This window comes from Cellulomonas massiliensis JC225 (assembly GCF_000312005.1).
Lineage (GTDB): Bacteria > Actinomycetota > Actinomycetes > Actinomycetales > Cellulomonadaceae > Cellulomonas > Cellulomonas massiliensis.
In genome coordinates, this window is record NZ_HE978588.1 from 2,288,389 (window position 1) to 2,334,967 (window position 46,579).

Annotated in this window: 42 protein-coding genes, 3 tRNA genes, 1 other RNA gene, 1 pseudogene and 1 riboswitch; of the genes and pseudogenes, 18 read left to right on the plus strand and 29 right to left on the minus strand. The window is 75.0% G+C overall.

Features of this window, described 5'->3' with window-relative positions:
- Positions 1-331 (minus strand): annotated as a pseudogene (locus HGCM_RS19935) (hypothetical protein); the annotation flags it as partial.
- Between the two features lie 340 nt (positions 332-671).
- Here HGCM_RS19935 and HGCM_RS10865 point away from each other — a divergent pair.
- Entirely contained in the window at positions 672-1,076 is a 405-nt protein-coding gene (locus HGCM_RS10865; protein ID WP_019136863.1) for a hypothetical protein, read from the plus strand.
- A 60-nt stretch (positions 1,077-1,136) separates the two neighbouring features.
- On the opposite strand, the gene HGCM_RS10870 is transcribed toward HGCM_RS10865, so the two are convergent.
- The 3 genes from HGCM_RS10870 to HGCM_RS10880 all read right to left on the minus strand — a co-directional run bounded on the left by HGCM_RS10870 (position 1,137) and on the right by HGCM_RS10880 (position 1,926).
- A tRNA-Asn gene (locus tag HGCM_RS10870) sits at positions 1,137-1,209 on the minus strand.
- Positions 1,210-1,263: 54 nt separating this feature from the next.
- The gene (locus tag HGCM_RS10875) at positions 1,264-1,770 is read right to left on the minus strand and encodes a hypothetical protein (protein WP_019136864.1); all 507 of its coding nucleotides are present in this window, start codon (positions 1,768-1,770) and stop codon (positions 1,264-1,266) included.
- A 79-nt stretch (positions 1,771-1,849) separates the two neighbouring features.
- Positions 1,850-1,926, minus strand: a tRNA-Ile gene (locus HGCM_RS10880).
- 129 nt (positions 1,927-2,055) lie between these two features.
- Positions 2,056-2,130, plus strand: a riboswitch (cyclic di-GMP riboswitch).
- A gap of 16 nt (positions 2,131-2,146) precedes the next feature.
- Between HGCM_RS10880 and HGCM_RS10885 the strand changes: the two genes are divergently transcribed.
- The 3 genes from HGCM_RS10885 to HGCM_RS10895 all read left to right on the plus strand — a co-directional run bounded on the left by HGCM_RS10885 (position 2,147) and on the right by HGCM_RS10895 (position 3,674).
- The gene (locus HGCM_RS10885) at positions 2,147-2,368 is read left to right on the plus strand and encodes a BldC family transcriptional regulator (RefSeq protein WP_019136865.1); all 222 of its coding nucleotides are present in this window, start codon (positions 2,147-2,149) and stop codon (positions 2,366-2,368) included.
- A gap of 176 nt (positions 2,369-2,544) precedes the next feature.
- Positions 2,545-3,033 carry a peptide deformylase gene (def, locus tag HGCM_RS10890; RefSeq protein WP_019136866.1) on the plus strand — a complete coding sequence of 163 codons (489 nt, stop codon included), beginning with the start codon at positions 2,545-2,547 and terminating at the stop codon, positions 3,031-3,033.
- 140 nt (positions 3,034-3,173) lie between these two features.
- Positions 3,174-3,674 carry a DUF3145 domain-containing protein gene (locus HGCM_RS10895; RefSeq protein ID WP_026075416.1) on the plus strand — a complete coding sequence of 167 codons (501 nt, stop codon included), beginning with the start codon at positions 3,174-3,176 and terminating at the stop codon, positions 3,672-3,674.
- A 101-nt stretch (positions 3,675-3,775) separates the two neighbouring features.
- Here HGCM_RS10895 and fabF read toward each other — a convergent pair whose 3' ends face one another.
- The 5 genes from fabF to HGCM_RS10920 all read right to left on the minus strand — a co-directional run bounded on the left by fabF (position 3,776) and on the right by HGCM_RS10920 (position 8,828).
- Entirely contained in the window at positions 3,776-5,020 is a 1,245-nt protein-coding gene (fabF, locus tag HGCM_RS10900; protein WP_019136868.1) for a beta-ketoacyl-ACP synthase II, read from the minus strand.
- 67 nt (positions 5,021-5,087) lie between these two features.
- Positions 5,088-5,336, minus strand: coding sequence for an acyl carrier protein (locus tag HGCM_RS10905; protein WP_019136869.1), 249 nt, complete (start codon positions 5,334-5,336; stop codon positions 5,088-5,090).
- Between the two features lie 105 nt (positions 5,337-5,441).
- Positions 5,442-6,446, minus strand: a complete 1,005-nt coding sequence (locus tag HGCM_RS10910; RefSeq protein ID WP_019136870.1) for a beta-ketoacyl-ACP synthase III — start codon at positions 6,444-6,446, stop codon at positions 5,442-5,444.
- Entirely contained in the window at positions 6,443-7,411 is a 969-nt protein-coding gene (locus HGCM_RS10915; RefSeq protein ID WP_026075417.1) for an ACP S-malonyltransferase, read from the minus strand. The genes HGCM_RS10910 and HGCM_RS10915 overlap by 4 nt, the downstream gene beginning before the upstream one ends.
- Before the next feature lie 151 nt (positions 7,412-7,562).
- A complete protein-coding gene (locus HGCM_RS10920) occupies positions 7,563-8,828 on the minus strand; it encodes a PucR family transcriptional regulator (protein ID WP_147572818.1) in 1,266 nt (421 codons plus the stop codon).
- Between the two features lie 137 nt (positions 8,829-8,965).
- On the opposite strand from HGCM_RS10920, the gene HGCM_RS10925 reads away from it, so the two are divergent.
- Entirely contained in the window at positions 8,966-9,652 is a 687-nt protein-coding gene (locus tag HGCM_RS10925; RefSeq protein ID WP_019136873.1) for a hypothetical protein, read from the plus strand.
- A 67-nt stretch (positions 9,653-9,719) separates the two neighbouring features.
- Here HGCM_RS10925 and aceE read toward each other — a convergent pair whose 3' ends face one another.
- Positions 9,720-12,467, minus strand: coding sequence for a pyruvate dehydrogenase (acetyl-transferring), homodimeric type (gene aceE, locus HGCM_RS10930; protein ID WP_019136874.1), 2,748 nt, complete (start codon positions 12,465-12,467; stop codon positions 9,720-9,722).
- A 266-nt stretch (positions 12,468-12,733) separates the two neighbouring features.
- Between aceE and HGCM_RS10935 the strand changes: the two genes are divergently transcribed.
- The 7 genes from HGCM_RS10935 to HGCM_RS18050 all read left to right on the plus strand — a co-directional run bounded on the left by HGCM_RS10935 (position 12,734) and on the right by HGCM_RS18050 (position 17,514).
- Positions 12,734-13,153, plus strand: a complete 420-nt coding sequence (locus HGCM_RS10935; protein ID WP_019136875.1) for a DUF3052 domain-containing protein — start codon at positions 12,734-12,736, stop codon at positions 13,151-13,153.
- A complete protein-coding gene (locus tag HGCM_RS10940; RefSeq protein ID WP_019136876.1) occupies positions 13,150-13,620 on the plus strand; it encodes a peroxiredoxin in 471 nt (156 codons plus the stop codon). Before HGCM_RS10935 ends, HGCM_RS10940 begins: the two co-directional genes overlap by 4 nt.
- Positions 13,621-13,704: 84 nt before the next feature.
- Positions 13,705-13,778 (plus strand) — tRNA-Val (locus tag HGCM_RS10945).
- Between the two features lie 27 nt (positions 13,779-13,805).
- Positions 13,806-14,711, plus strand: coding sequence for an MOSC domain-containing protein (locus HGCM_RS10950; RefSeq protein WP_019136877.1), 906 nt, complete (start codon positions 13,806-13,808; stop codon positions 14,709-14,711).
- Between the two features lie 40 nt (positions 14,712-14,751).
- A complete protein-coding gene (locus HGCM_RS10955; protein WP_019136878.1) occupies positions 14,752-15,951 on the plus strand; it encodes a Nif3-like dinuclear metal center hexameric protein in 1,200 nt (399 codons plus the stop codon).
- Entirely contained in the window at positions 15,948-16,685 is a 738-nt protein-coding gene (locus tag HGCM_RS10960) for a zinc ribbon domain-containing protein (RefSeq protein ID WP_019136879.1), read from the plus strand. The genes HGCM_RS10955 and HGCM_RS10960 overlap by 4 nt, the downstream gene beginning before the upstream one ends.
- 58 nt (positions 16,686-16,743) lie before the next feature.
- Entirely contained in the window at positions 16,744-17,514 is a 771-nt protein-coding gene (locus HGCM_RS18050) for a histidine phosphatase family protein (RefSeq protein ID WP_019136880.1), read from the plus strand.
- Between the two features lie 3 nt (positions 17,515-17,517).
- Here the strand turns inward: HGCM_RS18050 and HGCM_RS10970 are convergent, their stop codons facing one another.
- Positions 17,518-18,687: an SLC13 family permease gene (locus tag HGCM_RS10970; RefSeq protein WP_019136881.1), complete on the minus strand. Its 1,170-nt coding sequence runs from the start codon at positions 18,685-18,687 to the stop codon at positions 17,518-17,520.
- Complete coding sequence (locus tag HGCM_RS10975; RefSeq protein ID WP_019136882.1) at positions 18,687-19,463, minus strand: YaaA family protein; 777 nt, start codon at positions 19,461-19,463, stop codon at positions 18,687-18,689. The genes HGCM_RS10970 and HGCM_RS10975 overlap by 1 nt, the downstream gene beginning before the upstream one ends.
- A 59-nt stretch (positions 19,464-19,522) precedes the next feature.
- Between HGCM_RS10975 and rnpB the strand changes: the two genes are divergently transcribed.
- Positions 19,523-19,911: RNase P RNA component class A (gene rnpB, locus HGCM_RS18965), an RNA gene on the plus strand.
- A 4-nt stretch (positions 19,912-19,915) separates the two neighbouring features.
- Here the strand turns inward: rnpB and HGCM_RS18880 are convergent.
- From HGCM_RS18880 to map, 7 genes are read right to left on the minus strand one after another with little or no spacing between them, the layout of a single operon-like run.
- Positions 19,916-20,509 carry a hypothetical protein gene (locus HGCM_RS18880; protein ID WP_019136883.1) on the minus strand — a complete coding sequence of 198 codons (594 nt, stop codon included), beginning with the start codon at positions 20,507-20,509 and terminating at the stop codon, positions 19,916-19,918.
- A gap of 50 nt (positions 20,510-20,559) precedes the next feature.
- Positions 20,560-21,027: a GNAT family N-acetyltransferase gene (locus HGCM_RS10985; protein WP_019136884.1), complete on the minus strand. Its 468-nt coding sequence runs from the start codon at positions 21,025-21,027 to the stop codon at positions 20,560-20,562.
- 55 nt (positions 21,028-21,082) lie between these two features.
- Positions 21,083-21,493 (minus strand): VOC family protein, encoded by a 411-nt coding sequence (locus HGCM_RS10990; RefSeq protein ID WP_040399069.1) that lies wholly within the window; start codon positions 21,491-21,493, stop codon positions 21,083-21,085.
- Positions 21,494-21,525: 32 nt separating this feature from the next.
- Complete coding sequence (locus HGCM_RS10995) at positions 21,526-21,837, minus strand: DUF6191 domain-containing protein (RefSeq protein WP_019136886.1); 312 nt, start codon at positions 21,835-21,837, stop codon at positions 21,526-21,528.
- Positions 21,834-22,574, minus strand: a complete 741-nt coding sequence (locus HGCM_RS11000) for an MBL fold metallo-hydrolase (RefSeq protein WP_019136887.1) — start codon at positions 22,572-22,574, stop codon at positions 21,834-21,836. The genes HGCM_RS10995 and HGCM_RS11000 overlap by 4 nt, the downstream gene beginning before the upstream one ends.
- A 41-nt stretch (positions 22,575-22,615) precedes the next feature.
- Positions 22,616-23,368 (minus strand): polyphosphate--glucose phosphotransferase, encoded by a 753-nt coding sequence (ppgK, locus tag HGCM_RS11005; RefSeq protein ID WP_019136888.1) that lies wholly within the window; start codon positions 23,366-23,368, stop codon positions 22,616-22,618.
- Positions 23,365-24,237, minus strand: coding sequence for a type I methionyl aminopeptidase (gene map / locus HGCM_RS11010; protein ID WP_019136889.1), 873 nt, complete (start codon positions 24,235-24,237; stop codon positions 23,365-23,367). Before map ends, ppgK begins: the two co-directional genes overlap by 4 nt.
- 87 nt (positions 24,238-24,324) lie before the next feature.
- Between map and HGCM_RS19435 the strand changes: the two genes are divergently transcribed.
- A complete protein-coding gene (locus HGCM_RS19435; RefSeq protein ID WP_019136890.1) occupies positions 24,325-24,498 on the plus strand; it encodes a hypothetical protein in 174 nt (57 codons plus the stop codon).
- 33 nt (positions 24,499-24,531) lie between these two features.
- Here HGCM_RS19435 and HGCM_RS11020 read toward each other — a convergent pair whose 3' ends face one another.
- The 3 genes from HGCM_RS11020 to HGCM_RS11030 form a co-directional block, all read right to left on the minus strand.
- Positions 24,532-25,506, minus strand: coding sequence for an endonuclease/exonuclease/phosphatase family protein (locus HGCM_RS11020; RefSeq protein WP_019136891.1), 975 nt, complete (start codon positions 25,504-25,506; stop codon positions 24,532-24,534).
- Positions 25,503-26,312: a 3-methyl-2-oxobutanoate hydroxymethyltransferase gene (gene panB / locus HGCM_RS11025; protein WP_019136892.1), complete on the minus strand. Its 810-nt coding sequence runs from the start codon at positions 26,310-26,312 to the stop codon at positions 25,503-25,505. The genes HGCM_RS11020 and panB overlap by 4 nt, the downstream gene beginning before the upstream one ends.
- 73 nt (positions 26,313-26,385) lie before the next feature.
- A complete protein-coding gene (locus tag HGCM_RS11030) occupies positions 26,386-28,029 on the minus strand; it encodes an NAD+ synthase (RefSeq protein WP_019136893.1) in 1,644 nt (547 codons plus the stop codon).
- Between the two features lie 131 nt (positions 28,030-28,160).
- Between HGCM_RS11030 and HGCM_RS11035 the strand changes: the two genes are divergently transcribed.
- Positions 28,161-29,498 (plus strand): glutamine synthetase family protein, encoded by a 1,338-nt coding sequence (locus HGCM_RS11035; protein WP_019136894.1) that lies wholly within the window; start codon positions 28,161-28,163, stop codon positions 29,496-29,498.
- Positions 29,499-29,521: 23 nt separating this feature from the next.
- Entirely contained in the window at positions 29,522-32,563 is a 3,042-nt protein-coding gene (locus HGCM_RS11040) for a bifunctional [glutamine synthetase] adenylyltransferase/[glutamine synthetase]-adenylyl-L-tyrosine phosphorylase (protein WP_019136895.1), read from the plus strand.
- On the opposite strand, the gene HGCM_RS11045 is transcribed toward HGCM_RS11040, so the two are convergent.
- On the minus strand, positions 32,554-33,804 hold the full coding sequence (locus HGCM_RS11045) for an AI-2E family transporter (protein WP_019136896.1): 1,251 nt from the start codon (positions 33,802-33,804) through the stop codon (positions 32,554-32,556). The two genes, HGCM_RS11040 and HGCM_RS11045, sit on opposite strands and share 10 nt — an antisense overlap.
- 122 nt (positions 33,805-33,926) lie before the next feature.
- Here HGCM_RS11045 and HGCM_RS11050 point away from each other — a divergent pair, with 122 nt between their 5' ends.
- On the plus strand, positions 33,927-35,414 hold the full coding sequence (locus HGCM_RS11050) for a hypothetical protein (protein WP_246119455.1): 1,488 nt from the start codon (positions 33,927-33,929) through the stop codon (positions 35,412-35,414).
- Between the two features lie 3 nt (positions 35,415-35,417).
- Here HGCM_RS11050 and HGCM_RS18060 read toward each other — a convergent pair whose 3' ends face one another.
- From HGCM_RS18060 to HGCM_RS11080, 6 genes are all read right to left on the minus strand, one after another.
- Positions 35,418-38,618, minus strand: coding sequence for a beta-phosphoglucomutase family hydrolase (locus HGCM_RS18060; protein WP_019136898.1), 3,201 nt, complete (start codon positions 38,616-38,618; stop codon positions 35,418-35,420).
- Positions 38,619-38,650: 32 nt separating this feature from the next.
- Positions 38,651-40,177 carry an MFS transporter gene (locus HGCM_RS11060; protein ID WP_173390567.1) on the minus strand — a complete coding sequence of 509 codons (1,527 nt, stop codon included), beginning with the start codon at positions 40,175-40,177 and terminating at the stop codon, positions 38,651-38,653.
- A 74-nt stretch (positions 40,178-40,251) separates the two neighbouring features.
- Positions 40,252-40,761, minus strand: coding sequence for a hypothetical protein (locus tag HGCM_RS11065; protein WP_019136900.1), 510 nt, complete (start codon positions 40,759-40,761; stop codon positions 40,252-40,254).
- Positions 40,758-43,541: a cation-translocating P-type ATPase gene (locus tag HGCM_RS11070; RefSeq protein WP_019136901.1), complete on the minus strand. Its 2,784-nt coding sequence runs from the start codon at positions 43,539-43,541 to the stop codon at positions 40,758-40,760. Before HGCM_RS11070 ends, HGCM_RS11065 begins: the two co-directional genes overlap by 4 nt.
- Positions 43,542-43,627: 86 nt before the next feature.
- Positions 43,628-43,951: an SHOCT domain-containing protein gene (locus tag HGCM_RS11075; RefSeq protein ID WP_019136902.1), complete on the minus strand. Its 324-nt coding sequence runs from the start codon at positions 43,949-43,951 to the stop codon at positions 43,628-43,630.
- Positions 43,952-43,976: 25 nt separating this feature from the next.
- Positions 43,977-44,408, minus strand: a complete 432-nt coding sequence (locus tag HGCM_RS11080; protein ID WP_019136903.1) for a DUF6325 family protein — start codon at positions 44,406-44,408, stop codon at positions 43,977-43,979.
- A 177-nt stretch (positions 44,409-44,585) separates the two neighbouring features.
- On the opposite strand from HGCM_RS11080, the gene HGCM_RS19940 reads away from it, so the two are divergent.
- The coding region (locus HGCM_RS19940) for a winged helix-turn-helix domain-containing protein (RefSeq protein ID WP_218917044.1) at positions 44,586-46,579 on the plus strand (1,994 nt) is incomplete at its 3' end.

The following is a 46,579-nucleotide window of genomic DNA, read 5'->3' on the forward strand; positions in this document are numbered from 1 at the left end:
CGAGTGCCACCGCGACCGGCCGCAGGTCGACCTCGAGGACCACCGGGTCCACCTGCTGGCGCACGGTGCGGGTCGTCGGGATCGGGGCCCCCGTGAGCGTCTCGGCGGCGTCGACGACGGTGTGCGCGCGCGCCGCGAGGCCCGCGAGGTCCCGGGGTGCAGGGGACGACGTCGCGGTGGGGGAGGGCAGGGGAGCGGGCGGCACGACCGTGCGGTCGGCCGCGGCGGAGCTCGTGACGGTGCCGGCGGTGACGAGGGCGACGGCCAGGCCGAGGCCGGCGACGGGCCGGGAGACCACGGAGCCCCACAGCCGTGCCGGCGCGCGCCGCACCGGCGCGGCGTGCCGTCCCACCGGTACGCCGCGCTCGTCCGGCCGCGTGCGTGCCGTCCGGCGGACCCCTGCCATCGCGTCGCGGGCCGGTGACGGCCCGCAGCCCCCTCTCGTCCCCCTGGAGCGGAGCGCGGCCGTCCTCGGGGCGACCGCCCTTCCATGAGAGCCCTCGGCGCGGCCGTGCGCAAGGCCGGGAGCCGGGTGAGGTCTGCCCCGGAAGGTCCTGATACGTCCGGAGCGCCGTCGAGGGCCTCGGGGGCCGGGAATCATCCCATCTTCTCGGTCGTTGGATAGATGAGAACGATTCCGAGAAGCGGGTGCGGAGCCCGAGGGAGGTCCCATGGCGAAGCGACGGGTGAAGGTCGAGTTCGAGGCGGACGACGGGCGCGTCCTGCGCTACGTCCGGCACGGCAGCGGCGGCGGTCTCGTCGCCCAGGCCGCGCGGGTCGCCGACGAGGCGACGGTCGCCCCGACGGCCTACGTCGAGGCGGGTGCGTTCGTGGCGCCCGGGTGCCGGGTCGGCGCCCACAGCTGGATCGAGGACGACGCGGTGCTGGGCGCCGGCGTCGTGGTCGCGGACGACGTCCGCATCGGCCCGCGCACGCGCGTGGGCGACGGCGCGCGCGTCGGCAGCCGGGCGCGGCTGGGCGCGGACGTCGTCGTCGAGCCCGGCGCCCAGGTGGGCCCCGACGAGACCGTGCCGGACCGCACGGTCGTCGCACGCCGGCGGCGCCTGGCTGCCTGAGCCAGCCGCCCGCGAGGACGAGGAAGGCCCTGACCGTGACGGTCAGGGCCTTCGTGTGTGCTCCCCCGACTGGACTCGAACCAGTAACCCTTCGATTAACAGTCGAATGCTCTGCCAATTGAGCTACGGGGGATCGCGCGGGAAGAACTGTATCAGCCGGGGCGGGGTGCTCCGGACGCGACCTGCGTCACCCCGGCAGGCCCACGGCCTCACGCACCTCACGCTCCGCGGCGTCCACCGCACGGGCGACGGAGGCGTCCTGCAGGTCCGCGTCCGTGGCGCCCGTGACCTGCACGAAGAGCTCGCCCTCCTCGTCGCGGCGCACCGCGACGGACGCCGTGCGACCGCCCGGGAGCGGCACCGACCGCGCGTGCACCACGGACTGCTGGACGCGCTCCTTGAACGTCTGCGTGAAGGCGTACGCCGACCGGTCGTCCGGGAAGGTCAGGCGGCTCGTCGTGCCCCATACCCACGCGACCGAGAGCACGCGGCTCTCGGGGTCGAGGGACCCGCGCTCCACGTCGCTCCAGGGGCTGCGGGCGACCTCGTCGCCGGCGAGCACGTGCAGCGCGCGGCGCGTCGCCACGAGCTCCGCACCGTCGGTCAGGGTGATCGCGACGAGCACCTGGTCGCCGGGGCGCAGGTCGAGGCGGGAGCGCTGGGAGGACGGCAGGCGGCGGCGCAGGACGGGCACGCTTCCACGGTAACCCGCGCGCCCGGACGGCGTGTCTGCTCACGGCGTCCGCCCGCAGGGTGTCCCGGCGGCGAGCCGGTGGTGGGGCAGGTGGGGCTTGAACCCACGACCCACGGATTATGAGTCCGCTGCTCTGACCGGCTGAGCTACTGCCCCGGGCGCGCACAGAGTACCCACCGAGGGGGCCGTTGCACCCCGGACGGAGGGGCCGCGGGTTTTTCACCCGCACGCCCCGGACGACCGGTTCTTGCACGGATGTCCAGTTTCGGGCATAGTTCCTGCTGTCAGCGACAACGGCAAACCCTCCGCAAGGAGGGGACGCAAAGCCACGGGGCCTACACGGTCAGCCGAGCTACCGAACGACAGGAGAACGATCATGGCGATCGCCACCACCCACGAGACCCCCCTGCAGCAGGGCGCCCTCCTCACCCCCGGCGAGGTCGCGGTCCTCTTCCGCGTCGACCCGAAGACGGTCACCCGCTGGGCCCAGGCCGGCAAGCTCTCGGCCGTCCGCACCCTGGGCGGGCACCGTCGCTTCCACGAGGCCGAGGTGCGCCAGCTGCTGACGGGCGTCCCCCAGCAGCGCGTCTCGGAGTGACCTCCCGCCCCTCCGGGGCGCACTCAGCACGACACCGAAGCCGGTGGCGGTCCGACCGCCACCGGCTTCGTTGCGTCCGGGAGCCGGCGCGCGCGCCGGCGCGCGTCGCCGGGGCCGAGCCCCGCTACGCCCGGCCCGGCGCACGGACGACGGCACGGGCATGAAAGGATCGGGGCATGGCGATGCGTGAGATCCGGATTGTCGGCGACCCCGTGCTGCGTACCCCCTGCGAGCCGATCACGACGATCGACGACCGGGTGCGCAACCTCGTGACCGACCTGCTCGAGACCGTCGACCACGACGGCCGCGCGGGCCTCGCCGCCAACCAGATCGGCGTCTCGCTGCGCGCGTTCTCGTGGAACATCGACGACGAGATCGGCTATGTGCTCAACCCCGTCATCGTCGAGCTCTCCGAGGACGAGTACCAGGACGGCGACGAGGGGTGCCTCTCGGTCCCCGGCCTCTGGTACCCGACGCACCGCGCCTGGTACGCGCGGGTGGTGGGCACCGACCTCGACGGGAACGAGGTCGTGGTGGAGGGCACCGAGCTCATGGCGCGCTGCCTGCAGCACGAGGTCGACCACCTCGACGGGATGCTCTACCTGGACCGGCTGGAGCGCTCCGTCCGCAAGAAGGCGATGCGGGCCATCCGCGAGCAGCTGTAGGAGGCGGCTCGTCGCGTCGTGCCTGCTTGGCGCGGGGCGGGGGCGTCGGGCACACTGGGCCTGCACGCCGCGAGAACCATGGCGCCGGAGCGCACGAGGTCGTTGGGGAAGGCGAACCTCGAGCCGCTCAGGAGGACGACATGGCTGGTGCGATCACCCGCGGTGTTCTTTTCGTGCACTCTGCACCGCGCGCGCTGTGCCCCCACATCGAGTGGGCGGCGGGCAACGTGCTGGGCACGCGCCTGTCCCTGGACTGGACGGAGCAGCCCGCCGGGCCGGGCTTCTTCCGTGCCGAGCACTCGTGGCAGGGCACCCCGGGTACGGGGGCGCGGCTGGCGTCGGCGCTGCGCGGGTGGGCGCACCTGCGCTACGAGGTGACCGAGGAGGCCAGCCACGGCGTCGACGGGTCGCGCTGGTCCCACACGCCCGAGCTCGGCATCTTCCACGCCCAGACGGACGTGCACGGCAACGTCGTCGTCCCCGAGGACCGCATCCGCGCGGCGCTCGAGCACGCGGACGACCTCGTGCGCCTGCGGCAGGAGCTCGACCTGGCGCTCGGGCAGGCGTGGGACGACGAGCTGGAGCCGTTCCGCTACGCCGGGGCGGGCGCGCCCGTGCGCTGGCTGCACCGCGTGGGCTGACGCCCCGGCCGGGACCACCGGGCGGGCACGCGACGCCGCTCGACGCACGGAGGGCGCCGACCGTACGGTCGGCGCGCCCTCCGGCGTGCTCGGGCCTGGGGTCAGGCGGACGTCACGACCAGCGCGACGTTGTGCCCCCCGAAGCCGAACGAGTTGTTGATCGCCGCGACCGGGCCCTCGGGCAGCGCCCGCGGCTTGTCGCGCACGAGGTCGAGGACGAGCTCCGGGTCGGGGGTCTCGACGTTGATCGTCGGCGGCGCCTGGCGCTCGTGCAGCGCGAGGACCGTGAAGATCGTCTCGAGCGCGCCGGCCCCGCCCAGCAGGTGGCCCGTCATCGACTTGGTGGCGGACAGCGCGACGTGGTCCGCGTCGTCGCCGAGCACGCCGCGCACGGAGCGGGCCTCGATGAGGTCGCCGACGACGGTCGAGGTCGCGTGCGCGTTGACGTGCACGACGTCGCGGGCGGCGACGCCCGAGTCCTCGAGCGCGGCGCGCATGGCACGGATCTGCCCGTCGCCGGAGGGCTCGGGCGAGGTGATGTGGTAGCCGTCGGCCGTCAGGCCCACGCCCGCGACGCGGGCGTACACGCGCGCCCCGCGCGCCGCGGCGTGCTCGGCCGACTCGAGCACCACGACGCCCGCACCCTCGCCGATGACGAACCCGTCACGGTCGACGTCGTAGGGGCGCGAGGCGCGCTGCGGGTCGTCGTTGCGCAGCGAGAGCGTGCGCGACGCGGCGAACGCCGCGATCGGCATGGGGTGGATCGTCGCCTCGGTGCCGCCGGCGACCACCACGTCGGCGCGGCCGGAGCGGATCATCTCGACCGCGTAGCCGATGGCCTCCGCGCCCGACGCGCAGGCCGAGACGAGCGCGTGCGCACCCGCGCGCGCCCCGAGCTCGAGCGAGACGTTCGCCGCGGGCGAGTTCGGCATCAGCATGGGGACCGTCATGGGCAGGACGCGCCGGGCGCCCTTCTCCCGCAGCGTGTCCCAGCCGTCGAGCGTGGTCCAGATGCCCCCGATGCCGGAGGAGATGACGGCGCCGAGCCGCTCGCCCGGCACCTCGGGGCTGCCGGCGTCCGCCCAGGCCTCGCGCGACGCGATGAGCGCGTACTGCGCGGACGGGTCGAGCCGCTTGAGCTCGGGCCGGGGGAGCACGTCCTCCGGCTTGACCTTGATGGTCGCCGCGAACTCGATCGGCAGCCCGTAGCGCTCCACCCAGTCGTTCTCGAACGGGCGCGCGCCGGACTCGCCCGCGAGGGCGGCGTCCCACGTGCTGCGGACGTCCCCGCCGAGGGGCGTGGTCGCGCCGAGGCCGGTGACGACGACGTCGGTCGTGTGGCTCATCGAGAACTCCAGGTGGTCGGGGTGGTGCGAGGTCCGCCCGCGCGGGGCCGCGCGGGCGGACCCGAGGTCAGGACTGCGCGCCGTTGATGAAGGAGACGGCGTCGCCGACGGTGGCGAGGTTCTTGACTTCGTCGTCCGGGATCGTGACGCCGAACTTCTCCTCGGCGATGGTCACGATGGTCATCATCGACAGCGAGTCGATGTCGAGGTCGTCCGTGAACGACTTCTCGGGCAGGACCGCGTCGGCCGGGAGGCCGGTCTCCTCGCTGACGATCTCGGCCAGGCCGGCGAGGATCTCCTGCTCGGTGTACGCCATGGGGTCTCTCCTAGAGGTTGGGTGGTGCAGTTCCGGGACGGGTTCGGTGGTGCCGGTCGGTGGTGCGGTCCGGTCGGACGAACGGTACAACCCACGCTCGACGGGTCAGGGGAGCGCGACGACCTGGGCGGCGTAGACGAGACCGGCCCCGAACCCGATCTGCAGGGCGAGCGCACCGCTGGGCACCTGGCCCTCGCGCAGCAGCCGCTCGGCGGCCAGGGGGATGGACGCGGCGGACGTGTTGCCGGTGTCGGCGATGTCGCGGCCGACGACCACGCTCTCGGGCAGCTTCAGCTGCTTGATCATCTGGTCGATGATCCGCATGTTCGCCTGGTGCGGGATGAACGCCTCGATGTCCTCGGGGCGGACGCCGGCGGCGTCCATGGCCTTCTGGGCGACCGGCGCCATCTGCCACACCGCCCACTTGAAGACGGACTGGCCCTCCTGGCGCAGCGTCGGCCAGCCCAGGCCCTCGTCGCGCGTGGCGAGCCACGAGTGCGTCTGCCGGATGGCGTGCGCCTGGCCGCCGTCGGAGCCCCAGACGGTCGGGCCGATGCCCGGGGTGTCGGACGGGCCGACGACGACGGCGCCCGCACCGTCTCCGAGCAGGAACGAGATCGTGCGGTCCGTCGGGTCGACGAACTCGCTCATCTTCTCGGCGCCGATGACGAGGACGTGGCGCGCGGTGCCGGCACGCACGAGCGCGTCGGCCTGGCCGATGCCGTAGCAGTACCCGGCGCAGGCGGCCGAGATGTCCCACGCGGCGGCCGGCGTCGCGCCGATCCGGTCCGCGATGATCGCGGCGGCGGCGGGCGTCTGGTGGAAGTACGTGACGGTCGAGAGGATGACCGCGTCGATGTCCGCGCCGGTCAGCCCGGCGTCCTGCAGGGCCGCGAGGGCCGCGCCCTCGGCCAGGTCCAGCACGTCGGTGCCGGCTTCGGCCCGGCGGCGGGTGACGATGCCGGTGCGCTGGCGGATCCACTCGTCCGAGGAGTCGATCGGGCCGACGAGCTCGTCGTTCGGCACGACGCGCTCGCCGCGCACGCCGCCGAGCCCGAGGATCCGGGTGTGGGCGGGGCCCGTGGTCTGGGTGATGGTCGGACGGCTCACGACGACAGCTCCTCGGTGGTTCCCGCGTGGCGACGCACCAGGTCGCGGGCGGCGTCCAGGTCGGCGGGCGTCTTCACGGCGACGGTCTCGACGCCCGGCAGCGTACGCCGGGCCAGGCCCGTGAGCACGCCTCCGGGCGCGAGCTCGAGCAGGCCTGTCACGCCCAGCCCGACGAGCGTCTCCTGGCACAGGTCCCAGCGCACGGGGTGCGCGACCTGGGCCACGAGCAGCTCGAGCGCGCGGGCGCCGGAGGGGACGAGCGACCCGTCCGCGTTGGTCAGCAGCCGGACGGCGGGCTCCTGCGGCGCGACCGCGCCGGCGGCGGTCCGCAGCTCGTCGACGGCCGGCGCCATGACGTCGGTGTGGAACGCGCCGGCCACCTGCAGCGTCACGACGCGGGCCCGGGTCGGCGGCGCAGCGGCGAGGGCCGCGAGGGCGTCGAGCGAGCCCGCCGCGACCACCTGCCCGCCGCCGTTGACGTTCGCGGCCACCAGGCCGGCGCCCTCGATCGCGGCCAGCACCTCGGCCGGGTCGCCGCCGAGGACGGCGCTCATGCCCGTCGGGGCCACGGCGGCCGCCCGCGCCATCGCGGCGCCGCGCACGGCCACGAGCCGCAGCGCCTCGTCGGCCGTCAGCACGCCGGCCACCGCCGCCGCCGCGAGCTCGCCCACGGAGTGGCCCGCGGTCACGTCGACGGAGCCGGCGACCGCGGCGCCCAGCGGCGCGTCCGCGTCGAGACCGAGGACGGCGCGCAGGCTCGCGAGCGCGGAGGCGACGAGCAGCGGCTGCGCCACCGCGGTGTCGCGGATCGTGTCGGCGTCGCTCGTCGTCCCGTGCGTCACCAGGTCGATGCCGGTGACGTCGGACGCGCGACGCAGCGAGGCCGCGACCTCCGGGAGGTCGAGCCAGGGGGTGAGCATGCCGGGGGACTGGGCGCCCTGTCCCGGGCAGACGACGGCGAGCACGTGGTCCACCTTGCCCTGCCTGCCCGTTCCGCCCCGACTTCGGCGCCCACCAACCTTGGCGACGGACCTTGTGCGTCTCCTACAAAGGCCGTCGTGTCCCCGCGTGCTGCGCGGCAGCGGTGACGACGGTACGGGCCGACTAGGGCGCCGGTCAGGCAGGCAGTGCTCCCGCGGCGTCGAGGCGGCCGACGGCGAGCGCCGTGGCGAGCACGTACGACTCGCGGGCGTCGAGCGGGTCCCAGCCCGTGACGTCGGTGACGCGCTTGAGGCGGTACCGCACGGTGTTCGGGTGGACGTACAGCGTGCGGGCCGCCGCCTCGAGCGACCGGCCCGCGGACAGGTAGGCGCCGAGCGTCTCCAGCAGCGAGCCCTGGCTCGCGGCGAGCGGCGCGTAGGCCTGCACCACGAGGGTCCGGCGGGCCGTCGCGTCGCCGACGAGCACGCGCTCCGGCAGCAGGTCGTCCGCCTGCACGGGGCGGGGCGCCTCGGCCCACGCGGGAGCGGCCTGCAGCCCGGCGAGCGCGGCGCGGGCGGAGCGGGCGGCGTCCGCCAGGTCCTGCACGAGCGGACCGACGACGACCGGGCCGGGCCCGAAGCGCGGCAGCAGCACGCTCACCGCGGCGCGCAGGTCGCCCTCGCCGCCGAGGAACACGACGAGCCGGTCGCCCTGGATGCCGACGAGCGCGTCGTCGGCCGCCCGCCGGGTGGCGCGCCGCAGGTCGGTCGCCCGCGCCTCGTCGAGGGGCCCCGCGGCGGTGCCGGCGAGCACGAGCGTCGACCCGCGGCCGCTCCAGCCGAGCGCGGACAGCCGCGAGCGCAGCGAGTCGTCGACGTCGCCGCGCACCAGCGAGTCGACGGCGAGCGCCTCCAGGCGCGCGTCCCACGCGCCGCGCACCTCGGCCGCGCGGGCGTAGACCTCGGCCGCGGAGAACGCGACCTCGCGCGAGTAGCGCAGGACGGCCTCGCGCAGCTCGCGCTCCTCGCCAGGCGCGGCGAGCCGCTCGGCGTGGGTCTCGACGACGTCCACGACGACGCGCACGAGGTGCAGCGTGTGCTGCAGGGAGATCGAGCGCGTCAGCTCCGGCGGCGCCGCGGCGAAGATGTCCCCGACGCCGTGGGGCGGGCGCGTCGGGTCGGCGTACCAGGTGACGAACGCGTTGATGCCCGCCTGCGCGACCAGCCCGACCCACGAGCGGTCCTCCGCCGGCAGCGCGCGGTACCACGCGAGGTCCTCGTCCAGCCGCCGCATCGTGGCGGCCGCCAGCGTGCCGGCACCCTCGCGCACCCGGCGCCGGGTCTCGGCGCCGCTCTCCGCGTCCCGCGGCCCGCCGCGCCGGTCCGCGGCCGTCCGGCGCCCCGTCGTGGGGGCCGCGCCCGCGCGGTCGCGGTCGGCTGGCGACGACGGCGTGCTCGGCATGAGGCCGAGCATAGGGGCCCGCGTTGTGGGAAGGCGACAAAGCCGCGGCGCGTGGCGGGGCGGGCGCGCCGCCCGTGGTGCACCCGGGGGACCGACCGCCCCGGGTGCGCCGGGCCGTGCCCGGGTAGGGTCGGCCCATGGCCCTCCTCCCACGGCTGCGACAGCTCATGCGCCGCCCGTCGACCGCCTCCCGCGTCGGCGCGCGCCGCCCGACGACCGCGGCGCGACGCGGGGACACGCTCCACGAGGACGCCCTGCGGTCCGTGCTGTCGGACGACCCCAACAACGAGCGGGCGTTCGCGGCCCTGGCGGAGATCGTCCGCCGGCGCGCCGCGGAGTCCGTCCCGGACGGCGACCCGCTCACCGCGCCGAGCGCCGAGCACGAGCGTCAGCGCGCCGCCGACCTGGCCGTCTGGTCCCTCGGCGAGGAGCTCGCCGGCAACCCGCGCGCCTGGTACCCGCTGATCGAGGTCGCACGGCTGTCCGTGCGCGACGACCACGAGGGGACCGTCCGGCGCCTGACGACCGCCGCCGAGCGGGACACGACGGGCGCCGCCCTGGTCGCGGGGCTGGAGCTCCTGCGCAGCGCGGGTCAGCCCGTCGAGGCGGTCGGCCTCGGCGTCGGCCACTGGCGGCCGCAGGAGCACGACCCGGAGGTGGCGCGCCAGCTCGTGCTCGCCGCCATCGAGGCCGGGCGCCCGCTGGAGGCCAAGCAGTTCGTCTCGTCGCTGGACCTGTACCCCGACGCCGCCGCCGTCGCCCCGCTCAAGGCGGAGCTCACGCAGGCGGTCGCCCGCGCCGAGCAGACCATCCCCGGCACCTGACCGACGCGGCCGCGGACGACGAAGGGCGCCCCGCTCGGCGGGGCGCCCTTCGTGCGTGCGGGGCAGGTCAGGAGTCGCCGCCCGTGTTGCCGGAGGTGCCGGCGGTCACGTCGTGCAGGCGGTAGCGCTCGATCGCCTGCGCCGGGACGTCGGCGGCGACGGCGCCCTCGCGCGCGAGCTGCTGGAGCACGCGCACCGCGGTCGACGGCCCGTCGATCTTGAAGTGCCGGCGCGCGGCCGCGCGGGTGTCGGAGAAGCCGAAGCCGTCCGCCCCGAGCGTCGCGAAGGTGCCGGGCACCCACTGGCGCACCTGGTCCGGCACGAGGTGGTCGTAGTCCGTCGTCGCGACGAACGGGCCCTCGGCGCCCTCGAGCTTGCGCGTGAGGTACGCCGTGCGCTGCTCCTCGCCCGGGTGCAGGAAGTTGAACTCCTCCGCGGCGAGGCCGTCGCGACGCAGCTCGTTCCAGCTCGTCACCGACCAGACCGCGGCGCGCACGCCCCAGTCCTCGGCCAGCAGCTGCTGCGCCTCGAGCGCCCACGGCACCGCGACGCCGGACGCCAGGATCTGGGCGCGCGGCCCGTCGCCCTCGGCCGGACGCAGCAGGTAGATGCCCTTGAGGATGCCCTCGACGTCGACGCCCTCCGGCTCGGCCGGCTGGACGATCGGCTCGTTGTACACCGTGAGGTAGTACACGACGTCGCGGTCGCGCCCGCCGTTGTCCTGCGCGTACATCCGGTCGATGCCGTCGCGGACGATGTGGCGGATCTCGTAGCCGTACGCGGGGTCGTAGTGGACGACGTGCGGCATCGTGCCCGCCAGCAGCGGCGAGTGGCCGTCCGCGTGCTGCAGGCCCTCGCCCGTCAGCGTCGTCCGTCCGGCCGTCGCGCCGATGAGGAACCCGCGGGCCATCTGGTCGCCGGCGGCCCAGAACTGGTCGCCGGTCCGCTGGAACCCGAACATCGAGTAGTAGAAGTAGAACGGCACGAGCGGCTCGCCGTGCGTCGCGTAGGACGTGCCGACGGCCTGGAACGCGGAGGCCGAGCCGGCCTCGTTGATCCCGGTGTGCATGATCTGCCCGGCCTCGGACTCCTTGTAGCTCAGCATGAGCTCGCGGTCGACGGCCAGGTAGTGCTGGCCGACCGTGTTGAAGATCTTCGCGCTGGGGAAGATCGAGTCCAGGCCGAACGTGCGGGCCTCGTCCGGGATGATCGGCACCAAGCGGTGGCCGAACTCCTTGTCCTTCAGCAGGTCCTTGAACAGGCGCACCAGCGCCATCGTCGTGGCGACCTCCTGGTGCCCCGACCCCTTGGCCAGGCCCTCGTACGCCTTCGCCTCGGGGACCGTGACGGGCTTGTGCGTCGCCCGCCGCTCCGGCACGAAGCCGCCGAGCTGGCGGCGCCGCTCGAGCATGTACTGGATCGCCTCGTCCTGCGGGCCCGGGTGGTAGTAGGGCGGCAGGTACGGGTCGGCCTCGAGCTGCTCGTCCGTGATCGGGATGTGCAGGGAGTCGCGCAGCACCTTGAGCTCGTCGACCTTGAGCTTCTTCATCTGGTGCGTCGCGTTGCGGCCGGCGAAGCCGGACCCGAGCCCGTAGCCCTTGATGGTGTGCGCTAGGATGATGGTCGGCTGGCCCGTGTGCTCGCGGGCGGCCTTGTAGGCGGCGTAGATCTTGCGGTAGTCGTGACCGCCGCGCTTGAGCGCCCAGATCTCGTCGTCCGTCATCTTCTCGACGAGCTGCTTGGTGCGCGGGTCGCGCCCGAAGAAGTGCTCGCGGATGAACGCGCCGTTCTCGGCCCGGTACGTCTGGAAGTCGCCGTCCGGGGTCGTGTTCATGAGGTTGACGAGCGCGCGGTCCTTGTCGGCGTTGAGCAGGACGTCCCACTCGCGGCCCCACACGACCTTGATGACGTTCCAGCCGGCGCCGCGGAACTCGGCCTCCAGCTCCTGGATGATCTTGCCGTTGCCGCGCACCGGGCCGTCGAGCCGCTGCAGGTTGCAGTTGACGACGAACGTGAGGTTGTCGAGGTTCTGCTGCGCGGCCAGGTGGATGAGGCCGCGGCTCTCCGGCTCGTCCATCTCGCCGTCGCCGAGGAACGCCCACACGTCCTGCTGCGACGTGTCCTTGATCCCGCGGTTGTGCAGGTACTTGTTCGTCCACGCCTGGTAGATCGCGCCGGACGGGCCGAGGCCCATCGACACGGTCGGGAACTCCCACAGGTCCGGCGCGAGGCGCGGGTGCGGGTAGGACGGCAGGCCGCCGCCGGGGTGCGACAGCTCCTGGCGGAACCCGTCGAGCTGGTGCTCGGTGAGGCGGCCCTCGAGGAACGCGCGGGCGTACACGCCCGGGGAGGCATGACCCTGGAAGTAGACCTGGTCGCCGCCGCCGGGGTGGTCCTTGCCGCGGAAGAAGTGGTTGAGGCCGACCTCGTAGAGCGTCGCGACGGACGCGTAGGACGAGATGTGGCCGCCGACGGCCACGCCGGGGCGCTGGGCGCGCGTGACCATGACGGCCGCGTTCCAGCGGTTCCACGACCGGTAGCGGCGCTCGATGACCTCGTCGCCGGGGAAGTACGGCTCGTTGTGCACCGCGATGGTGTTCACGTACGGGGTGTTGAGCGACGCGGGGATCGCGACGTTCTGCTGGCGGGCGTGCCGCAGCAGGCTCATCAGCACGTACCGCGCGCGCGGGCCGCCCTTGTCCTCGATGAGCCCGTCGAGCGACTCCAGCCACTCCGAGGTCTCGTCGGGGTCGATGTCCGGTACCTGGCTGAGCAGGCCGCCGATCAGCGGGCCCGTCTCGTCGATCGACGCCACCAGTGCTCCTTCGCATGTCGTCCTGCGTCGGCCCCTGGGCCGGCACGGTGCCCGGCGTCCCGTGGTGCGGGAGCGGGCCTGTCCCGCCATTCTCGGACCTCCGGACCGTGAAAGTCACACCGAGTACCGCCCGGGGGCACGTGACGTCGGCGACACCGCTCCTTGACCGGTGCTTGCCACGGCCCGCCGGTGTGAGGTGGGCTACGGTGTGCGGACATCAGCCGGGCGTCGCGTCAGGCGCCCCGGACGAAGGGAACGGTCGGGACGTGGCTAGCAGCACGGACGACGCCGCCGACGCGGCGACTCGTCTGGGGTTCTCCTCGGGTCAGGTGATCCAGGAGCTCGGGTACGACGACGACGTCGACGAGGGCCTGCGCGCGGCGCTCGAGGCCCTGACGGGCAACGAGCTGGCCGACGAGGACTACGACGACGTCACCGACGGCGCGGTCATCTGGTTCCGCGACGACGACGGCGACCTGACCGACTTCCTCGTCGACGCGATGACGGTCCTGGACGACAACGGCCCGATCTGGGTGCTGACGCCGAAGTCCGGCCGGCCCGGGCACGTGAGCCACAGCGACATCGAGGAGGCCGCGACGACGTCGGGCCTGCACGCCATGTCGACCTTCGCCGTCGCCGCTGACTGGTCCGCCACCCGCCTGGGCACCCGCGGTCGCGGCAAGTGACCGACGCTCCGGCGGGGCCCGAGGTCGGCCTCCCGGCCCCGGCGTTCTCGCTCCCGGACACGCACGGGACGCCCGTGACGCTGGCCGGTCTGGGGGGCGGACCCGTCGCCCTCGTCTTCGTGCCGTTCGCGTTCTCGGGCACGTGCACCGGCGAGCTGTGCGAGCTGCGGGACAACATCGCGGCGTTCCAGCAGGCCGGCGTGCACCTCGCCGCGGTCTCGTGCGACCCGATGTTCTCCCTGCGCGCCTGGGCGGAGCAGGAGGGCTACGCGTTCGACCTGCTCTCGGACTTCTGGCCGCACGGCGCGGCCGCCCGGGCGTACGGCGTCTTCGACGAGCGCGCGGGGATCGCGCTGCGCGGGTCGTTCCTCGTCGACGCGGACGGCGTCCTGCGGTGGAAGGTCGTCCACCCGCGCGGCCAGGCCCGGCCGCTGCAGGCCTACCTCGACGCGCTCGCGGCGCTCTGAGCCGGCTGCGCGGGCGTCGGCCGGGCGCCGAGGCGTGCCGGTAGGCTGTGCGCCCGTCGAGGCGACGCGCGCGCGTCCGACGAGGGGCCTGTAGCTCAGCTGGTCAGAGCACCGCGCTTACACCGCGGGGGTCGTCGGTTCGAACCCGGCCGGGCCCACCCGCAGCCGCCGACGAGAGGACACCGGTGCCCGAGCCCGCCGCCGACCGCACGGCCGGCTCGTCCGCGCCCCGGCCCACCGTCGTCCGGCAGCTCGTGCTGCGGCCCGTGAAGTCCCTCGCCGGGGTCGAGGTGGGCGACGCGCTGGTCGAGCGCGCGGGCCTGGCCGGGGACCGGCGGTGGATGGTCGTGGACCCCGGCGGCGAGGTCGTCACCGCCCGTGAGCTGCACGCGCTCCTCGGGGTCCGCGCCGCGCCGGCCCCGGGCGGGATCCTCCTGTCGTCCTCCGGGCTCGACGACCTGCTCGTCCTGGAGCCGCGCGAGGCCGCGCTCGTGCCCGTCGGGCTCTCGCGGCTGGAGTCCGCCCGCCCTGCCGGCCGGGAGGCCGACGCGTGGCTGGCGGTCGCGACGGGTGCCGACGGCGTGCGGCTGGTCTGGCTCGACGACCCCTCCCGCCGGTCCGTGTCCGCGGCGCACGGCGGACGGCAGGGGGAGCCGCTCAACCTCTCGGACGCCGGACCGATCCACCTGACGACCACGGCCTCGCTCGCGGCGCTCAACGACTGGCTCGTCGAGGCCGGGGAGTCGCCGATCCCGATGGAACGGTTCCGGCCGAGCATCGTCGTGGACGGCGACCTGGAGCCCTTCGCCGAGGACGCATGGGCGTCCGTGCGCATCGGCGACGTGCGGCTGCGGTTCTCCGAGCACTGCGACCGCTGCGTCCTGACGACGATCGACCTCGAGTCGCTGCGGACGACCAAGGAGCCCGTCCGCACGCTCGCCCGCCACCGCCGCCACGGCGGCAACGTCTGGTTCGGCATCCGGCTGGTGCCCGAGACGACGGGGCGCATCGCCGTCGGCGACCCGGTCGTCGTGGAGACCGCCGAGGGCGTCGTCGGGGAGTTCCCGCTCACGCCCGTCCTGCTGCCCTGACGTCGGCGCGGGGCCGCGGCGCCCGGGTAGCGTGCGGGGCGTGAGCCTCACCCTGGCCGACGTCGTCCGGCTGCTCGACCGTCGCTACCCGCCCGCCACCGCGCAGTCGTGGGACGCGGTCGGGCTCGTCGCGGGCGACCCCGACCAGCCCGTCCGCCGCGTGCTGCTGGCGGTCGACCCGGTCGCCGACGTCGTCGACGAGGCCGTGGCCTGGGGCGCGGACCTCGTCGTCACGCACCACCCGCTGCTGCTGCGGCCCGTGCACTCCGTGGCCGCGACGACGTTCAAGGGGGCGCTGCTGCACCGGCTGGTCCGCGCCGGGATCGGGCTCTACACCGCGCACACGAACGCCGACGCGGCTGCCGGCGGCGTGGCGGACGCGCTGGCGGAGGCGATCGGGCTCGTCGACACCCGGCCGCTCGAGCCGGCACCGTCCGAGCCGCTCGACAAGCACGTGGTCTTCGTCCCCGTCGAGGCCGCGGGCGCGCTCGTCGACGCGCTCGCCGCCGCCGGCGCGGGCGCGCTGGGGGAGTACTCCCGCTGCGCGTGGACGACGACCGGCGAGGGGACGTTCACGCCGTCGGAGCACGCGTCGCCCGCGGTGGGCCGGGCGGGGATGGCGGAGACGGTCGTCGAGGCGCGGGTCGAGATGGTGGCGCCCCGCGCGCGCCGGGCGGCGGTGGTCACCGCGATGCGCGCAGCGCACCCGTACGAGGAGCCGGCGTTCGACGTGCTCGAGCTCGCCGCCTGGCCAGGGTCGACCGGGATCGGCCGCGTGGGCCGGCTGCCGGAGCCGCAGACGCTGCGGGCGTTCGCGCAGCGGGTCGCGGCCGCGACGCCGCCGACGGCCCAGGGGGTGCGGTTCGCCGGGGACCCCGAGGGGATCGTCGAGACGGTCGCCGTGGTCGGCGGGTCCGGGGACTCGCTGTTCGACGAGGTCCGGCGGGCGGGCGTCGACGCCTACGTCACCGCCGACCTGCGCCACCACCCGGCCTCCGAGCTGCGCGAGCGCGCGGCGTTCGAGTCCCGCGGCGCCGCGGCGCGCCCGTACCTCGTCGACCTCGCGCACTTCGCGTCGGAGTGGCCGTGGCTGGCGCACGCCGCCCGTGCCCTCGAGGCCGACGTCGCCGCCAGCGGCGCACCGGGCACTACGGTGGAGACCCGCGTCAGCACGCTGACCACTGACCCCTGGGCCGGCCGCGCGGCCGCCCCGACCGACGGTCCGGAAGGACACCCGTGACGACTGCCCCCGCCGCCGACCAGCAGCGACTCCTCGACGTCCAGGCGCTCGACACGCGGCTCGACCAGCTCGCGCACCGCCGCCGCACGCTGCCCGAGCTCGCGCGCCTGACGGAGCTCGACGCGCAGCTGGCCGACGTCTCCACGGCGCTCGTCACGTCGCGGACCGCGGCGCAGGACCTGCGGCGCGAGCTGGTCAAGGCCGAGAGCGACGTGGAGCAGGTGCGGCAGCGGGCCGCCCGCAACACCGAGCGCCTCAACTCGGGGCAGGGCAGCGCGAAGGACCTGCAGGGCCTGCAGCACGAGCTCGAGTCGCTCGCGCGCCGCCAGGCGGACCTCGAGGAGGTCGAGCTCGAGGTCATGGAGCGGCTCGAGGCGCACGAGGGCACGCTGGCGGAGGTCACGAAGGCGCACGAGGAGCTCACGGCCGAGGTCGACAAGGTCGCTGCCCAGCGCGACGCGGCGTACGCGGAGCTCGACGCGGAGGTCGCCGTCGTGACGACCGCCCGCGCCGGCGCCGTCCAGGGGGTCGACGAGGGTCTGCTGGCGCTCTACACCCGGCTGCGCGGCCAGCTCGGCGGCGTCGGCGCGGCGGCCCTGCGCGGCACGCGCTGCGAGGGCTGCCGCCTCGACCTCAACCCGGCGGACCTCGACGCGATCCGCTCCGCGAGCCCCGACACCGTCGTGCGCTGCGAGGAGTGCGGGCGCATCCTCGTCCGGCTGCCGCAGTCCTGACGGCTCCGCCGGGCTCGTCCGGGTCGCGCCGCGGGCCGCGGACGAACAGACTGCCCGTGTGAGCGACCAGCCGCTGTCCGACGCAGCCGTCGACCCCGCCGGCACGCCCGCCACCGGCGCCGACCCGGGCGTGGGCCGCGCGCCGCGCCCGTCCGGTGCGGGCGTCCGGTTCGACGACGACCAGCCGTGCACCGTCGTCCTCGTCCGGCACGGCCAGACGACCATGACGCTCTCACGCGGGTACTCCGGCTCCGGCGAGCCGGGGCCGCCGCTCGACGACCACGGGCTGGAGCAGGCGCGCAACGCCGCCCGTCTCGTCGACCGCGTCGGCCACGACCTGTGGGGCGACATCCACTACCCGACGGAGCTCGTCGCGTCGCCCATGGTCCGCACGCAGATGACCGCCGGCGAGATCGGTGCCCGCCTCGGGCTGGAGCCGCGGACCGACGCGACGTTCCAGGAGGCGAACTTCGGGGACTGGCAGGGGCTGACGTCCGAGCAGATCGAGGAGCGCTGGCCCGGGATGCTCGAGCCGTGGCACACCCGCGGCGACGTGCGCCCGCCCGGCGACGGGGGCGAGTCGATCGTGGACGTGGGGGAGCGCCTGCGCCGCGGGCTCGAGGGGCTGCTCGCGGCAGGCGGCGACCGGACCGTCGTCGTCGTGAGCCACGCGGTCGCCATCCGGGCGGCGCTGGGCGTCGCGATGGGCGCGAACCCCGGGTCGTGGAGCCAGCTCCGCGTCGCGCCGGCGTCGGTGAGCATCATCCGGCTGTTCCAGGACCGGCGGCACGAGATCGCGGTTGTGGGGGTGCCCAGCGAGGGCTGGTGAGGCTCAGGCCGTCGCGACGAGCGCGGCCAGGGCGCCCAGCACCACGACGGGCGCCAGCAGCAGCCCCTGCCGGACGATCGTCGCCGCGGGGACGCCGAGCATCACCTGGCGGCAGCGCTGCCACCACAGGACGGTCGCCAGCGAGCCCCACGGCGTCAGCAGCGGCCCGGCGCCGGTCGCGATGAGGAGCGTCGCCACGCGCAGCGGGTCGGCGCCCGCGGCGGGTTCGAGCGCGAGGTAGGCGGGCAGGTTGTTGACGCCGTTCGCCGCGAGGACGCCCACGCCCGCGAGCCGCGCGAGCGCCCCGGGGTCGTGGCCCTCGCCGGACGCGGTCGCCAGGACCTCGTCGAGCCCGTGGGCGTGCGCCGTCGCGACGACGACGAAGAGCCCCGCGACGACGACGAGCGTGCGCCACGGCACGAGGTCGCGGGCGGGCACGGGGAGCGGGCGGCGGCGCACGAGCGTGACGACGAGGAGCGCGGCGGCCGCCACCACGGCGGCGACCGCAGGCTGCACGCCCGCCACGAACGCGACCGCCATCACGCCGGTCGTCGCGGCGGCGACCCGCAGCAGCGTCGCGTCGGCCGCACGCCGCGGGGGCGCCGCGTCGAACGACCCGCGCAGCACCCGCCGGTCGCGCACCGCGAGGAGCACCACCGTGAGCACGATCGCGGCGAGCGCCGGCGCCCACATGAGCGTGAGGTAGTCGACGCCGGCTCGCCGCAGCGTGTGGTCGGCGAGCAGGTTCGTCAGGTTGGAGACCGGCAGCACGAGGGAGGCGGTGTTCGCGAGCGCGAGGACCGCGAGGGCGAACGGCAGCGGCGGCGTGTGGGTGCGGCGGGCCAGCGCGATCACGACGGGCGTCAGCAGCACCGCGGTGGTGTCGAGCGAGAGGACGGCGGTGCTGACCGTCGCGAGGACGACGACGAGCACCCAGAGCACCCACCGGCGGCCGCGGGCGAGGCGGGCGGCGAGCGAAGCGGCCGCGTCGAACAGCCCGGCGCCCGCGCACAGCTCGGCGACCACGGTGAGTGCCGCCACGAACACCAGCACCGGGCCCGTCCGCTCCAGGAGCTCGAGCGCGTCGTCGCCGGGCAGCCACCCCGTCGCCAGCACGACGACCGTGACGACGACGGCGACCAGCCACCAGGGCACCGGCCGGCGGCGGGCCATCAGGCGACGACGAGCGAGAGGGTGCGCGCGCCCGTCCGGGGCGGGTCGTCGAGCTCGACGGCGAGCAGCTCGGAGCCGACGAGCTCGCCCGCGACCCGCGCCAGCGAGACGGCGTCGTGCGGCGATCGTCCGCGCCGGGTGAGCAGGTGCCGCGTGAGCACTCCCCGTGTGTGCTTCGCGTGGTGCGAGACCACCGAGCGCCGGCCGTCGACCTCCCGCAGGACGCGCACCGCCACCCACGCGGCGCCCCGCGGCGGGCGGCCCGCGGCCAGGTACGTCGCCGAGCGGCAGTCGACGACGAGGTCCGGCGCGAGCGTGGCCAGCTCCGCCTCGACCGCGGACCGCCAGGCGCTCGCGAGCGGCCCGATGCCCGGCAGGTCGGTGCCCATCGAGAGGCGGTAGGCCGGGATCCGGTCCTCCGGCGAGACCAGGCCCCAGAGCGCGGAGACCGTCCGGACCTGCTCCGCCGCGCGCCGGCGCTGCGTCGGCGTGAGGTCGTCGAGACCCGCGGCCGCGTAGAGCACCCCGGTGTACACCTGCCGCGCGGGGGCGGCCGGCGCGTGCCTCAGCGTCGTGTTCCTGGCCACCTCGTCCGCCAGCCCTGGCCCGACGCCCAGGACGTCGAGCGCGTCCGGCTGCACGCTCGCGGCCACGAGCGCGTCGAGCACCTTCTCCCGCCACGGCCCGAGCGCGGGCGACGACAACGAGGAGACGTCGACGGGGCCGCCGCGGCGAGGAGCGGTCTTGCCCTCCGAGGGCGGCAGCAGCACGAGCACGACCCGACTGTAGGCGGGGCACGGCGCCGCCCGCGCGCCGGTACGCTGTGCGGTGCGGATGAGTCAGTCAGGCGGCCGCGTCGGCCCTCTCGGGGGCCGCCGAGGAACGTCCGGGCTCCGCAGGGCAGGGTGGTGGGTAACACCCACCCGGGGTGACCCGCGGGACAGTGCCACAGAGAACAGACCGCCTCCCCGTCCGGTTCGCCGGCCGGGGCGGTAAGGGTGAAACGGTGGTGCAAGAGACCACCAGCGTGCCGGGTGACCGGTGCGGCTCGGTAAACCCCACCCGGAGCAAGGCCAGACAGGGAGCGTTCGAGGGCGGCCCGCCCGAGCTCCCGGGTAGGCCGCTGGAGGCGTGCGGCAACGTACGTCCGAGATGGATGGTCGCCACCGGCGGGCGGGCAACTGCCCGCCGGGACAGGACCCGGCGTATCGACTGACTCATCCGCCCCTCAGGCGTCGGCAGGCGCCGGTCCCGCGACGAGGTGCAGGGTGTGCTCGTACCCTCCGCCCCAGTCGACCCGCGTGACGTCGTCCAGGTCGTACCTCGTGGGCCGCCTGTCCCACGCCGCGCGGTTGTCGACCGTGAGCAGGCTCAGCGTCGAGCCGCGGATCTTCCTGACCACCCCGATCCAGCACACGTCGGGCTTGTCGCGCTCACGGAGGATGGTCACGAGCGGCGATTGCGCCGCGGCGTCGCGAAGCGCCTCCACGTCGTCGTCGAGCCGCACGTCGGCTGAAGGCGGGGGCCACTGCCCCCGGGCCTGGAGCGCCTTGATCTCGAAGGCTGCGTGGTCCGGCTCGATGCGGACGGAGCGGATGTCATCGACGCGCAGGAGGCTCCAGCCGTTCAGCTCGAGCGCCTCGGACAGCCGGACGACGGCGACCCACCGGGAGCCGATCCCGACGACGAACCCGTCGACCGCATCGACGTCGGACGGTCGCCGCCGGATGCGCACGAACAGCTGCTCGTCGCGGGCGCGCTCCAGCCGGGCGCGCAGCCGCTCGCGCTTGCTCTGCTCCGTCGTCGTCCCCGGCCGTCCCATGGGCGCGAGCGTGCCCGTCCCGCCGGTACTCGGGCCAGCGGATTTGCCCGTCAGAGGGTCAGCGGGCGCGTCGGCAGGACCAGGCGCAGGACGTGCGGGTCCGTGGGCAGGGGCGCGAAGCCGAAGGGGCCGTAGAACGCGAGGAGACCCGCGGTGTCGCCGGGCGGCAGCACGACGTCGACGACACGCAGGTCGTCGAAGCGCAGCAGGTAGCCCCGCAGCAGCGCGGTGCCGACGTGGCGGCGGCGCATGTCGGGCCGGACCGCGAGGTACTGGACCAGCCCCGCGCGCGCCCACTCCAGGTCGTCGACGAGCACGTCCATGACCGTGCTGCCGAGCAGGACGCCGACGGGTTCGCCGGGGTCGTGACCGTCGCCGGCGCCGTCCAGCGCGTACAACACCACCGTGCCCGGTGGCAGGCTCTCGGCGACGTCCTCCGACGCGCGCAGGAAGCCCGCGGCGGCGAGCAGCTGCACCGCCGGTCCGAGTCCGCGGTCGCCCGCGTCGACGACCTCCACGAGCCCGATCGTGGCACCGATGCGAGCGGGCGGCCCGTCGGCCGTGCGCGGCCCGTCAGCCGGCGGACTCCTGGGCGATGAGCTCGCGCAGCACCGCCGGCGTGTTCTTGAGCAGGCAGAACTCGTTGCCCTCGGGGTCGGCCAGCACGTGCCACGGGACGTCGCCCTGGCCGATGTCGACGCGCGTCGCGCCGGCCGCCAGCAGGCGCTCCAGCTCCGCGTCCTGGGACGAACCGTCGGCGGGGCGCAGGTCCACGTGGAGGCGGTTCTTGATCGTCTTCGTCTCCGGGACGCGCAGGAACAGCCAGCAGGCGGGCTCCCACTGGCCGGAGGGCGAGATCTCGACCTCGTCGTCGTCGGGGTTAGGGTCCTCGACGAGCTGCCAGCCGAGCACGCCGGCCCACCAGCGGGCCTGCGCGTCGGGGTCGTGGGCGTCGATCGTGAGCTGAGAGATCACCACAGGCATGGCCGCACGCTACGGGCGCGCGCCGACACCGGCTAGCGGGAGGTCTCGTCCGGGCGCCGGAGCAGCACCACGGTGCCGCCGTCCAGGTCGAGCGGCGGGTCGGTGTCGGGCGCCTGACGGATGTCGAGGAAGCGGCGCTGCTGCTCCTCGGTCACGTGCGTGCGCGACGGCTGGAACACCTCGACGAGGTCCCCGAGCATGCCCGACGCGACGCTCACACCCTCGGCCCGGCGCCCGCGACGCGGCCGCCGGCGGTCGAACCAGCCGCGCGCGACGGCGCGGCCGGCGGCGACGACCAGCACGACGAGCAGGACCACGAGCCCCGCGACCAGGAAGGGCCTCACATCCCGATCGTCGCACGCTGGCGGTCGTGCTCGGCGGCGTTGCGCCCGTCGCCCAGCCGCTCGTCGTCGGGCGTGCGGCCCACGACGAGCGCGTCGAGGTAGGCCCGGTCGCGGGCGACCCGGGCGGCGAGGTCGTCGCCCACGGAACCGTGCCCCGGCACGACGACGGTCGCGCCGGTCGCCAGCAGCGCGTCGAGCGCGGAGCGGTACGCGCCGACCGGGTCCGGGGAGGTGAGGTCGAGCAGGGGGATCTCCCGGTCCGAGAGCAGGTCACCCGCGACGAGCACCCCCGCGTCCGCGACGAGCAGCGCGGTGCTGCCGGGCGCGTGCGCGTCGTGCGCCAGCACCTCGACCCGAGGGCCCGGCCACGACAGCGGTCCCGGAGCGCCGGGGTAGCGGCGGGGGACGGTCCGGCTGAGCGCGGCGACCGCGGGTGCGCCGGCGGGCCGCGCCGCCAGCACCGGGTCGTCGTCCCGCTCGGCCGTCGCCTCCCGCCGCCACCACGACGAGGCCGGGTGACCGGCCGCCCAGCGGGGCAGGCGCCCGAGCCCGGGGCCATCCAGCAGGTGGTCCCAGTGCGGGTGCGTCGACCAGACCGCGACCGGCGTCCAGCCCGCCCCCGCCACGTCGTCGGCCAGCGCCGCGACCTCGTCCTGCGTGAGCGCGGGGTCGACGACGAGGCACGTCCCGTCGTCGCCGACGACGACCGTGGACGTCGTCGCGTACACGTCGCTCACCGCGACGTGGACCCCGCGCGCGACCTCCCGGAGGCGCTGCGTCAGTGCGCCTTCGCGGCGAGCGCGGCCGCCCCCACGATGCCGGCCGCGTTGCGCAGCTCGGCGGGGACGATCTTCGTGCGCAGGTCGAGCAGCGGGAGGAACTCCGCGTGCTTCTTGCTCACGCCACCGCCCACGACGATGAGGTCGGGCCAGAACAGGTTCTCGACGACCGTGAAGTACCGCTGCAGGCGCTGCGCCCACTGCTCCCAGTCCAGGCCCTCGCGGTCGCGCACCGCCTCGGCGGCCCGCGACTCGGCGTCGTGGCCGTCGATCTCGAGGTGGCCCAGCTCGGTGTTCGGCACCAGGTGGCCGTCGACGACGAGCGCCGAGCCGATCCCGGTGCCGAGCGTCACGACGAGCACGACGCCCTTGACGCCCTTCGCCGCGCCGTAGGCGACCTCGGCGTAGCCGGCGGCGTCGGCGTCGTTGACGGCGAACACCTCGCGTCCCGTCGCCTTGCCGACGGCCTTCTCGACGTCCGTGCCGATCCAGGACTTGTCGACGTTCGCGGCGGACTGCGCGACCCCGTGCAGGATCACCGCCGGGAAGGTCACGCCGATGGGCACCTTCTTGTCGAGCTTGAACGAGTCCACGACCTGCGCGACCGTCTCGGCCACGGCGTCGGGCGTCGCCGGCTGCGGGGTGGGGATGCGCACGCGGTCGTCCGCGAACTCACCCTTCTTGAGGTCGACGGGGGCACCCTTGATGCCGCTGCCGCCGATGTCGACTCCGAACGCGATGTGGTGGCTCATGGCAGTGTCAGGATCTCCGCTCCGTCGTCGGTGACCAGCAGGGTGTGCTCGAACTGCGCGCTGCGGCTGCCGTCCGCGGTCACGACGGTCCAGCCGTCGTCCCACTGGACCCAGTCGGGGGTGCCGAGGTCCAGCATCGGCTCGATCGTGAAGACCATGCCGGGCTCGATCACGGTGTCGTACGCCGGGGCCGCGTCGTAGTGCGGCACGACGAGCCCGGTGTGGAAGGCCGGCCCCACGCCGTGCCCGGTGTAGTCGCGGACCACGCCGTACCCGAACCGGGCCGCGTACTTCTCGATCACCCGGCCGATGACGTTGATCTCGCGGCCGGGTCGCACCGCCTTGATCGCGCGGTGCAGCGCCTCCTGCGTGCGCTCGACGAGCAGCCGCGACTCCTCGTCGACGTCGCCCGCGAGGAACGTCGCGTTGTTGTCGCCGTGCACGCCGCCGATGTACGCCGTGACGTCGATGTTCACGATGTCGCCGTCCTCGACGACCGTCGAGTCGGGGATGCCGTGGCAGATCACCTCGTTCACCGAGGTGCACAGCGACTTCGGGAAGCCGCGGTACCCGAGCGTGGAGGGGTAGGCGCCGTGGTCGACCAGGAACTCGTGCCCGACCGCGTCGAGCTCGTCGGTCGTGACCCCGGGCCGCACGTGGCGGCCGACCTCCTGCAGCGCCTGGGCGGCGAGCCGCGCCGCGACGCGGACGCGTTCGACCATCTCGTCGGGCAGCACGTCCGGGCCGTCCCAGCGCGCCGGCGCGGGCTTGCCCACGTACTCCGGGCGCGCGATCGTCGAGGGGACCGGGCGGCGAGGGCTGATCGTCCCGGGGACGAGGCGGGCTCTCGTCGTGTGCACCGGCGTCATGCCTGGCAGTCTACGGACAGCCCGTGCAGCGGGCACCGCGACGGCGCCCGACGGCGTCGCCGCCGAGCGGCGAGGAGGAGGTCGACCGTGGCCGGCGAGTTCTGGTTCAACACCGAGACGCACGAGGTCGAGGAGGGCCGCCGCAGCGACTGGACGAGCGTCATGGGCCCGTACCCGTCGCGGGAGGCCGCCGAGAAGGCGCTGCAGACCGCGAAGTCCCGCAACGAGAAGTGGGACGAGGAGGACGAGGCGCGCCGCTGACGCCTCGACCCCCGCACGCTCGGGCGTCCGGGCTCAGCGCGGGACGAGGCGGGCGACCACCGGGCGGTGGTCGCTCCCGCCGGTGGGGGCGAGCACCTCGAAGCCGACGACGCGCCACGCGCGGGCGTCGACGAGCACGTGGTCGATCGGCGCGGCCAGGACCCCGGGCGCGGACGCGGGCCACGTGCCGACGGCGCCCCGCCCGGCCGCACGGGCCGCGTCGACGCAGGGCCCGAGGTCGCTCAGGCCCGGGTGGTCGAGCGTCGCGTTGAGGTCGCCCGCGACGACGGCGCCGGGTGTCTGCGCGCACGCGCGCGCCACCGCCGCGGTCTCGTCCCGCCAGGCCGCCATCGCGGACCGGGTGATCGGCGCCGTGGGGTGCGCGCCGGCGAGCGTCGGGCCCGTGGCCGACGTCGCGCGCAGCGACCCGAGCCGGGTCGGCAGGGGCTCGGAGCGGTAGTCGCCGGCCAGGGCGGGGGAGACGAGCAGGGCGGTGCCCGCGATGGTGGGCACCGACCCCGGAGCCGTGAGCGCCTGCATCGGCGTCCCGGCGGACGCGAGCGCGGCCCGGACCGCCTGGGCGGTGCGCTCCGACGTCTCCGGGAGCACGACGACGTCCGCCCCGGTCCGCCGGACGAGCGCGACGAGGTCGCCGGCGGGGAGGACGTCCAGCGTGTTGAACGACAGCACGGTCACGGCGTCCGCCGCACCGCCCTCGTCGCCCGCGCCCGCCGTCGGCACCGAGCGGGCGAGCAGGACGCCGGCCTGACCCACCGCGACGGCGAGGAGGACGACCGCCACGGGCCACAGCGCGCGCCGGGCGGCGGGGACCGCCAGCATCACGGCGGCGGGCAGCAGCGCGGCGAGGCCCAGGAGCGCGCGGAACGGGACGAGCTGCGCCACGACGAACGCGCCGGCCCAAAGCGGGACCGTCAGCACGGCGCCGACGGCCGCGGCGAGCGCCGCGACGGCCCAGACCAGCGGTCGGACGGCGCGGACCGCCCTCACGCCTCGAAGCTGTGCGCGGCGTCGGGGAACGTGCCCTCGCGGACCTCGCGCGCGTAGCCCTCGGCGGCCGCGCGCAGCGCCGCGCCCACCTCGCCGAACCGCTTCGCGAACCGCGGCGACCAGTCGCCCATGCCGGCCATGTCCACCCAGACGAGCACCTGCCCGTCGCACCCGGCGCCGGCGCCGATGCCGATCGTGGGGACGCCCACGATCTCCGTCACGCGAGCGGCGACCGGCGCCGGGACCATCTCGAGCACCAGCGCGACGACGCCCGCCTCGGTGATCGCGACGGCGTCGTCGCACAGCCTCTCGACGGCCTCGTCGCCGCGGCCCTGCACGCGCGGGCCGCCCAGGAGGTTCTCCGACTGCGGCGTGTACCCGAGGTGCCCGACCACCGGGATGCCCGCGTCGGTGAGCGCGCGCACCTGCGCGGCCACGCGCTGCCCGCCCTCGAACTTCACGGCGTCGGCGCCGGTCTCCTTCATGACCCGCACCGCGGTGGCGAGCGCCTGCTCGGGCCCGGCCTCGTACGAGCCGAAGGGCAGGTCCACGACGACGAACGCGCGCGTCGTGGCGCCCGCGACCGCCCGGCCGGCGCGGACCATGTCGTCCACGGTGACGGGGAGCGTGGTCGTGTGCCCCAGCATCGTGTTCCCGATGGAGTCGCCGACGAGCAGCATGTCGATGCCCGCCGCGTCGAAGATGGCGGCGGTCACCGCGTCGTACGCCGTGAGCATCGTCAGGCGCTCGCCGCGCTCCTTCGCCTCGCGCAGGTGGTGCACGCGCACGCGCTTCGGGGTGGTCATCGGCTCAGCTCCAGGTCTCTCGGGTGGGACGGGCCAGGCGTGCCCGGCGGCGGAGCGCCGGGGGTCGATCACATCACGGCTCGCGCCAGCGCGTCGTCACCGGCAGGCGCCGGTCGCGGCCGAACGCGAGCGCCGTGACCTTGGGCCCCAGCGGGTACTGGCGACGCTTCCACTCGGCGCGGTCGACGAGCTGGAGCACGCGGTCGACGACCTCGGGGTCGAAGCCCCGCGCGAGCAGCTCGGCGCGGCCCTCGGCGTGCTCGACGTAGGCGTCGAGCACCTCGTCGAGCAGGTCGTACGGCGGCAGCGAGTCCTGGTCGACCTGGCCGGGCCGCAGCTCGGCCGAGGGCGGCTTCGTGATCGACGACTCGGGGATCGGCGGCAGCTCGCCGCGGTCGACGGCGTGGTTGTTCCGCCACCGCGCGAGCGCCCAGACGCGCGACTTGTCGACGTCCTTCAGCGGGGCGAAGCCGCCGACGGCGTCGCCGTAGATCGTCGAGTAGCCGACGGCCAGCTCCGACTTGTTGCCCGTCGCGAGCACGAGGTGGCCCTCGGCGTTCGACAGGGCCATGAGCGTCACGCCGCGGACCCGCGCCTGCAGGTTCTCCTCGGCCAGCCCCTCGAGGTGCATCTCGCCCTGGAACGCCTCGACCATCGGGCCGATGGGCTGCACCCGGTAGTCCGCGCCGATCCGCTTCGCCAGGTCGGCGGCGTCGTCCTTGCTGTGCTCCGAGGAGTACACCGACGGCATCGACACCCCGACGACGTTCTCGCCGCCGATCGCGTCCGCCGCGACCGCCGCGACGAGGGCGGAGTCGATGCCGCCCGACAGCCCCAGCACGACCGAGCGGAAGCCGTTCTTGCGCACGTACCCGGCGAGCCCCGTGACGAGGGCCCGGTAGACCTCCTCGTCCGGGTCGAGCGGGGCGGCCGTCGGGCCCGTCGAGGGCGCCTCGTCGTCGTCGACGAGGTCCCACACGAGCAGGTGCTCCACGAACTGGGGGGCCGAGGCGAGGATCGTGCCGTCCGGGGCGACCACGAACGAGCCGCCGTCGAACACCAGGTCGTCCTGGCCGCCGACGAGGTTGACGTAGACGAGGGGAGCGAGGACCTCGCGGGCCCGGCGCGCCCCGAGCTCGGCGCGCACGTGCCCCTTGCCCTCCTCGTACGGGGAGCCGTTGGGCACGACGAGCAGCGCGATCTCCGCCTCGTCCATCTGGGAGACCGGCCCGCCGTCCTGCCAGATGTCCTCGCAGACGACGACGCCCACCTTGCGGCCGCGCACGTCGACGACGCACACGTCGTCACCGGAGGCGTAGATGCGGTACTCGTCGAACACCCCGTAGTTGGGCAGGTGGTGCTTGTCGTACCGGGCCTGGACGGCGCCGTGCTGCACGAGCACCGCCTGGTTCGTCGGGCGGCCGCTCGCGTGCTCGCCGACCGTGCCCACGACGACCGCGAGGTCGCCCAGGCCCTCGTCCGCCAGCGCGCGGGCGGTCCACTGCAGCGCGCGCTCGGCGCCGCGCCGGAAGGACGCCCGCAGCGCGAGGTCCTCCACGGGGTACCCGGTGATCGTCATCTCGGGGAACACGACGAGGTCGGCGCCCTGCTCGGCGGCGCGGCGCGCCCACGCGAGGACCAGGCGCGCGTTCGCGTCGACGTCGCCCACGCACGTGTCGACCTGCGCCAACGCCACCCGCACCCGGCTCGCACCCATGCGGCCGAGCCTAACCACGTCGCCGGGGCGCCGCGCGCGCCTGGGCCCGCCCCGGCGGGCGTCCGGGCCGGCCGTCTCGCGGGCCGCGTCGCGCCGCCCCGGCGGAGCCACCATCAGGCAGGATGTACGCCATGGACAGGCAGCAGGAGTTCGTGCTCCGCACGGTCGAGGAGCGGGACATCCGCTTCATCCGCCTCTGGTTCACCGACGTGCTCGGGATCCTCAAGTCGGTGGCGGTCGCCCCGGCCGAGCTCGAGGCCGCCTTCTCGGAGGGCATCGGCTTCGACGGCTCGTCGATCGAGGGCCTGACCCGGGTGTACGAGGCGGACATGATCGCGCGGCCCGACCCCGCGACGTTCCAGGTGCTGCCGTGGCGCGGCGAGCGGCACGGCACGGCGCGGATGTTCTGCGACCTGCTCACGCCCGACGGCGAGCCGAGCCTCGCCGACTCCCGGAACGTGCTCAAGCGCGCGCTGTCGAAGGCCAGCGACAAGGGGTTCACCTTCTACACGCACCCCGAGGTCGAGTTCTACCTGTTCGACGCGCCGGCCGACCCGTCGCAGCCGCTCGTCCCGGTCGACCAGGGCGGCTACTTCGACCATGTCCCGCGCGGCACCGCGCACGACTTCCGGCGCGCCGCGATCACGATGCTGGAGTCCATGGGCATCTCGGTCGAGTTCTCGCACCACGAGGCGGGCCCCGGCCAGAACGAGATCGACCTGCGCTACGCGGACGCGCTGACCACGGCCGACAACATCATGACGTTCCGGACCGTCGTGAAGGAGGTCGCGCTCGAGCAGGGCGTGTTCGCCTCGTTCATGCCCAAGCCGCTGGAGCACCAGCCGGGGTCCGGCATGCACACCCACCTGTCGCTGTTCGAGGGCGACCGCAACGCGTTCCACGAGCCCGGCGCGCCGCTGGAGCTGTCGAAGACGGCGCGCTCGTTCATCGCCGGCCTGCTCACCCACGCCGCCGAGATCACCGCGGTGACGAACCAGTTCGTCAACTCCTACAAGCGCCTGTGGGGCGGCGCCGAGGCGCCGAGCTACATCTGCTGGGGCCACAACAACCGCTCGGCCCTGGTCCGCGTGCCGATGTACAAGCCGGGCAAGGGCAACTCGAGCCGGATCGAGTACCGCGCGGTCGACTCGGCGACGAACCCGTACCTCGCGTTCGCCGTGCTGCTCGAGGCCGGCCTCAAGGGCATCGAGGAGGGCTACACGCTGCCCGAGGGCGCCGAGGACGACGTGTGGGAGCTCACCGACGCCGAGCGCCGCGCGCTGGGCATCGAGCCGCTGCCGCAGTCGTTGGAGGCGGCCATCGCGGTGATGGAGCGCTCGGAGCTCGTCGCGGAGACGCTGGGCGAGCACGTCTTCGACTACTTCCTGCGCAACAAGCGCCAGGAGTGGGACGAGTACCGCGCGCAGGTCACGCCGTTCGAGCTGAAGCGGTTCCTGCCGATCCTTTGAGACGGCCAGGTGACGACGACAGCGTGACGACGACGCACGAGGGCGGCCGGCCGGCCTCGCTCGCGACCAGGCTGCTGCGGGCGGGCGTGGACGACGTCGCGCGCGCCGAGCGGCTGCTCGCGGACGCCGCGCTGCAGCGCGTGCTCCCCGAGGCGCAGCAGGTGCTGCCACCGCTGCTCGTCGAGCTCGCCGACCCCGACACCGCCCTGCTCGCGGTCGCGCGCCTCGCGGGCGCGGTGGAGAAGCCGGGGCTGGCGTCGCGCCTGCACGACGTGCTCGCCGAGGCGTCGCCCGCGCGCGAGCGGCTGCTCGCCGTGCTCGGCGCGTCCGTCGCGCTCGGCGACTGGGTCGTCGCCCATCCGGAGCCGGCGCTCGACGCGCTGCAGGACGAGGCGCCCGGGCTCGGCGTCCCGGTCGAGGAGGTCCGCGCCGAGCTGCTCGACGCCGTCGGGGCCGACCCGGCCGCCGCCGTGCCGGTCGCGACGCTCACGCAGGGCGAGGGCGTCGACGCGATGCGACGCGCCTACCGCTCGCGGCTGCTGCGCATCGCGGCCGCCGACCTCACGAGCGCCGACCCCCTCAGCCGGCTGCCCGGCGTGGCGGCGGCGCTCGCGGACCTCGCCGGCGCCGCGCTGGAGGCCGCGCTCGCCGTCGCGCGGGCCGACCTGCCGGACCACGGGCGGGCCGTGCGCCTCGCCGTCATCGGGATGGGCAAGTGCGGTGGGCGCGAGCTCAACTACGTCTCCGACGTCGACGTCGTCTACGTCGCGGAGCCCGTCGAGGGGGCCGACGAGTCGGAGGCGCTCGCCGCGGGCGCCAAGCTCGCCGCCGCGCTCACCCGGATCTGCGACGCCCCGTCGCGCGAGCCCGCGCTGTGGCCCGTGGATGCGGCGCTGCGGCCGGAGGGCAAGGACGGGCCGCTCGTCCGGACGCTCGCGAGCCACCGGGCGTACTACGAGCGCTGGGCCCGGACGTGGGAGTTCCAGGCGCTGCTCAAGGCGCGCCCGATCGCCGGGGACGCCGAGCTCGGCCGGGCGTACGTCGCGATGGTGCAGCCGTTCGTGTGGGCGGCCGTCCAGCGGGAGAACTTCGTCGAGGACGCGCAGGCCATGCGCCGCCGGGTCGAGCAGCACGTGCCCGCGGCCGAGGCGGACCGGCAGCTCAAGCTCGGCGTGGGCGGCCTGCGCGACGTCGAGTTCACGGTCCAGCTGCTGCAGCTCGTGCACGGCCGGGCCGACGAGTCGATCCGCAGCCCCAGCACGCTCACCGCGCTCGCGGACCTCTCGGCGGGCGGCTACGTCGGGCGCGCCGCGGCCGGGCAGCTGGGCGTCTGCTACCGGTTGCTGCGCGTGCTGGAGCACCGCCTGCAGCTGTTCCGGCTGCGGCGCACGCACCTCATGCCGACCGAGGAGGCCGACCTGCGCCGGCTCGCGCGCTCGGTCGGGATGCGGGCGGACGGCGCCGACGGGCTGCAGCAGCGCTGGCGGACCGTCCGGCGCGACGTCCGCCGCCTGCACGAGGAGCTGTTCTACCGCCCGCTGCTGCCCGCGACGGCGCAGCTGTCGACCGAGGAGGCGTCGCTCGCGCCGGATGCCGCCCGCGCGCGGCTCGCCGCGATCGGCTACCGCGACCCGGCGGGGGCGGTGCGGCACATCGCGGCGCTCACCGAGGGCGTCTCGCGCCGGGCGTCGATCCAGCGCCAGCTGCTGCCGGTGATGATCGGCTGGTTCGCCGACGGCCCCGACCCGGACGCGGGGCTGCTCGCGTTCCGGCGCCTGTCCGAGCAGCTCGGCAGCACGCACTGGTACCTGCGCCTGCTGCGGGACTCGGGCGTCGCCGCCCAGCGCCTCGCCACGGTGCTCTCGACGTCCCGCTACGTCGCGGACGCGCTGTCGCGCTCGCCGGAGTCGGTGGCCTGGCTCGCCGACGACGACGAGCTCGAGCCGCGCTCCTACGAGCGCCTGTGGGCCGAGGCCGACGCGGTGCTGACGCGCGCCGACGTGCCCGTGCCGGCGGTGCAGTCGCTGCGCGGGCTGCGGCGCCGCGAGCTGGCGCGCACCGCGGTGGCGGACGTGCTCGGCGTGACGACGGGCATCCGCGCGTCCCGCACCCTCGCGGTCGCGGCGGACGTCGCGCTGGAGGGCGCCCTGCGCGTCGCGGAGTGGGAGGCCCGCCAGGCACGGGGCCTCGACGCGAGCCCCACCCGGCTGCTCGTCGTCGCGATGGGGCGCCTCGGCGGCCGCGAGGTCGGCTACTCGTCCGACGCCGACGTGCTGTTCGTGCACGACCCGCTGCCGGGCGCCGCCGGCGCGCAGGAGTTCGCGGTCGACGTCGCGTCGCGCCTGCGGTCGCTGCTCGGCTCGGTCGGCCCGGAGCCGGCGCTGGCCGTCGACGCGGACCTGCGGCCGGAGGGACGCAACGGCCCGCTGGCGCGCTCTTTCGACGCGTACGCGGAGTACTACGGCCGGTGGTCCTCGCCCTGGGAGAGCCAGGCGCTGCTGCGCGCGCGGCCGGTGGCGGGCGACCCCGGGCTCGCGGAGCGGTTCGTGTCCCTCGTCGCGCCGCTGCGCTACCCCGAGGGCGGGCTCGACGCCGCGACCGTGCGGGAGATCCGGCGCATCAAGGCGCGGGTGGAGGCCGAGCGGCTCCCGCGCGGCGTGGACCCGTCGCGCCACGTGAAGCTTGGCCGCGGCGGGATCGCGGACGTGGAGTGGACCGCCCAGCTCCTGCAGCTCCAGCACGCCGGCGCGGTCGAGGCTCTGCGCACCACCTCGACGACCGACGCGCTCGCCGCGGCCGCCGGCGCCGGCCTGCTCGACGAGGAGGACGTCGCGACGCTCGTCGCGGCGTGGGAGCTCGCGTCGCGAGTGCGGGACGCCAACGTGCTCTGGACGGGCCGGACCGAGGGCCAGCAGGCGGACGTCCTGCCGCACGACCGTCAGGCGCTGGCGGGGCTCGCGCGGCTCCTGGGCTACCCGTCGGGCTCCGGGGGAGCCCTGGAGCAGGACTACCTGCGGACCGCGCGCCGCGCCCGCGCCGTCGTCGAGCGCGTGTTCTACGGCTGAGCCGGCCGCGACTTCTCGGGCGTCCCGTCGGCGTCCGGCGCGGTGTCCAGCGCGGTCGGCAGGTCGGTGTCCTCCCCGGCGTCGGGCGTCCCGTCCTGCGCCTCGTCCGCCGGCACGTCGACCCAGTCGCGCCGCCGGCGCATCGCCTCGTCCTCCTCCAGCAGCGCGGCGTCCACGAGCTCGTGCCGGCGGATGTAGGTCGAGGAGACGGCCTGGATCGTGGCCGCGACGGGCAGCGCGAGGAACGCGCCGAACGGCCCGAACACCGCCCCGAACGCGATGACCGCGAGGAACGACACCGCGGGGTTGAGCTCCAGCGAGCGCGCGGACACCTTGGGGGAGAAGACCAGGTTCTCCAGCTGCTGGTAGCCGATGATGAACGCCAGGACGAGCGCGCCCTTCGCCGGGTCGACGGCGAGCGCGACGGCGGTCGGGACCGCGCCGGCGATGTACGTGCCGACGGTCGGCACGAACTGCGACACGACGCCGGTGAACGCCGCGAGCGGCAGCGCGTAGGGGATGCCCAGGATCGTGAGGAAGACGAAGGTGAAGACCGTCGAGAGCGCGGCGAGCACGATCCGCGAGTTGATGAAGTCCGCGACCTTCTCCTGCGAGACCTCCCACAGGCGCTGCACCTCGCGCTGACGGTTCGGCGCGAACAGCCGCAGCACCGACGCGCGGAAGCGCGGGCCGGCGCTCGCCATGTAGTAGACGACCAGCAGGACCGACGTCATCGTGAACAGGCCGCCGATGATCGAGCTGCCCACGCCGATGAGGCCCGGCGCGAGCTCCTGCCAGTTCTCACCGAGGTTCGCGAGCACCTCGTCGGCCTCCGGGATCTGCACGTCGAAGGTCGTGTCGAGCCACGTGGTGAGCTGCGTGTAGTACTCCGGCAGGGACTCGACGAGCGCGACGACCTGGGACACGAAGAGCTGCCCGAACAGCGCGAGGACGACGAGGATCGCGAGGATCCCGCCGACCATGACGATGCCCGTCGCGCGGGTGCGCCGGATGCCGCGGACCACGAGCCAGCGGATGAGGGGCTCCATCGCGAGCGCCACGAACCACGAGATGACGACGATGAAGATGACGTTCCCGAGCATCGACAGCGCGCGCCAGGCGAACAGCCCGAGGAACACGGCCACCGTGGTGACCAGCAGCGCGCGGGGCAGCCACGCGGGCGGGCGCTTCGAGGCGAACCAGTCGGACGCGGGCTCGGCGCCGGCGGGACGTCGGGGCATGGCGGTCTCCGGGGGCTCAGCGGTCCGGCGGGTGCGCTCGAACCGTACCGCGCGAGGGTCTCGCTCTTGAGCAGGATCGCTGCCATGCTCGGGAGCAGGACGCGTCTCGTCGGGGAGGGATCGTGGCCGAGCGGAGAGACCCCGCGCAGCGGGGAGCGACGGGGAAGTCGGCTGCTCCGGACGGGGGCCCGGCCCCCGGAGCGGTGCGCGCCGCCGAGACGTCGCGGACTGCGGCGCAGGACCAGGAGCTCGCCGACCTCCGCGCCCGCCTCGCGGCCGCCGAGGCCGAGAACGCGCGCCTGCGGGCCGCGGTCGAGCAGCCCGCCGCGGCCGGCGGCGCGCCGCCACCGGTTCCCGTCCCCGCATCGCGGCGCCGCCCGGGCCGGGCCGTCGCCATGGTGGTCGTCATGGTGGTGGCCGCGCTGCTGGCGCCCGTCGCCGTCGTCGCGGCGTGGGCGCAGGGCGTCGTCACGGACACGGACCGCTACCTGGCGACGGTCGCGCCCCTCGCGGACGACCCGCAGATCCAGCAGGCGGTGACCAACCGCGTGACGGGGGCGATCGTCGACGCGATCAACCTCGACCAGCTCGCGCAGGACGCGACGACCGCGGTCTCCGAGCTCGGTCTGCCGCCGCGGCTCTCCACGGCGGTGCTGTCGCTGCAGGGTCCGCTCGTGGACGCGGCGACGGGGTTCGTGCACACCGCGGTCGAGAGGGTCGTCACGTCGGACGCGTTCTCGGCGGCGTGGACGGCGGCCAACCGGGCCGTGCAGTCGCAGCTCGTGGCCGTCCTGCGGGGCGATCCGGACGCGCTGGCCAGCATCGACGCCTCCGGGACGCTGACGGTCGACCTCACGGACGTCATCGAGTCGGTGAAGTCGGCGCTGTCGGACGCGGGCTTCACGATCGTCGACCGCCTGCCGGCGATCAGCGCGAGCTTCCCGCTCGTGCAGAGCGCCGACCTCGTGCGCCTGCAGAACGCCTACCGCCTGCTCGACGTGCTCGGCACCTGGTTGCCGTGGCTCGTCCTCGGCCTGCTGGCCGCGGGCGTCGTGCTGGCGCGGCACAAGGCCCGCGCCCTGGTGGCCGCCGGGCTCGTGCTGGCCGGCGCCATGCTCGTGCTCGGCGTCGGGCTCGCGATCGGGCGGTCCGTCTACGTGAGCTCGCTGCCGCCCGAGGTGCAGCGCCCGGACGCGGCGGTGGTCGTCTACGACCAGTTCGTCTCGCTCCTGCGGGTCGCCCTGCGCTCGGTGCTCGTCCTCGGGCTCCTCCTGGCTCTCGTCGCGTTCGTCGCCGGCGACACCGCGGCAGCGCGCGCCCTGCGGCGCTCGTGGACCCGGCTCACGGCCTGGGTGCGCGGCGCGGGGGAGCGGCGCGGCGTGACGTCCGGACCGGTGGGCGTGTGGCTGGACGAGCAGCGGGTGCTCGTGCGCTCGGTCGTGGCGGCGGGCGCCGCGCTGGCGCTCGTCCTCGCGGACCGGCTCACGCCCGCGTACGTCGTCACGGTGGCGGTGGTCGCCGTCGTCGTGCTGGCGCTGACGACCCTCGCGGCACGTCCTCGCGCTGCGGCGCCACCCGCCCCGGGCCCCAACCTCGCCGCGACCGGCTGAGCGTCAGCGCGTCGCCGCCGCCGGACGCGCCGGCTCGGCGCCGCCCGTGCCCGGAGGGCCGCCGGCGGGGGTCGTGTCGCGCGTGTGGAAGTGACCCGGGAACGCCACGGTGCGGCCCGGCTCGACCGTGAACCGGGTGTCGTGGTGCCACGCCGTCACGGGGTCGCCGCTGAGCACCGAGTAGGTGACCTCGCGCGGCCGGATGTCGACCTGCAGGACGGAGCCCCGCAGCCGCAGCGGGAACCGCAGCCGGCGCGCGCGGGTCGGCAGCATCGGGGCGAACCGCGTCTCCTTCCAGCGGTACCCCGCGAAGCCCTGGACGAGGGCCATCCAGACGCCGGCGGCGGACGCGACGTGCACGCCGTCGGCCAGGTTGCCGGCGCGGTCCGCCATGTCGACCGCGGCGGCGTCGACGAGGTACTCCTCGGCGCTGCGGTACTTGCCGACGTCGGCGGCCGCGATGGCCTGGATGCACTCCGACAGCGACGAGTCGCCGGTCGTCAGCGGGTCGTAGTACTCGAAGACGCGGCGCCGCTCGTCGGCGGTGAAGCGCTCGGGCAGCAGGACGGTCGCCAGCACGACGTCCGCCTGCTTGATGACCTGGTGCCGGTAGATGACGAGCGGGTGGAAGTGCAGCAGCAGCGGGTACCGGTCGGCGGGCGTCCCGGCGAAGTCCCACGGCGCCTGCTCGAGGAAGCCCTCGTCCTGCAGGTGCAGGCCCGTCTTCTCGTCGTACGGGACGTACATGCGCTCGGCGGCGCGCCGCCAGGCCGCCTCCTCGTCGTCCTGCAGCGCGAGGCGCTCGACGAGCCGGCGGTGCTCGGCCGGGTGCTCGGTGCGCAGCAGCCTGACCGCGTCGGCGGCGGCGCGCAGGTTCTCCGCGGCCATGAGGTTCGTGTAGAGGTTGTTGTCGACCACCGTGGAGTACTCGTCCGGACCCGTGACCTTGAGGATGACGAACCGGTCGTCGTGCCGGGGGGAGAAGAAGCCCAGCGCCGCCCACATCCGCGCGGTCTCGACGAGCAGCTCCGCGCCGTGCCGGACCAGTAGGTCGACGTCGCCCGTGACGTGCACGTACTGCTCGAGGGCGTACGCCACGTCCGCGTCGATGTGGTACTGCGCGGTGCCGGCGGCGTAGTAGGCGGAGGCCTCCTCGCCGTTGATCGTCCGCCAGGGGAACAGGGCGCCGGCGCAGCCGACCTCGCGGGCCCGGCGCCGCGCGTCCGGCAGCATGCGCACGCGGTGCATGAGCAGGCTCCGCGCGACCTCCGGCGCGGTGTGCACGAGGAACGGCAGCAGGTACGCCTCGGTGTCCCAGAAGTAGTGGCCCTCGTAGCCGGTCCCCGTGAGCCCCTTCGACGGGACGCCGAACCCCTCGCTGCGCCACGACGCCTGCAGGAGGGCGAGCTGGTTGAACCGCAGCGCCTGCTGCGCGGCCGGCTGCGCCTCCCAGGCGACGCCGCTGCGCTCCCAGAAGGTCTCGACCTCCCGCTCGTGGGCAGCCAGCACGGCCGCGCGGCCCTCGGCCCGCGCGCGCCGCAGCGTGAGGGCGGCCCGGTCGGCCAGCTCGGCGGCGCCCTGCGGGCCGTGGTGGTACGCGAGCCACTTGGTGACCCCGACCGGCACGCCGACCCGGGCGTCCACGTCGAAGAGCACGTGCGCGCGCTCCGGGCCCACGCGGGTGCCGAGGGGGCGGGCGGCCTCGTCCGCCTCGTGGTCCATCCCCGCCGCGACCGTCAGCCCCGAGCGCAGCGTGCGGTAGGTGCGGACCACGCAGCCGCCGTCCACGCGCTCCGGCCCCGCCTGCAGCGTGCCCGCCGCCAGCCGCCGGCTCTGCCGCGGGTCGAGCGCCAGCTCGTCGCCGACCGCCTCGGCGTGGGTGACGAGCTCGGACGAGAGGACGAGCCGGACCGGCGCGTCGAGCGCCGTGACCTCGTACCGCACGCACGCGAGGTGGCGCTGCGCGAGCGAGACGACGCGCTCGCTGCGCACGCGCAGCCGGCGGCCGTCGGGCAGCCGGAACGTCACGGTCCGGACGAGCGCAGCCCTGCGCATGTCCAGCACGCGCTCGAACTCGGTGACCTCGTGCGTCGCGCACGTCACGGGCTCGTCGTCGACGAGCAGCCGCACGACGGTCCCGTCCGGGACGGGGAGGATCGTCTGCCCCGTCGTCGCGAAGCCGTGGGCGGTCTCGGGGTAGACGATCGGCCACGTCTCGTGGAAGCCGTTGAGCAGCGTCGCCGGCCGCGACGAGGGCTCGCCCTCCTCGAACGAACCCCGGATGCCCAGGTACCCGTTCGCGAGCGCGAACAGCGTCTCGGTCTGCGGCACCGCGTCGGGGCTGTAGCGCCGCTCGACCATCCGCCACGGGTCGATCGGGTGCTCGCCGGAGGCCATGATGCGGCGCGCCGCCGCCTGCAGCCGGTGCCGGGGCGGCCCGGAGCGGTGGACCTGCTCGTCGGGCCGCGCGAGCAGCTCGCCGAGGTCCTGGACGACGAGGTCTGCGCCGTGCTCCGCGAGCGCCGCGGCCTGACCGCCGCGGTCGACGCCGATGACGAGCCCGAACCGGCCGGCCCGTCCCGCCTCCACCCCTGCCAGCGCGTCCTCGACCACGACGGCGCGCTCCGGGGACACCCCGAGCCGGCGCGCGCCCTCGAGGAACGCGTCCGGTGCGGGCTTGCCGGGCAGGCCGAGCTCGAGGATCGTCTCGCCGTCGACGCGCTCGTCGAACAGGTTGGTGATCCCGGCGTGCTGCAGGACGGTCGCGCAGTTCCGGCTGCTGGAGACGACCGCGGTGCGCAGGCCGGCCTCGCGCAGCTCGCGCACCCAGGCGACGGAGCCGGGGAACGCCTCGACGCCGCTGCGCTCCAGCTCCTCCTCGACGAGCAGCTGCTTGCGCGTGCCCAGCCCGCCGTCGGACTCCTCGTCGGGCGGCGAGTCGGGCCCGCCCGGGGGAAGCGTGATGCCGCGCGAGGCGAGGAACGCGTGGACCCCCTCCTCGCGGGTGCGCCCGTCCACCGACGCGGCGTAGTCGACCTGCTCGTCGAACCGCGGCGTGCGGGTGCCGTGCGCCGCGTCCCAGCCGTCGAGGAACTCGTCGAACGTGCGCTTCCACGCCTTGGCGTGCACCGTGCGCGTGGTGGTGAGCACGCCGTCCAGGTCGAACAGCACCGCGTCGAAGTCCTGCGGCGTGACGGTGGGCATCGGGGTCCTCCTGTCGGTGCGGGCGGGGCGGCTCATCCGAACGCGGCCCCCTCGACCGTGCTGCCGGGCGCGGGGTCGGGCAGCCGGCGCATGCGGAAGGCGTTGGCGACGCCGGCGAGGCCGGCGAGGAGGGGCAGCAGGAGCGCGATCTGCAGCGCACGGGGCCGCGTCTCGGTGTTGATCCGCACGATCTCGTCGCGCACGTCGTCCGGCTGCCCCGCGAGCTGCTCCGTGAGCTGGGTGTTGCTCATCAGCTGGGCGTCCTCCTCCAGCGCCCGTGCGACCTGCTGCTGCTCGTCGGGCGCCAGGACGGTGCTCGCCGCCGCCTGCGAGCTGAAGCCGGCCGCGAGCGACCCGAGCATGAGCGCGCCGGCGAGCGCGAGCCCGAACGAGAGGCCGAAGGAGCCGGCGGCGGAGTTCACGCCCGCGGCCTCGCTCACGCGCTCCTCCGAGATGGGGGAGAGCGTGTAGTTGTTGAGCTGCGAGACGAGCAGCCCGAGCCCGGAGCCCACCACGACGAGCGGTACGAACAGGAACCAGCCCGACGTCGCACGCGGGACGACCGGCAGGAGCGCCGCGACGCCGATCACGACGAGCCCGAAGCCGACGAGCACGACGTCGGCCGGACGCCGCCGCCCGGACCGCTTCCCTGCGACCAGCGCGAGGGCGAACATCGACAGCGAGAGCGGCGCCAGGGAGAGCCCGGCCGCCATCGCGTCGTACTCCAGCACCATCTGCAGGAAGATCGGCAGCGCGATCATCGCCCCGCCCAGCGTGATCTGCTGCAGCATCTGCTGCGACACCCCCACCCGGAACACGGGGCTGCGGAACAGGTCGGGGTCGAGCAGCACGGGGCGGCCGGCGCGGCGCCGGCGCACCAGCCACCGGACGAGCGCGACCATCGCGACCGCGCCGACGGCCAGCAGGATGCCGACCGACTCGCCTCCCTCCTGCCACACGAGGACGCCGAGCACGATGCCGCCCATCGCGAGCGCCGACAGGACCGCCCCGACGACGTCGACGGACCGGTCGCCGGTGTAGGGCACGTCGCGCACGCGGCCGATGCCGGCGAGGACCACGCCGATGACGAGCGCCTCGAGACCGAACGCGACCCGCCACGACAGGTAGGTGGTGAGGAAGCCGCCGATGAGCGGGCCGACCGCCGCCGCCACGGACGCGGACGCGCCGACGAGGGCGTACACCTTCTTCTGCGCGTCGCCGGTGAAGTTGCCGTGCACCAGCGACTGCATCGACGGCAGCAGGAGGGAGGCGCCGAGCCCGCCGACGACCGCCCAGAACACGATGATCGCGAGCAGGTCCTGGGCGAGGGTCATCGCGACGGCGCCCGTGGCGTAGCCGACCAGGCCGAGCACGTACGCGCGCTTGCGCCCGACGAGGTCGCCGACCTTGCTGCCGATGAGGATGAAGGCGGCGGACACGAGCGCCTCGAGCGCGATCGCCGACTGCACGCCGCTGACCGTGGTGTCGAGGTCGCGGACGACCGCGGAGATCGACACGTTCATGAGCGAGGTGTCGACGACGAGGACGAACATGGCCATGGCGAGCAGCACGGCCAGGCGCCGGTCGAGCTGCACCGGCGGGGTCTGTGGTGTCACGCGTCCGTCCTCCGTGGTCAGTGGGGCTTGAGGAGCACCTGCAGCGAGATGACGAGGAGGCCGACGAGCCCGCCGGCCAGGCAGACGACGACGAGCTGGCGGCCGCGGAAGCCGGCGTGCCGGCCGGCGACGGACGCGAGCGCGACCAGCGTGACGGTCCCGGTCACGAGCACCGCGCGCTGCACGTCGCCGGTGGAGCGCTCGGTGAGCCGCGCCAGCACCAGCACGACGAGGGGTGGCACGGCCGCGAGCAGGAGCTGCGCCTGGTGCACCGCGGCGTGGCGCCACTCCGACCGGGTGAGGGGGCGCCGGACGAGGGCGTGCTCGTGGAGGATCTCCGAGTAGAAGTGCGCCGCCGCCATGGCGATCACCGGTGCGGTCACCACGAGCGCCGCCTCCAGCAGGTTGAGCTCCTGCCACCCCTGGTAGACGGCCAGCACCGACATCACGACGATCGTGGCGTAGGTGAGGCGCTCGAGGTCGAGCACGCGTCCGCGGACGCGGACGACCTCGGGGTCGTCCGTCACGGCCGGCCGCGGACCGGGGCCACCGCCTCGTCGACCGGCACCGGGCGGGTGCTGCGGTGGCGCCGCCGGCGGATCCACTTGCCCACCTCCGCCACGATCGCGACGGGCAGGGCGAGCGCGACGCACTGCCACCACTGCGTGGCCGTGAGCGGCTGCGTCAGCAGGCCCTGCTGAAGGAACTGCAGCTGGGTGGCGAGGACGATCAGCGCGGCGGGGATGGCGAGCCACCGGACCGCCGAGAGCACGGGCTCGGCCAGGCCGCTGCCCGGGTCCCGGCGCATGACGAGCCCGCTGAGGACCGTCCCCAGCCCGACGACGACGAACGCCATGGTCATGGACGCGCTCGGGGCGGAGGGCGACGGCTCGTCCGGGCCCCACACGAGCGGCACGAGCGCGCACAGCGCCAGGACGACGCCGTAGAGCAGCCAGCGCAGCACCGCGGGACGGTTGGTGATCGGCACCTTCGGGTCGCGCGGCGGGTGCCGCATGACGTCCGGGTCGCCCTCGCCGGTGGCGATGACGACGACCGGGAAGATCGCGACGAAGAAGTTGAGGAACAGCACCATGAGCGGCGTCATCGCGACGCCGTCGTTGATGTCGAACACCGTCGCGGCGACGAACAGCACGACGAGCGCGAGCAGCTGGCTCATCTGGTAGCGGATGTAGGAGACGACCTTGCCGTAGGTCGTGCGCCCGAGCTCGATCGCGTGGACCAGGGTCCCGAAGTTGTCGTCCGTGAGGATCATGCGGGCGGCCTGCTTGGACACCTCGCTGCCGCTGCCCATCGCCACGCCGATGTCGGCCTGCTTGAGCGCCGCGGCGTCGTTGACCGCGTCCCCCGTCATCGCGACGATCTGCCCGTCGCGCTGCATGATCTGCGCGAGCCGGAGCTTGTCCTCGGGAGCCACGCGACCGAACACGTGCAGCTCGGGCAGCCGCCGCAGGATCTCGTCGTCGGAGAGGGCGCGCAGCTCCGCCCCGCTGATCGAGCCCGGACCCAGGCCGAGGCTCTCGCCGATCGCGCGCGCGGTGACGGCGTGGTCGCCGGTGATCATCCGCACGTCGATGCCGGCGCCGAGGGCGGTCTCCACGGCCGACTTCGCGGCGGGGCGCAGCGGGTCGATGATGCCGACGAGCCCGACCAGGTCCAGGTCCTGCGCGAGCGACATGGGGTCGTCGCGCATCGCCTCCTCGTCGGCCTCGGTCACCGTGCGCGCCGCGAACGCGAGCACGCGCAGCCCCTGCGACCCGAGCCGCTCGTTCGCGGACTCCAGGTCGGCGAGCGCCTGCTCGACGGGCACCTGGCCGGTGCCGAACGGGCGGCCCGCCCGGGCGCAGCGGGCGAGGACGACGTCCGGCGCGCCCTTGACGAGCTCGACCCGGTGCTGCACGCCGTCCAGCACGACGTCGTGGAAGGTCGCCATGAACTTGTAGTCGGAGTCGAACGGGACCTCGGCCAGGCGGGGGTACGCCCGCCGGGTCTGCTCGGCGTCGACCCCGAGCCTCGCGGCGAGCACGACGAGCGCCGCCTCGGTCGGGTCGCCCACGACGGTGCCGTCGTCGCCGACCGTCGCGTCGCTCACCAGGACGAGGCCCAGCGCGAGCCGCGTGAGGTCGGGCACCTCGTGCCCCGCGACCGAGAGGATCGTGCCCGTCTTCTCGTAGCCCTGGCCCTCGACCGTGAACCAGTCGCCGTCGACGTACATCGTCGAGACCATCATCTGGTTCATGGTCAGCGTGCCGGTCTTGTCGGTGTTGATCGCGCTCGTCGCGCCGAGGGTCTCGACGTCGGTGAGGTTCTTGACGATCGCCTTGGCCTCCGCGAGCCGCTTGGCGCCGTAGGAGAGCATCCCCTGGACGAACGTCGGCAGGCCGGTCGGGATCGCGGAGATGGCCATCGCGGTGCCGAGGAGGAGCACCTGCGAGCCCGACATGCCGCGCAGGAGGCCGACGACGACGATGAGCGCGACCGCGCTCCACGCGATGGTGCCGAGCACGCGCGTCAGCGAGTCGAGCTCCTTCTGCAGCGGCGACTTCGTGCGCTTGACCGAGGAGAGCATCGTCGCGATGCGGCCCATCTCGGTGTCCATCGCCGTGGCCGTGACGACCACCACAGCCGTGCCGCGGGTGACGGACGTGTTCTGGTACGCCATGTTCGTCCGGTCGCCCAGGGCCACCTCCGGGCCCTGCAGGACCGCGGCGTCCTTGGGGATCGGCGCGGACTCGCCCGTCAGGGCGGCCTCCTGCGTCTCCATCGTGGCCGAGCGGACGATGCGGCCGTCGGCCGGGACGACGTCGCCCGCCTCGAGGAGGACGACGTCGCCCGGCACCACCTCGACGGCCGGGACGAGCGCCACGGAGCCGTCCCGCAGCACGCGGCACTGCGGCACCTGCAGCTTCGACAGCGCGTCCACGCTCGCGCGGGCCTTCAGCTCCTGGCGCGCCCCGAGCAGCACGTTGAGGACGACGAGCAGGCCGACGAGGATGCCCGTGGACACCTGGCCGATGACGAAGCTCACGACCGTGACGGCCACGAGCATGAGGTTCATCGGGTCGCGGAGCTGGATCAGCGCCACCGCGAACATCGAGGGGGCGGGCTCGCCCGCGATCTGGTTCGGGCCGTGCTGCGCGAGCCGTGCGGCGGCCTCGGACGCCGTCAGCCCGCGCTCGGGGTCGGTGCCGAGCCCGGTCGCGACGTCGGACGCCGCCCGCAGGTACGGTGCCTCGCCCTCCGCCGGCGCCATCCCGGCCCCGGCCCGGTCCGTCGTCTCCGCAGTCATCGGTCCGTCCTCTCCCGGCCGCGACCGGCCTTCCCTGTCCGCCCGTCCCCCTGCCAGGGGCGGCTGGTGTCAGCGGGTCCGCGTCGTCAGCCCGCGAGGATCCGCGCCTTCTGGGCGGCGAACTCCTCCTCGGTGAGCACGCCGGCGGCGCGCAGGGAGCCGAGCTTCTCCAGCCGCTCGAGCACGTCCGGCTCCGGCTCGTCCGGCTCCGGGGCGTACACGGCCGCGGGGGGCGAGTACGCCGGCTGCGCGGGCGGCGGCGGGGGCGGAGCCGCGTAGGTGGTCTGGGGGTAGGACGCCTGCTCCTGGGCGGCCCACCGCCCCGCCTGCCGTCGCGACACCCGGTTCGACACCGCGGTCGCCGTGCCCGCCACCACCGCGGTGCGGGCCATGCCTCCGATGAGTCCCATCAGTCCGTCCTCCGTCTCGCCTGCGTCAGCTCTCGATGGAGTCGAGCGCCGCCACGACCGTGTCGGCCGGGATGCGTCCGCTCGCGATGACCTCGGCCCCGGCGCGGCGCATGGCCGAGACGAACGGGCCGGCCCAGGTGTTCTCGTAGACGAGCAGACCGACGGCGGTGCCCGGCTCGACGAGACCAGCGGCCTCCTGCAGGTCGTCCTCGTCGATGAGACCCGAGCTGACGCCCTCGAAGACGGCCAGGTCCAGGGTGCCGTCCCCGTCGAGGTCGCTGAGCTCGATCGCGGTGAACGAGCCGTCGGCCTGCCGCAGCGCGAAGCGCAGGTCGAGGATCCGGATGATCCCGCGCTCGACCAGGTCGATGAGGATGTCCATGCCCTCGCCCGTGAGCCGGGCGCCGGGGAACTCCAGGGCCAGGTAGTCGATCGGCCCGACGTCGTGGTCCGTCATGCTCTCCCTCTCTCCGGGACGGGCGCGGGTCCGTCACCCGCACCGTGCGTGCTCCTCACCCTCTCCCCGGGGCAGGTGGGTCGGGATCACCCCTCCGGGGGTGGTTGGGGTCGGGCCCACCCCAGCGCTACGGTGCTGTCGTCAGGCGTTCCAGGGGCGGGGGCCGGGATGACAGCCGTGGGTAGAGCGGCGCGGGCGGTTCCGCACGCGCCACCGCAGACGCCGTTCTTCCACTCGAAGCTGCGCGCGCCCCTGACGCCCACGCACTTCGTGCGCCGCGAGCGGCTCGTCGACCTGCTCGACGACCTCACGACCCTGCCCGTCACGCTCGTCGTCGCGCCCGCGGGGGCGGGGAAGACGACGCTCGTGGCGGACTGGGCCGCACGGTCGGTGCACGCCACGTCCTGGCTGTCGCTCGACGACGCCGACCGGGACGCGGGGCGCCTCTGGACCGGTGTGATCGCCGCGCTCGAGGCGCACGTGCCGGACTGCGGGTCCCAGGCCACCGCGGAGCTGCGGGCGCACCGCGACCCGGCCGGCGCGGTGCACGCGCTGCTGGAGTCGCTGGAGGAGCGGACGCGCCCGCCGCTCGTCCTGGTCCTCGACGGTCTCGAGCACCTCGACGGTGTCGCCGGGTTCGACGACGCGCTGGAGACGTTCGTCGAGCACGTGCCGCCGTGGCTGCACCTGGTGCTCGTCAGCCGGCGCACACCACGACTGCCGGTCGAGCGGCTGCAGGCGTCCGGACGGCTGGCCGAGGCGCGGTTCCCGCAGCTGCGCTGCTCGCCGGAGGAGTCGGTGCAGGTGCTGACGGCCCTCGCGCCCGGCATCTCGCGTGCGGCCGCGCGCTCGGCGGCGGCCCACTCCGGAGGCTGGGCCGCCGCTCTCCAGCTCGCCGGGCTCGCCGCCCGCGTCACGGGCGGGCAGCCGGACGTGCCGGTGCTCGCCGACGAGCAGGACCGCCTCGTCGACGAGTACCTGTGGCGCGAGGCGTTCCGCGGCGAGCGCGCGGAGCTCGTCGAGATGCTGCTCGACGTGTGCGTGGTGGAGCGGGTCAACCCGCACCTGCTGGAAGCCCTCACCGAGCGGGGGGACGCCTTCCCGCTGCTCGAGGAGGCGGAGCACCGCGGCCTGTTCCTGCACCGGCTGGACGCCGTGGGCTGGTTCCAGCTCCACGACCTCGTCCGCGAGGCGCTCGTGCGTGAGGCCGGCCGTCGCTCGCCGACGCGGCTGCTGGAGCAGCACGCGCGGGCCGCCCGCTGGTTCGAGGAGGCGGGGGAGAGCACCGCCGCCCTCGACCACTGGCTGGCCGCGGAGCGGCCCCGCGAGGCGCTCGCCCTCCTGGCGCGGACCGCGCTGGCGCTGTACGACGACGGGCACGAGGCCACGCTCCGGCGGGTCCTGGAACAGCTCCCGCCCGGGGCCGCCGAGGGCGACGTCGCCGCCCTGCTCGACCTCGCGTGGTGCCAGCTGTTCGTCAGCCGCGAGCAGTTCCTGCAGACGGTCGACGAGGCACGCGTCGTCGGCGCGGCGAACGGGACCCCCTCGGCGCTGCAGGCGCGCGCCGCCGTCCTGGGGTCGCTGTCGTCGCTCGCGCTCGGCGACTGGGACACGTGCCGGGCCCAGCTCGCGCCCGCGCTCGCGGCCCCCGGCCTCGACGCCTGGTGCGACCCTGTGGCGCGCTTCGGCTGGAACGTCCTGATGCACGCGACGGCGCTCGCGGAGGAGTGGGACGACGACCACGCGACCGTCCGCGACGCGCGCGCGTCCGTGGGCCGGGACGTCGACCGCCTGCTGCGCTTCGAGGGCACGCGCGCCCTCGGGCTCGCGCTCACCGGGCGCCCCGTCGACGCCCTGCGGGTCGCCGCGGGGGTCTCCCGCGCCGCCGCGGCCCGCATGACCGTGCTGCGCGACGAGCTCGCGCTGGCCGACGCCCTCGCCCGCCGCGAGCTCGGCGACGACGCCGCCGCCGAGCAGGCGCTGCAGGCGCTGGCGTCCTCCCCGGCCGGGCCCGCCCCGTGGACGCACGCGCTCGCGGCGCTCGACGTCGTCGAGGCCCGGATCGCGGCAGGCGACCTGGCCGCCGCCGACGCGGCGTTCGGGCGGGCGGTCGCGTTCGTCGCGAGCGCCCAGCCGGGCCGGGGCGGTCGGTCCGGGGTCGCGCGGGTGGG

What these genes read in the sequence shown, in the direction of transcription:
- HGCM_RS10865 (WP_019136863.1), top strand. Translation starts at nt 672, where the DNA reads ATGGCGAAGCGACGGGTGAAGGTCGAGTTCGAGGCGGACGACGGGCGC.
- HGCM_RS11035 (WP_019136894.1), top strand. Translation starts at nt 28,161, where the DNA reads ATGGACAGGCAGCAGGAGTTCGTGCTCCGCACGGTCGAGGAGCGGGAC.
- HGCM_RS11030 (WP_019136893.1), bottom strand. Translation starts at nt 28,029, where the DNA reads ATGGGTGCGAGCCGGGTGCGGGTGGCGTTGGCGCAGGTCGACACGTGC.
- map (WP_019136889.1), bottom strand. Translation starts at nt 24,237, where the DNA reads ATGACGCCGGTGCACACGACGAGAGCCCGCCTCGTCCCCGGGACGATC.
- HGCM_RS10990 (WP_040399069.1), bottom strand. Translation starts at nt 21,493, where the DNA reads ATGCCTGTGGTGATCTCTCAGCTCACGATCGACGCCCACGACCCCGAC.
- HGCM_RS10925 (WP_019136873.1), top strand. Translation starts at nt 8,966, where the DNA reads ATGGCCCTCCTCCCACGGCTGCGACAGCTCATGCGCCGCCCGTCGACC.
- ppgK (WP_019136888.1), bottom strand. Translation starts at nt 23,368, where the DNA reads ATGAGCCACCACATCGCGTTCGGAGTCGACATCGGCGGCAGCGGCATC.
- HGCM_RS11045 (WP_019136896.1), bottom strand. Translation starts at nt 33,804, where the DNA reads ATGCCCCGACGTCCCGCCGGCGCCGAGCCCGCGTCCGACTGGTTCGCC.
- HGCM_RS11070 (WP_019136901.1), bottom strand. Translation starts at nt 43,541, where the DNA reads ATGACTGCGGAGACGACGGACCGGGCCGGGGCCGGGATGGCGCCGGCG.
- HGCM_RS10920 (WP_147572818.1), bottom strand. Translation starts at nt 8,828, where the DNA reads ATGCCGAGCACGCCGTCGTCGCCAGCCGACCGCGACCGCGCGGGCGCG.
- def (WP_019136866.1), top strand. Translation starts at nt 2,545, where the DNA reads ATGGCGATGCGTGAGATCCGGATTGTCGGCGACCCCGTGCTGCGTACC.
- HGCM_RS18060 (WP_019136898.1), bottom strand. Translation starts at nt 38,618, where the DNA reads ATGCCCACCGTCACGCCGCAGGACTTCGACGCGGTGCTGTTCGACCTG.
- HGCM_RS11075 (WP_019136902.1), bottom strand. Translation starts at nt 43,951, where the DNA reads ATGGGACTCATCGGAGGCATGGCCCGCACCGCGGTGGTGGCGGGCACG.
- fabF (WP_019136868.1), bottom strand. Translation starts at nt 5,020, where the DNA reads ATGAGCCACACGACCGACGTCGTCGTCACCGGCCTCGGCGCGACCACG.
- HGCM_RS11080 (WP_019136903.1), bottom strand. Translation starts at nt 44,408, where the DNA reads ATGACGGACCACGACGTCGGGCCGATCGACTACCTGGCCCTGGAGTTC.
- HGCM_RS10895 (WP_026075416.1), top strand. Translation starts at nt 3,174, where the DNA reads ATGGCTGGTGCGATCACCCGCGGTGTTCTTTTCGTGCACTCTGCACCG.
- HGCM_RS18880 (WP_019136883.1), bottom strand. Translation starts at nt 20,509, where the DNA reads ATGGGACGGCCGGGGACGACGACGGAGCAGAGCAAGCGCGAGCGGCTG.
- panB (WP_019136892.1), bottom strand. Translation starts at nt 26,312, where the DNA reads ATGACCACCCCGAAGCGCGTGCGCGTGCACCACCTGCGCGAGGCGAAG.
- HGCM_RS10905 (WP_019136869.1), bottom strand. Translation starts at nt 5,336, where the DNA reads ATGGCGTACACCGAGCAGGAGATCCTCGCCGGCCTGGCCGAGATCGTC.
- HGCM_RS11060 (WP_173390567.1), bottom strand. Translation starts at nt 40,177, where the DNA reads ATGGCCATGTTCGTCCTCGTCGTCGACACCTCGCTCATGAACGTGTCG.
- HGCM_RS10885 (WP_019136865.1), top strand. Translation starts at nt 2,147, where the DNA reads ATGGCGATCGCCACCACCCACGAGACCCCCCTGCAGCAGGGCGCCCTC.
- HGCM_RS10970 (WP_019136881.1), bottom strand. Translation starts at nt 18,687, where the DNA reads ATGGCCCGCCGCCGGCCGGTGCCCTGGTGGCTGGTCGCCGTCGTCGTC.